Annotated in this window: 42 protein-coding genes, 2 pseudogenes and 1 riboswitch; of the genes and pseudogenes, 14 read left to right on the top strand and 30 right to left on the bottom strand. The window is 62.0% G+C overall.

The features are described 5' to 3' along the window. Positions 1 to 148: 148 nt before the first annotated feature. Complete coding sequence (locus ACVOLO_RS15070) at positions 149 to 1,078, bottom strand: CorA family divalent cation transporter (RefSeq protein WP_481571131.1); 930 nt, start codon at positions 1,076 to 1,078, stop codon at positions 149 to 151. 70 nt (positions 1,079 to 1,148) lie between these two features. Further along, a complete protein-coding gene (locus ACVOLO_RS15065) occupies positions 1,149 to 1,478 on the bottom strand; it encodes a hypothetical protein (RefSeq protein ID WP_481571130.1) in 330 nt (109 codons plus the stop codon). A 141-nt stretch (positions 1,479 to 1,619) separates the two neighbouring features. Here ACVOLO_RS15065 and ACVOLO_RS15060 point away from each other — a divergent pair, with 141 nt between their 5' ends. From ACVOLO_RS15060 to ACVOLO_RS15045, 4 genes are all read left to right on the top strand, one after another. Next, positions 1,620 to 1,922: a hypothetical protein gene (locus ACVOLO_RS15060; RefSeq protein ID WP_481571129.1), complete on the top strand. Its 303-nt coding sequence runs from the start codon at positions 1,620 to 1,622 to the stop codon at positions 1,920 to 1,922. A gap of 195 nt (positions 1,923 to 2,117) precedes the next feature. Further along, a complete protein-coding gene (locus tag ACVOLO_RS15055) occupies positions 2,118 to 3,278 on the top strand; it encodes a hypothetical protein (protein WP_481571128.1) in 1,161 nt (386 codons plus the stop codon). A 371-nt stretch (positions 3,279 to 3,649) separates the two neighbouring features. Beyond that, positions 3,650 to 6,667, top strand: coding sequence for an outer membrane beta-barrel protein (locus tag ACVOLO_RS15050; protein ID WP_481571127.1), 3,018 nt, complete (start codon positions 3,650 to 3,652; stop codon positions 6,665 to 6,667). Between the two features lie 123 nt (positions 6,668 to 6,790). Next, on the top strand, positions 6,791 to 8,425 hold the full coding sequence (locus ACVOLO_RS15045) for an alkaline phosphatase D family protein (RefSeq protein WP_481571126.1): 1,635 nt from the start codon (positions 6,791 to 6,793) through the stop codon (positions 8,423 to 8,425). A gap of 310 nt (positions 8,426 to 8,735) precedes the next feature. On the opposite strand, the pseudogene ACVOLO_RS15040 reads toward ACVOLO_RS15045, so the two are convergent. Next, a pseudogene (locus tag ACVOLO_RS15040) lies at positions 8,736 to 8,915 on the bottom strand (HupB); the annotation flags it as partial. 396 nt (positions 8,916 to 9,311) lie between these two features. Here ACVOLO_RS15040 and ACVOLO_RS15035 point away from each other — a divergent pair. Both ACVOLO_RS15035 and ACVOLO_RS15030 read left to right on the top strand, forming a co-directional pair. Next, a pseudogene (locus ACVOLO_RS15035) lies at positions 9,312 to 9,545 on the top strand (BON domain-containing protein); the annotation flags it as partial. A gap of 83 nt (positions 9,546 to 9,628) precedes the next feature. Then, the gene (locus ACVOLO_RS15030; RefSeq protein WP_481571125.1) at positions 9,629 to 9,850 is read left to right on the top strand and encodes a hypothetical protein; all 222 of its coding nucleotides are present in this window, start codon (positions 9,629 to 9,631) and stop codon (positions 9,848 to 9,850) included. A 115-nt stretch (positions 9,851 to 9,965) separates the two neighbouring features. Here ACVOLO_RS15030 and ACVOLO_RS15025 read toward each other — a convergent pair whose 3' ends face one another. Next, on the bottom strand, positions 9,966 to 10,151 hold the full coding sequence (locus tag ACVOLO_RS15025; RefSeq protein ID WP_481571124.1) for a hypothetical protein: 186 nt from the start codon (positions 10,149 to 10,151) through the stop codon (positions 9,966 to 9,968). Between the two features lie 135 nt (positions 10,152 to 10,286). Continuing rightward, positions 10,287 to 10,769 (bottom strand): DUF2938 domain-containing protein, encoded by a 483-nt coding sequence (locus tag ACVOLO_RS15020; protein WP_481571123.1) that lies wholly within the window; start codon positions 10,767 to 10,769, stop codon positions 10,287 to 10,289. A 69-nt stretch (positions 10,770 to 10,838) separates the two neighbouring features. On the opposite strand from ACVOLO_RS15020, the gene ACVOLO_RS15015 reads away from it, so the two are divergent. Then, positions 10,839 to 11,279, top strand: coding sequence for a helix-turn-helix domain-containing protein (locus ACVOLO_RS15015; protein ID WP_481571122.1), 441 nt, complete (start codon positions 10,839 to 10,841; stop codon positions 11,277 to 11,279). A 52-nt stretch (positions 11,280 to 11,331) separates the two neighbouring features. On the opposite strand, the gene ACVOLO_RS15010 is transcribed toward ACVOLO_RS15015, so the two are convergent. The 3 genes from ACVOLO_RS15010 to ACVOLO_RS15000 all read right to left on the bottom strand — a co-directional run bounded on the left by ACVOLO_RS15010 (position 11,332) and on the right by ACVOLO_RS15000 (position 15,055). Continuing rightward, on the bottom strand, positions 11,332 to 12,483 hold the full coding sequence (locus ACVOLO_RS15010) for a YncE family protein (RefSeq protein ID WP_481571121.1): 1,152 nt from the start codon (positions 12,481 to 12,483) through the stop codon (positions 11,332 to 11,334). 152 nt (positions 12,484 to 12,635) lie between these two features. Further along, positions 12,636 to 13,031, bottom strand: a complete 396-nt coding sequence (locus ACVOLO_RS15005; RefSeq protein ID WP_481571120.1) for a hypothetical protein — start codon at positions 13,029 to 13,031, stop codon at positions 12,636 to 12,638. Positions 13,032 to 13,093: 62 nt separating this feature from the next. Then, a complete protein-coding gene (locus ACVOLO_RS15000; RefSeq protein WP_481571119.1) occupies positions 13,094 to 15,055 on the bottom strand; it encodes a hypothetical protein in 1,962 nt (653 codons plus the stop codon). A gap of 227 nt (positions 15,056 to 15,282) precedes the next feature. On the opposite strand from ACVOLO_RS15000, the gene ACVOLO_RS14995 reads away from it, so the two are divergent. Beyond that, positions 15,283 to 16,005, top strand: coding sequence for a hypothetical protein (locus ACVOLO_RS14995; RefSeq protein WP_481571118.1), 723 nt, complete (start codon positions 15,283 to 15,285; stop codon positions 16,003 to 16,005). Between the two features lie 34 nt (positions 16,006 to 16,039). Here the strand turns inward: ACVOLO_RS14995 and ACVOLO_RS14990 are convergent, their stop codons facing one another. Both ACVOLO_RS14990 and ACVOLO_RS14985 read right to left on the bottom strand, forming a co-directional pair. Beyond that, on the bottom strand, positions 16,040 to 17,140 hold the full coding sequence (locus tag ACVOLO_RS14990; RefSeq protein ID WP_481571117.1) for a DNA glycosylase AlkZ-like family protein: 1,101 nt from the start codon (positions 17,138 to 17,140) through the stop codon (positions 16,040 to 16,042). Positions 17,141 to 17,213: 73 nt separating this feature from the next. After that, positions 17,214 to 17,609: a hypothetical protein gene (locus ACVOLO_RS14985; protein ID WP_481571116.1), complete on the bottom strand. Its 396-nt coding sequence runs from the start codon at positions 17,607 to 17,609 to the stop codon at positions 17,214 to 17,216. Positions 17,610 to 17,851: 242 nt separating this feature from the next. On the opposite strand from ACVOLO_RS14985, the gene ACVOLO_RS14980 reads away from it, so the two are divergent. The 4 genes from ACVOLO_RS14980 to pnuC all read left to right on the top strand — a co-directional run bounded on the left by ACVOLO_RS14980 (position 17,852) and on the right by pnuC (position 22,991). After that, positions 17,852 to 18,721: a protein NO VEIN domain-containing protein gene (locus ACVOLO_RS14980; RefSeq protein ID WP_481571115.1), complete on the top strand. Its 870-nt coding sequence runs from the start codon at positions 17,852 to 17,854 to the stop codon at positions 18,719 to 18,721. A gap of 166 nt (positions 18,722 to 18,887) precedes the next feature. Beyond that, complete coding sequence (locus ACVOLO_RS14975) at positions 18,888 to 20,024, top strand: phosphotransferase enzyme family protein (RefSeq protein ID WP_481571114.1); 1,137 nt, start codon at positions 18,888 to 18,890, stop codon at positions 20,022 to 20,024. Between the two features lie 42 nt (positions 20,025 to 20,066). Then, positions 20,067 to 20,162, top strand: a riboswitch (TPP riboswitch). Between the two features lie 70 nt (positions 20,163 to 20,232). Continuing rightward, positions 20,233 to 22,404 (top strand): TonB-dependent siderophore receptor, encoded by a 2,172-nt coding sequence (locus ACVOLO_RS14970; RefSeq protein ID WP_481571113.1) that lies wholly within the window; start codon positions 20,233 to 20,235, stop codon positions 22,402 to 22,404. Next, positions 22,401 to 22,991 carry a nicotinamide riboside transporter PnuC gene (gene pnuC / locus ACVOLO_RS14965; RefSeq protein ID WP_481571112.1) on the top strand — a complete coding sequence of 197 codons (591 nt, stop codon included), beginning with the start codon at positions 22,401 to 22,403 and terminating at the stop codon, positions 22,989 to 22,991. The genes ACVOLO_RS14970 and pnuC overlap by 4 nt, the downstream gene beginning before the upstream one ends. Positions 22,992 to 23,069: 78 nt before the next feature. Here pnuC and ACVOLO_RS14960 read toward each other — a convergent pair whose 3' ends face one another. The 20 genes from ACVOLO_RS14960 to ACVOLO_RS14865 form a co-directional block, all read right to left on the bottom strand. Beyond that, positions 23,070 to 23,624 carry a GGDEF domain-containing protein gene (locus tag ACVOLO_RS14960; RefSeq protein WP_481571132.1) on the bottom strand — a complete coding sequence of 185 codons (555 nt, stop codon included), beginning with the start codon at positions 23,622 to 23,624 and terminating at the stop codon, positions 23,070 to 23,072. A 1,188-nt stretch (positions 23,625 to 24,812) separates the two neighbouring features. Then, positions 24,813 to 25,094 carry a hypothetical protein gene (locus ACVOLO_RS14955; protein WP_481571111.1) on the bottom strand — a complete coding sequence of 94 codons (282 nt, stop codon included), beginning with the start codon at positions 25,092 to 25,094 and terminating at the stop codon, positions 24,813 to 24,815. Beyond that, positions 25,091 to 25,624 (bottom strand): hypothetical protein, encoded by a 534-nt coding sequence (locus ACVOLO_RS14950; protein WP_481571110.1) that lies wholly within the window; start codon positions 25,622 to 25,624, stop codon positions 25,091 to 25,093. Before ACVOLO_RS14950 ends, ACVOLO_RS14955 begins: the two co-directional genes overlap by 4 nt. A 655-nt stretch (positions 25,625 to 26,279) precedes the next feature. Beyond that, on the bottom strand, positions 26,280 to 26,621 hold the full coding sequence (locus ACVOLO_RS14945; protein ID WP_481571109.1) for a hypothetical protein: 342 nt from the start codon (positions 26,619 to 26,621) through the stop codon (positions 26,280 to 26,282). Between the two features lie 168 nt (positions 26,622 to 26,789). Further along, entirely contained in the window at positions 26,790 to 28,628 is a 1,839-nt protein-coding gene (locus ACVOLO_RS14940) for a peptidoglycan-binding protein (RefSeq protein ID WP_481571108.1), read from the bottom strand. Between the two features lie 99 nt (positions 28,629 to 28,727). Then, a complete protein-coding gene (locus ACVOLO_RS14935) occupies positions 28,728 to 29,474 on the bottom strand; it encodes a hypothetical protein (RefSeq protein ID WP_481571107.1) in 747 nt (248 codons plus the stop codon). A gap of 193 nt (positions 29,475 to 29,667) precedes the next feature. Continuing rightward, on the bottom strand, positions 29,668 to 30,924 hold the full coding sequence (locus ACVOLO_RS14930) for a Tle-like phospholipase domain-containing protein (RefSeq protein ID WP_481571106.1): 1,257 nt from the start codon (positions 30,922 to 30,924) through the stop codon (positions 29,668 to 29,670). Beyond that, on the bottom strand, positions 30,921 to 31,613 hold the full coding sequence (locus tag ACVOLO_RS14925) for a hypothetical protein (protein WP_481571105.1): 693 nt from the start codon (positions 31,611 to 31,613) through the stop codon (positions 30,921 to 30,923). The genes ACVOLO_RS14930 and ACVOLO_RS14925 overlap by 4 nt, the downstream gene beginning before the upstream one ends. A 594-nt stretch (positions 31,614 to 32,207) precedes the next feature. After that, a complete protein-coding gene (locus ACVOLO_RS14920; protein ID WP_481571104.1) occupies positions 32,208 to 32,753 on the bottom strand; it encodes a DUF4189 domain-containing protein in 546 nt (181 codons plus the stop codon). Then, a complete protein-coding gene (locus ACVOLO_RS14915; protein ID WP_481571103.1) occupies positions 32,750 to 33,769 on the bottom strand; it encodes a TrbL/VirB6 family protein in 1,020 nt (339 codons plus the stop codon). The genes ACVOLO_RS14920 and ACVOLO_RS14915 overlap by 4 nt, the downstream gene beginning before the upstream one ends. A gap of 19 nt (positions 33,770 to 33,788) precedes the next feature. Continuing rightward, positions 33,789 to 34,475, bottom strand: coding sequence for a hypothetical protein (locus ACVOLO_RS14910; protein WP_481571102.1), 687 nt, complete (start codon positions 34,473 to 34,475; stop codon positions 33,789 to 33,791). Positions 34,476 to 34,584: 109 nt separating this feature from the next. Beyond that, complete coding sequence (locus ACVOLO_RS14905) at positions 34,585 to 37,053, bottom strand: VirB4 family type IV secretion/conjugal transfer ATPase (RefSeq protein ID WP_481571101.1); 2,469 nt, start codon at positions 37,051 to 37,053, stop codon at positions 34,585 to 34,587. 4 nt (positions 37,054 to 37,057) lie between these two features. Next, on the bottom strand, positions 37,058 to 37,372 hold the full coding sequence (locus tag ACVOLO_RS14900; RefSeq protein WP_481571100.1) for a VirB3 family type IV secretion system protein: 315 nt from the start codon (positions 37,370 to 37,372) through the stop codon (positions 37,058 to 37,060). After that, a complete protein-coding gene (locus ACVOLO_RS14895) occupies positions 37,365 to 37,739 on the bottom strand; it encodes a TrbC/VirB2 family protein (RefSeq protein ID WP_481571099.1) in 375 nt (124 codons plus the stop codon). The genes ACVOLO_RS14900 and ACVOLO_RS14895 overlap by 8 nt, the downstream gene beginning before the upstream one ends. Positions 37,740 to 37,816: 77 nt before the next feature. Next, positions 37,817 to 38,683, bottom strand: a complete 867-nt coding sequence (locus ACVOLO_RS14890) for a lytic transglycosylase domain-containing protein (RefSeq protein WP_481571098.1) — start codon at positions 38,681 to 38,683, stop codon at positions 37,817 to 37,819. Positions 38,684 to 38,726: 43 nt separating this feature from the next. Beyond that, positions 38,727 to 39,761 carry a P-type DNA transfer ATPase VirB11 gene (gene virB11, locus ACVOLO_RS14885; protein ID WP_481571097.1) on the bottom strand — a complete coding sequence of 345 codons (1,035 nt, stop codon included), beginning with the start codon at positions 39,759 to 39,761 and terminating at the stop codon, positions 38,727 to 38,729. Positions 39,762 to 39,773: 12 nt separating this feature from the next. After that, positions 39,774 to 40,934 carry a TrbI/VirB10 family protein gene (locus tag ACVOLO_RS14880; RefSeq protein ID WP_481571096.1) on the bottom strand — a complete coding sequence of 387 codons (1,161 nt, stop codon included), beginning with the start codon at positions 40,932 to 40,934 and terminating at the stop codon, positions 39,774 to 39,776. Then, positions 40,931 to 41,704: a TrbG/VirB9 family P-type conjugative transfer protein gene (locus ACVOLO_RS14875; RefSeq protein WP_481571095.1), complete on the bottom strand. Its 774-nt coding sequence runs from the start codon at positions 41,702 to 41,704 to the stop codon at positions 40,931 to 40,933. The genes ACVOLO_RS14880 and ACVOLO_RS14875 overlap by 4 nt, the downstream gene beginning before the upstream one ends. Continuing rightward, the gene (locus tag ACVOLO_RS14870; RefSeq protein ID WP_481571094.1) at positions 41,701 to 42,666 is read right to left on the bottom strand and encodes a VirB8 family type IV secretion system protein; all 966 of its coding nucleotides are present in this window, start codon (positions 42,664 to 42,666) and stop codon (positions 41,701 to 41,703) included. The genes ACVOLO_RS14875 and ACVOLO_RS14870 overlap by 4 nt, the downstream gene beginning before the upstream one ends. 14 nt (positions 42,667 to 42,680) lie before the next feature. Next, positions 42,681 to 43,133 (bottom strand): hypothetical protein, encoded by a 453-nt coding sequence (locus ACVOLO_RS14865; protein ID WP_481571093.1) that lies wholly within the window; start codon positions 43,131 to 43,133, stop codon positions 42,681 to 42,683. A gap of 439 nt (positions 43,134 to 43,572) precedes the next feature. Between ACVOLO_RS14865 and ACVOLO_RS14860 the strand changes: the two genes are divergently transcribed. Together ACVOLO_RS14860 and ACVOLO_RS14855 are read left to right on the top strand one after the other, a co-directional pair. Next, on the top strand, positions 43,573 to 44,364 hold the full coding sequence (locus ACVOLO_RS14860) for a hypothetical protein (protein WP_481571092.1): 792 nt from the start codon (positions 43,573 to 43,575) through the stop codon (positions 44,362 to 44,364). A 78-nt stretch (positions 44,365 to 44,442) separates the two neighbouring features. Next, positions 44,443 to 46,116: a type IV secretory system conjugative DNA transfer family protein gene (locus ACVOLO_RS14855; RefSeq protein ID WP_481571091.1), complete on the top strand. Its 1,674-nt coding sequence runs from the start codon at positions 44,443 to 44,445 to the stop codon at positions 46,114 to 46,116. The last annotated feature ends 162 nt before the right edge of the window (positions 46,117 to 46,278 follow it).

Raw genomic sequence — 46,278 nt, 5'->3', positions numbered from 1 at the left:
GGGAGGGAGGGAAGCAGCCAGCAGCACGAAATGGTTTGCTCCCTCCCTTTCGCGCAGCGAAGGGGAGGGTTGGGGAGGGGTGCCTTTGAGGATGTTGATGTTGCTACTGAAGTCCCAGTCGCAACGAGGTCCCAAACCTCACACCAACTCACAACCAACCGCGCCGCTTGAACCACACCAGCGGCACCACGATGCTCAGTACGATCACCGCCAGCGCGATCGCGTAGCCAAAATGCCAATGCAGCTCCGGCATCGCGGCGAAGTTCATGCCCCATATGCCAACCAGCACCGTCGGCGGGATGCCCACCACCGAGGCTACCGCCATGACCTTCATCACTTCGTTCTGGTCCATGTTGATCAGGCCCAGCACGCTGTCGAGCAGGAACTCGTTGCGGTCGCCCAGTTGCTGCTCAAACTCGCTCAACGAGGTGATGTCCTTGAGCACCAGCTTGATCCGCTTGTGCGCGTCGGCGCCAAACCAGCTGGGTGCGGATTCGTCCAGGTAGTTCATCACCCGCAGCAGGCCATGCACGGTGTTGTGCAGTGCGCCGATGTGCCGGCCCATCACGCCTACTTCGTGCAGCATGCGCTCCAGCCGGCGCGGTGCGCGGCGCCCCTTGGGTTTGTTGAAAGCCTGGCGGGAGAATTCACTCATGCTGCTTTCCAGCGATTCCAGCAGATCGGCCAGGTAGTCGACGATACGCTCGATCATGCGCAGGAACAGATCCACCGGACCGACGCAGGGGTGCTTGCCGAGGTCGGCTTCCAGCGTGGCGAATGCGTCCACCGCATGCTCACGCTGCACAACCAGTGCGCTGGGCGCGATGACGAACCCCAGCGGCGCCACCGCCTGCGCGGTTTCGTACTGGAAGCGCGGCAGGTTCAGCACCAGTGCCTCGCCTTCCATGCGCACCCGGCTGCTGAATTCAATCTCGCTGATGCCCGCCCGGTCGGGAATGGCGAACCCCACCTGCTGCGATGCCTGGGCCAGCTCTTCCGGTGTGGGTTGGCACAGATCCACCCACAGGGCGGAGTTCCCGCCGGATCCTGCTTCGACAATGGTTCGGCAATGCAGCATCGGGGCTTACCTTCATCTACAGAACTGCAGGCATCCTCCCCGCATCGGCTTGTGGCGTAAAGCCAGCGCCCTATCCGGTACCGACCTGCGCGGCATACCACGCCGCATACGGCGTGTTCCGGGCCAGATGACGATTGAAATCCGGTGCGCCGTCGTCCCACCACACCGGGCCGCGCTCGCCCAGCGCCCGCTTCGCCGCATCCACTGCCGCGCCAGCCCGTGCCAATCGCTCGCGGTCAGCCACCCGCCGGGCGGCGCCTACGTCGCGCCGGGCAGCCATCAGCTGCTTCACCAGCGCCTGTCGCTGCGGCTCCGGCAGCTGCGGATTGGTCGCCCGCCAAAGGCGTCCGTGCACCACCAGGTAGCGCCCGTCCGGCGTACGCAAGGTGGCTTCGCTCATGGCTCAGTCCCCACGCTCGCCGCGCACCAAAACCGGGCCGCTGCAGCCCACACAGCGTGGCCATCGGCAGCGGGCCATGACGCTTGCACAGCCCCACCGGCTTCACGCAAGCTCTGCGCTCCTTCCGCCAATAGTCCAGCCATGCAAGACAACATCATCCAGATCATCCCCGCCGACGGTTGGGTTGCAGTATTTGAAGAGAACGGTGAAGAGAGCGCGCAGACCCTGGTGTGCTTTGCCGTCGTGGAAGAGGCCGGCAAGCGTGCCGTCCGCCCGATGCTGGCCAATGGCAAGGTAGTCAGCCTGGCCGACACCCTGCCCAACTTCGTGCGTATCGAAGAGCTGGAAGCCTTTGAGGACGAGGACGAAGAGGAAGAAGGCGAGGGCGAGGACGACGAAGACGAGGAAGAAGAAGAGGAAGACGAGGAAGAAGAAGAGGTCTGAGTCACCCGTTTCTCCCCTGGCAGCCGGTGCAACGCCGGCTGCCTGCGGTGCCGCCGGCAGGCAACCGCAGCATTTGAACCTGCGCACGATTGCGCGAATGGGCAGCTCGGCCTGTCCTCGGTCATTGCCCGGTGTCATCGCCGCGTCACTCGAAGCGGCAAGGCTGTGCGGTTTATCCGCTGCCCTGGCCCTTGCATGAAACTCCGCCCCTCGCTGCTCCTGCTCGTCGGCGCCCTCGCCGCGCCCGTCTTGCCCGCGCCCGCCAATGAACTGCGCCCGCTGCCGCTCACTCAGAACGGCGGCGCCTGGGATTCCGGCCATGTGCAGGGCATCGCGGTGGACAGGCGCGGTGGCTACATCTATTACTCGTTCACCCATCTGCTGGCCAAGTACGATTTCGACGGGCAACTAATCGGCACGCTCACCGGCTGGACCGGCCACCTTGGCGACCTGGATTTCAATACGGGCAATGGCAAGGTGTATGGCTCGCTGGAGTACAAGAAGGACGAGGCGTTCTATATCGCGGTGATCGATGTTGCCCGGATCGACCGCGTCGGCATGGATGCCAAGGACGTGGATATCCTGCGCACGGTGTACCTGCCGGAAGTGGTGGCCGACTACACCGCCGATGTGAATGGTGACGGCCGCTTCGATGGCGATGACGGCAAGTACCGCGGCAACGTGACCGCCTCACCGGACCACCGCTACGGTTGCTCGGGCATTGATGGGGTTTCGTTCGGCCCACGTTTTGGCCGCACCGACGGCCCATCGCTGCTCACGGTTGCCTATGGCATTTACGGCAACACCGAACGCAGCGACAACGATCACCAGGTGCTGCTGCAATACGACATCGGGACATGGGACAACCTTGCCCGGCCACTGGTCGAAAGCGCTCCCCACCACAGCGGACCGGACGCGGTGCATGGCAAGTATTTCGTACGCACCGGCAACACCCGCTATGGCGTGCAGAACCTGGCGTACGACAGCACGCTGCAGCGCTGGTTCATGGGCGTGTATGCCGGAGAGAAAGTCAGCTTCCCCAACTACCTGCTGTTTGCCGTGGATGCAGATACCACGCCCGTGCGTGGCGCGCTCGTCGGCGTACCGGGAAAAGCCGCCGGAAGCTGGGAACAGGGGCAATTGCTGGCACTCGCCGATGCCGGCCTGAAGGATTCGGCCAGCGGCGTTCGCGGCTGGAACCAGAAAGCAGATGTCGGGCTGCAGCCGGTTGGCGACGGCCTGTTCTATCTCGCGCGTGACTTCAAGGTGGAAGGAAAGCAAAGCGCGCAGCTGCAACTGATGCGCTGGACCGGCGATGCGGAGCAGCCGTTCGCCACGATGACATCGCCCGAATGAGCGCATCTTCCACCACGCGCTAAACCAACCCATCGCATCCTGCAGCGTCATCCCCGAGCCCGGGAAAGTGCAGCGCAGGCGCGCTATCGATGCGGCCGGCGCTGCACATGCCCCACTGCTTTGTGACGGCGAACATCATTGCGGCTTGAAGGCCATCAACGTCGCAATGTGCGCCACCGCAACAACACGCATGCGTATGCCATGCAAGGCGCTGCATGCGAAAAGACACACTACGAAATGCTGCTTCACAAGTGACTGCTTGCACGGGCAAAACGTAAAGGTTCTGTAATTGTCCGGACGTACTGTTGCGCCGCTTGCACGGCGGTACGTCAGCTGTGTGCGGTACTCCCACACTTCTCCGGAACAGATCCATGCTCGAACTGAAGAAACAGGCGCTGGTCAGCGCCATCCTTGCTGCGCTCTGCGTTTCACCTGTCGCCTTCGCACAGTCGTCCAGCGACACCGCCAGCGTCCAGAACATCGGCAATGGCAGCCTGCGTGGCCGCGTGCTCAACACCGCCACCGGCGACTACCTGCGCAATGCCGAAGTACGCATTGAAGGCAGCCGCAACGTTACCTACACGCAGGAAGGCGGCCACTTCCAGCTCAGCGGCATCCCGGCAGGCGAAGCAACGGTGCTGGTGAAATACACCGGCCTGCAGGAATTCCGCTCCACCGTCAGCATTGAATCCGGCACCACCGCAACGCTGGATGTCGCGCTGAAAGCGCCTTCCTATGTTGCCGGCAGCAGCGAGGCCACTGACCTGGACATGATCAAGGTCACCGCCTCGCGCGATGGCCAGGCCAGCGCCATCATGGAGCGGCGCGCGGCAATGAACGCCAAGAACGTGGTCGCCGCCGACAACTACGGCGCGCTGACGATGGGCGACGTGGGCGAGTTCATGAAATCCATGCCCGGCCTGTCGCTGGATTACACCGAAGTGGACGCCACTGCCGTGCGCATCGGCGGCCTGGACCCGAAGTACTCGACCTTCACCACCGATGGCGCGCGCATGGCCACGGCCACGTCGAACAACAACTCCGGCCGCCAGAACTCCTTCGAGCAGATGTCCATCACCGGCATCGAATCCATCGAGTTGAACCACACCCTCACCGCGGCGATGGAAGCCGATGCGCCGGGTGGCAACATCAACCTGCGCAGCAAGTACGCCTTCCAGCGCACCAAACGTGACCTGGTGTTCCAGCTGGGCGCGGTGGGCACATCCGATTCGACGTGGTCGAGCAAGTATTTCCCGGACGACAAGAAGCACTCCACGATCTACCCCTCCGGCCAGTTCGGCTTTGGTGATGTGTTCCTGGATGGCCGGTTCGGCGTGGAATTCAACGCCAGCTACAACGCCAACTACGTGCAGCAGGACCGCATCCAGACCGACTACGCCTACAAGCCGGACGGCAGCGCCATGCCCTACCGCGTGATGTGGCGCCCGGGCCCGAAGATGACCAGCCGCACCGCGGCCAACCTCAGCCTGGACTACCAGGTCACCGACAACCTGGTCGCCTCGCTGCGCAGCACCTACTCCATGTACGACGTGGAGTACTTCAACCAGTACACCTACCTGATCTTCGGAACCACCTCCAAGTCCGAAGCTGAGCCGGGCTCCACGCCCACCCACATCGTGGTCAACCCCAACGGCACCAACACGCGCCTGCACACGCAGTACTCGCACCGCTACGCCGGCACGCCGGCCTACCTCATCGCCCCCAAGCTCGAATACAAGGGTGAAAGCTGGGAAGCGGTGCTGCGCGGCAGCTACTCCGGCGCCGAGTTCAACTTCCGCGACAACAGCAAGGGCTTCTTCCAGCGCACTGACAGCTGGCTGACCGATATTGGTTTCGTGCTTGATCGCCCCTCGGAAAGCTCACACGCCTGGAACCTGGAACAGACCGCCGGCCGCCCGTGGAATGACCCGACCAATTTCAACCGCGACCACGCCATCGGCTACAACGTGCGCACTTCCGAATCCGATGCGGTCAATGACCAGTCCGGCATCAACCTCGACCTGAAGAAACACCTGACCTGGAACGACAACCCGCTCACCCTGATGGGCGGCGTGGGCAGCCGTCGCAACGACTGGCGCACCAATGAAGGCTCGTGGCAGCAATACAAGTACGTGGGCCCGAACGGCAGCCAGACCGACCCGTCGGCCACCATTCCGTGGACCGGCAACTACGACTTTGAAATCATCGGCACCGGCGCCGGCAACATGAACGAGCAGGGCTGGCGTGCCGACAGCAACTACGCCACCTACGACATCTTCAAGGAGCACCCGGAGTATTTCGTGGCCGATGTGGTCGGCAACCTCAAGCGTCGGCTGGACAACAACAAGCGCATCCAGGAAGACGTGGATGCGGCCTATATCGAAGCGGAAACCCGCATCGGCGATGCCCGCTTCGACCTGGGCCTGCGTTACGAGAAGACCAAGACCGCCGCACGCATCGCCGACGTTCGCCCGGCCAGCGAGGTCAAGGAAGCCGGGCTGGATCCCGGCACGGTGGAAGGCCTGATGTTCCAGTACAACAACGGGCGCTATGTCACTCGCCGTGGCGACTACGACGACTTCTTCCTCAGCGGTGGCATGAAGTACGACTTCAGCGACAAGCTGGTCGGCCAGTTGTCTTTCAGCCAGTCCATCCTGCGCCCGGACTACGGCAACCTGGGCGGCGTGGTGTCGGTGAACGAAGACACCATGATCGTCACCGTGCCCAATGCGCAGCTCAAGCCCGAGCATTCCACCAAGTACTACGCCAGCCTGCAGTACTACCTGGAGCCGTCAGGCATGCTTGGCCTGTCCTACTACAAGCTGGACATGGAGGACATGCAGGTCACCGGCATCAGCGTTGACCCGGCAAGCGTGGGTTTCAACCCGGGTGATTACGAAGGCTATACCTTCCGCAGTGCGCAGAACCTGCCGGGCACCAGCACCAACGAAGGCATGGTGCTGGAATACAACCAGCAGCTCACCTTCCTGCCCGGTGCGTTCAAGGGCCTGAGCCTGTACGGCTCGCTGACCCATGTGAACCCGGATGGCCCGCGTCAGAACATTCCCAAGGAAGCGGCCAACTGGGGCATCCGCTACAACTACGGGCGCTTTGACTTCCAAATCAACGGAAACTACCAGTCCAGCCACCGCATCAGCGCGCTGAGCAACACACCGACCACTGCCAACAACGGCGTTCTCTACCGCGCCTCGCGTGAGCTGTGGAACATCAGCGCCAGCTACAAACTCACCGACAACATCGACGTGATGCTGGCAGGCCGCAACATCTTCAACGAGCCGGAGATCATCTATTCCAACATCCCCAGCCGCGTGCAGATGTACACGGTGTATGGCTCGATGTGGAACTTCGGCATCCGCGGCCGCTTCTGATCCGACACCCCGCCGTAATCCAAGCCCCTCTCCCGCTTGCGTGAGAGGGGTTGGGGTGAGGGAGCGCTCCAAAAACGCATTGCCCGCCTCGCCCGCACCTTTCAACCCGCCAGGATTTCCGCCATGACCGTCAACATCGATCGCCGCCGACTCATCATCGGCGCCGGCCTCGGGCTCGGCGCACTGCTGCTTCCGGCCGGCAGGCTGCTCGCCGCCGAAGTGCTCAACGCCAAGGGCTTCACCCACAACGTCGCCAGCGGAGAACCCGGCGCCGAGTCGATGCTGCTCTGGACACGCTATGTGCCGTCCACCAATGCCGACGAAGTGCGCCTTCAGGCAGAAGTTGCACTGGACCCGGATTTCACCCGCGTTGTCGGCGGTGCCACGGTGCGCACAGGCGGCTACCGCGACTGGACTGCAAAGCTCACCGTCGACGGCCTGCAACCGGCCACCACGTACTGGTACCGCTTCATCGCGCCTGACGGCAGCCTCTCGCCGGTCGGGCGCACGCGCACCTTGCCGGCCGGCGATGTGGCCAGCTTCAAGCTCGGCCTGTTCTCCTGCGCCAACCTGCCCATCGGCTGGTTCAACGCCTATGCGCATGCGGCCGAGCGCGAGGACATGGACCTGTGGCTGCATGTGGGCGACTACATCTACGAGTACGGCATCGCCTCCTACAAGCCGCAGGACCGCATTGCAGAGCGCGAGGTGATGCCGGCACACGATCACGAGATGATCTCGCTGCTCGACTACCGCATGCGCCTGGCCTGTTACCGCGCCGATCCCGATCTGCAGAAACTGCACCAGAACGTGGCCATGGTGGCGCTGTGGGACGACCACGAGATCACCAACGACAGCTGGGAAGGTGGCGCGCAGAATCATCAACCGGACAAGGAAGGCGACTGGAGCATCCGCAAGGCCGCTGCGGTACAGGCGTATCGCGAATGGATGCCGGTTTCAGATGAGCCGTGGAAAGCCTACCCGCTGGGCAACCTCGCCACGCTGTACCGCACCGAGTCACGATTGATTGGCAGAACGCAGCCGGCCGACATCAAGCAGGCCTTCGCTGCCGGCACCGATGCCGCACTGGAAGCCTTCCGTGATGGCCCGTGGATGGACAGCTCGGCCACCATGCTCGGGCTGGAGCAGGAGAGCTGGCTGTACAATGCGATGAAGGACAACGCGCGCCGCAGCCACTGGCAACTGGTCGGCATGGGCACCATCCTCGGCCGCACCGTGATGCCCAAGGAAACCGTGGGCTGGTTGCGCCCGGAAGCCAGTGAGCGCAGCCGCCAGGCGTTCAAGGACAACGTGCGCGCCGCGCGGCTGGGCTTGCCGATGTGGATGGATCGCTGGGACGGCTATCCCGCCGCGCGCTCACGCCTGCTGCGTGCCGCGCAGCAGGCCGATGCCAACCTGGTGATGCTCTCCGGCGACAGCCACAACGCCTGGGCATTCGCGCTGGAAGAAGACGGCCAGCCCGCCGGCGTGGAATTCGCCGTGCAGGCGGTGACCTCCGGTGGCATCGAGGGCAGCATGGCCACCGACCCGCGCAACGTGGCAAACGCTTTCGTTGCAACCAACCCGGAAATCCGCTGGTGCGATACCTCGCAGCGCGGCTACGCGATGATCGAGATCACGCCGCAACGGGTTAGCGGCGAATGGGTGTTCCTGCAGGACATCAAGACGCGTAGCACCGCAGTTGCGGGTACGCACCGGATGAGCGTGGAGCGCGATCGGAAGGTGTTTGTGGGCTGAGGGTTGGGCGGCCCTCGTGGCCGGCTGTCAATTGCGGATCGGAACCTGCGCCGCTGTGGAAGCCGGGAAAACATGGATTCTCGCGGCCTGAAGCCCCTCTCCTGCAAACAGGAGAGGGGTTGGTCGCAACACACCACGCCAACACTGTGATTTGCCGACTGCCGGAATTTCCGCTTTCCGGCTATGCGATCTCTCGTTACCGGCAGCAGCCTTGGCAGATGCGTCTTCGCACGGAATTCTTCTGTATGCAGTCCGGCTTTGATTGCCGCCGCCTCACGCGACAAGCCACTTCCGGCCGGCATCAATGATGTCTCGCGTGTGCCCGACCAGCGCCGGATTTCCTGCCGCCGCCATCGCGCTTGTTCACCGTGGCCCAGGCAATTCGCTCGGCGTCCTTCCTTGATCGCCCTTGGTCACGCTCGCTGTGCATGATGTGCTCGGCCTGCCGTTTCTGCTTGTCCGTGTATGCATTTTTGTCACCGCGCGTCATCCCTATCCTCCGTCATGAATGCATACCCAAAGTAAGCAGCACGGCGTAAGCCGATGTCGAAGCAGCGTTGATTCCCGTCGCAATCAACCCAAACCGTGCATTCAGCACATCGCTTCATCTGGCGTTATGCAACTTGACCGGGGCGGCGTTCCGTCTGCTAACACCAAGGGCGCGCAGCGTTAACACCCGGCCTTCTAGGGTGAAGCTGAGTTCGTGGTATTGAACTCGCCCCCATCAACAGATGGAGAACCAACCATGAAGCACCCATACGTTCGTAACCTGCTCTTCGTTGCCGCACTTCTGCCAGCGTGTGCGCCCGTCGCGGTCGCCAGCACAATGGGCGCGCCGGCACAGGATGGCGGTTACGAAAAATCGGCAACCACCCGCTCCGAGCAACCGGGCAGCGACACCTGGATCACCACCAAGGTGAAAGCCGACCTGCTTGCCACCCAGGACGTGCCGGGCATGGAGTTGAAGGTTGAGACCGTCAATGGCGTCGTCTCCCTGAGCGGCAATGTCGCCACCCAGGCCGAAGCGGACCGTGCGGTTGCCGTGGCACGCAAGATCGAAGGCGTCACCCGCGTGGACAGCTCGGGCATTACTGTCGGCCATGACGCCCACGGGCACTGAACCGATCCGTATCTCTCCCGCCATGCCTCTGGCACGCCCGTGCCAGGGGCATGCGTACCCAGCCCCGGAAAAGGCACACTCCAATGGATACGCTCCACTTGTTTCTCGAAGGCCCTGGCCGCGAGACCATCGCCGTCACAGCACTGGACGATGGCACCTATGACGCGGCCCCCGGCACAGGCGAGGCAACGCGCCGCACCCTGGTTGACGACAACGGCAACATTGCCGAACAGACCGACAAGAACGGCTACCGCTATCAGTTCCGCGAACGCTTCGGCATCTGGTCGCTGATCGTCTCGGACTAGGCCGCCCGTTCCTGGTATCTGCTTCATCCTCGCGGCTTTCTGCGGCGTAGCGCCGCCGTCGCTCACGCAAGATGGCAAGGCCCCGCTTGGGGCCTTGCCTGTCTGCACCCAACCTTCAGTGTTTGGGATTCATCCGCTCTTTCTGCGACGCCTGCCTGTCCTGCATGTCCTTCTGGTGGCTGGGCTCGGTGCGCGACGCCTGACGCGCGGGGTTGGCCTTCTGCGCGTCATCCACACCCGGGCGCCCCGGCCGGTTCTGGTCCATCTTCTGCGGCGCATTGGGGTGTTGTTTACTGCCCATTTTCTGCCTCCACATCACGGCACACCGCCGCACCGCCAGCCTGCGCGGGCAACGGTTAGCCTCCCGTCGTCCGGCGTGTGCGTGCCCCGCACAAACATGACCGCGCAGCTGCTGCAGCTCATGACCGCCGGCCGTTCAGGCAATGGCCCACGCGCCGATGAACAGGCCCACACCAAACACCGCATGCGTTGCCACGCTCTGCGCGCGGGCACGCCAGGGCCGGGGAGTGCGGGAGGCGGCGATGCCTGCACCAAACGCCGGCTGGATCACGCACCACGGCACAAGCACGGTAACCACGCCAAACCACAGCGCCGGTGCCAACGTAGGCTGGTGAAACCAGCCGTCCCCTGTCACAGCCCACAACAACAGCGCAAACACGATGCCCAGCGCATAGTGCGCCACCCAACCCAACAGACGTTCGTGTGCCACTGCGGTGCTGCGCTGGATGGGCTGGTGCCACCAGCGTCCCTGCCCCATGTGCCCCAGCCAGCGGCCGACCAGCGCATAGTCCAGCGTCGGCAGGCCCATGCGCCGCAGCAGCAGTGCCCATCCGTCCATCACCAAGGTGGCGACGCTGCCAACCACCACGATCCGCATCGCCCATTCCAACGTCGTCATGGCGCTTCCCACTCCACTGGATTCCTGTTCTCATCCAGTCTGGTAGTTCAAGTCGACTTGAGGTCAAGCATGCAGGAGCTCGATATCGGCCAGGTCAGCCGCCAATCCGGCCTGCCCGCCTCCACGCTGCGCTATTACGAGGAACGCGGGCTCATTCGCCCGCTGGGCCGCAATGGCCTGCGCCGTGTCTACGATGCGGCGGTGATGCAACGCTTGGCCTTGATCGCGTTGGGCCGCGCTGCGGGGTTTTCGCTCGACGAGATCGCCGGCATGTTTGACGCCCGGGGCCAACTCACGGTGGACCGCCCCCAGCTGTTGCGCAAGGCCAATGATATCGAGCGGCACATCCTGCGCCTGCAGGCACTGCGCGATGGCTTGCGCCATGCGGCCCGCTGCAGGCAGGCCGATCATCTGCAATGCCCTACGTTCCAGCGCCTGATGCACTCCGCGCTGCGCCGGCAGGATCAACAGCGCGCCTGCGCGCCGCGCAAAAAGAAGGGGCCGGGGTAACGAAAGCATCGCCCCGGCCCCTTGCGGCTCCATCAAACCGCAATCACTTCACTCAACTGCCAAGCTCGATGCGGGCAACGCTTTCCTCGCTGCCCTTCGGATCAGCCTCGCCGTTCTTGATGCTCACATAGAGCACGTTGTTCTTCGCATCCAGCGCCAGGCTGTTGGGGTGCGTGGGCACCGACCAGCTTCCCACCTGCTGGTAGCTGTCGCTGTCATACGCGGTGACTGTGCCGGCCTGGCGATTGGTGACATACAGCCGCTTGCGGGGCGCATCGAGCAGGATTCCCAGCGGGCCGGCATCGGTCGCGATGCTGGCAAGCTCCTGTCCGGTGCCACGGTCGAGCACCAGCACCCGCTGCCCCGGGTGACGCGAGACAAAGCCCTCGATGCTGCTGCCCTGGTAGTTGCGGATCATCTCCAGCCCCTGGTCGGTGACAAACAAGCGGGCGCTTGAAGGATCCAGTGCAATGTTCATCGGCTGCTCGGCGCTGACGTTGAAGCGCTGCTCGACCTTGCCGCTGTCGGTACCCACAATGACAACCTCGCCACGCAGGTTGGACGTGAATACCCGCTTGCCGGCGGCATCCAACGCCAGCCCCGGCGCCTTGGCATTGCCCAGGCCGGCAATGGTGTCGAGCAGGGTCAAGGACTGCGTGTCCACCACGAACAACACGCTGCCTTCCTGCGAATGGCCGGTGACGTACAAGCGATGATTCGGCGCGTCCACCACCAGTTCGCGCAGGTCGTGGGTGTAATGCGACTTGCCATCCTTGCCGACCACCTTTTCCATCAGCTGCACCGTGCCGATGGCCTTGTTCTGCGCGGTATCCACCACCGTTACCGAGGTATCAACGGTATTGCCCACATAGAGCCGATGGTTGGCGTCGTCGAGCACCACACCAAAGGCCTTGCGCTCCAGCGGAATGCGCGTCTGCACGGCCAGCGTTGCCGGATCCAGACGCAACACCTGCGCAGGGCCGGCGTCATCGCCAAAGCCGCCGGAAGAGGCCACGAACACCGCGTTCTGCGACGGGCTGTACGCCAGTTCGTAAAGCCCCTTGGCAACGGCTTGACGCTGTACGTTGGCAGCAGCTGCGGCACTGGCGGTGGCCGGCGCGGCGGCGCCAGCCCCGGGTGCAACCAGCGCAAGGGAAACCGCCAACGCAAGCGCGGCGGAACGGGACACGAGAGATAGAGACATTGCGAGCATCCTTGATAGGGCACGAAGGGTGTGTCCTGGCTCGCTGGGCCGTTCTCGAACGGCAGGGCCTGCACCATCGCAGGCTGGCTTGCTGGTGGCGGCATGGTAAGCAAAACCGGGGTCAGAGTCGAATTGATCCCCCTGCAACCGCCCTACTGAGCATTCCCGCCGGCTGCCCGACGCAGCGCGAGGTTGTACAGCGTGGAGTACACCGCCGTGACCGACATGGGCACCGCGATGGTGCGGGCGATCTCCGGCGTGCCGGCCAGCCAGTGCACCAGGCTCAGCAAGGTCAGCGAGGACAGCACCGCAACCAGTGGCGGCAACCAGCCCCCGACGCGCCCCGGAAAGCGGGCCGACAACGCCTCAATCATGCGTTTGAGAAACAGTGTGATCAGCGCCGACAGCGTGCCCTGTACCAGGCCAGCCATCAGCGGCCGCGGCATCGGGTGCGCGATGTTGGCGAACGTCGCCCAGCTGCCCATGGCGACGAAGGCGACAGCCATGTGCAGCGCGCTGCTGCGGGTGGCATGTTGCGCCTGATTCATTTCATTCCCGGCAAACAGCGAACATCGGCATCGGCAAGCGGTGGTGCGTTCGGACTCATGGTCTACATACCCGTTACAAAAGTGTCGCCATCGTATCGCCCCTGGAACGCGTCGATCGACTTGCCGGTCATGCGCTGCACTTCGGCGTTCAGGGCACTGTATTCCGAGCCGCCACGCTTGTAAGCATGCAACCGCCCCAGCTGCCGCACCGGCGCCCTGCCCGCGCCGAACACCTGCCCCTGGTGATAGCCACCCACCAGCACCGCTGCCAGGTTCGCGCCCGGTTCAACGGTGAGCATCCAGTTCACCGGCTCGTACGCGCTCAGCACCAGGACAATGGGCTTGCTGGCGCGCCGCACGCTCACCTGCACCGATCCCGTGCGGCCTTGTGTACCCGCAACCTGCACCGCGTTGCCTGCCTCGTACACACCGATGGCGTCGATCACTGCACTGCGCGCCAGATCGGCCAGTGGGCCGCTGACCGATAGTGGCAGCGCTGCTGAAGCAGGCCGGCGCCCCACCTGCTGCGACTGCCCCTGCCTGGCCAGCAATGCACGCAACTCGGCCTCAGCGATTGCCGCATCCACGTCTCTACGCTCCTGCACAGACATTGCCTGCAGCCGGCTGAGTTCCTCCTGCAGCTGCCCTTGCTGCCGGGCACGCTCCGCGTTCCTGATCGCATCTTCCTCCTGCAACTGTTGCACCACCGCGGTGACATCCAACGGCAGTTGCGTTGGAATCTTATCCAGCACATTGATCTTGACGCCATCAATGATGCCGTTGCGCTGCAGCGATGGAATGAACACGAAGCGGCTGGAGGGCAAACCGCTCTGTTCAACCCGTGCCAGCGTGCGCTTCTCCAGCGAATAGACGTAATTCTCGGTTGAATAGGTGCTCGGCAAGCTCAGGTTGAGCAGCAGCAGATCCGGGTCCGGCATCGCCTTTGCGCTGCGCACCGCCAACGGCTGTAGCGGAAGCGTGCGCAGCTGACGCGATGCCACCAGCAACTGCCGCGTCTCGCTGCCCAGCATGATCACGTAGCTGCCATCCACTGCCACAACACCGCCCGGCCGATAGCCAGCGGCGTCCAGCGGCTGTTCGGACACAAGGCGAACCTTCCAGGCGCCAGCGTCCTTGCTCAGTTCGATCTCCGTGACCCGCTGCCGCGAGAGCAGCAGATAGCGCAGCGGCGCACCGGGAACACGCAACACATCGCGCAGATCTCTGCCCTCCACCGGGATCATCTGCCGCTCACCGGCGCTGAAATCAAGGAACACCGGCACGCGACGTTTACCCGTCTCGCTCGTCACGTCTTCAAGGAAGATGGCGCCGACATCGCCCACCCAATGAAACTGCGCCGGCCGCCCCTTGAGGCTGGCCAGCGTGTCGCCCGACTGCGCGTCAAGAATCTGTGTATCGCCTTGAGCGTCTGCCGCTGCCAGCAACCTCCCGTTGGAAGAAAGCGATGCATCGCCTCGCTGCGGGTCGGTCGTCTCATGCAGCACCACGCCGTTGCCGATATCGAGCAGCTGCCGTTTCCCTCTCACCTGCAACAGCGCTACCCCAGCGTGGCTTGCAAACAGTGCGCCCTGGATGGGATCGGCCGCCACGATGGTTGCAGGAGCCGCTGCAGGAATGGGTCGCAGCGGTGGCGACGCCAGCAATACGCCAATATGCTGCATGCCCAGCCAGTCGCGCAGCGCTTCGTCACTGCGCGCGAAGCACGCTTTGTCGGTCAAGGCTTCACGCACGGACGCCGCGTTTGAGAACAAGGATGCGGAGTAATCCCCTGCACATTCGGCGGCGCGCGCATCCAGTTTGGTCTTGTAGACGCGCTGCACCTCGTTGGCATCGCTTCCCAATGCCTGCATTTCGGCATCGAGTTTCTGCTTGCTTGCCAGCACCGCACTGCTCGGCGGCATGGCATCGGAAATTCGTTCCTCGTTGGACTTTCCGATGTTCCCGCACCCGCTCAAACCCATCGCGACCCACAGCACCGCCAAACCCTTTGAGACACGTTCCATGTCGTTCCCCGTTTGGACATCCCCTGGCCCGATATTGCCAGCGTCGCGATCTTAATACGGCTTCGGCTCGCCCGGGGGCCGGCCCCTGCGAGGCAGCGACCCGGCTTTGATCGCCCCCTGATCCGTACGACGTGCCAGCGCCCCGAGCGTAAGAGCAAACAGGCACCCGGCTCGACGCGCCGCGGCGGTTCGTGCATCTTGCAGGCACATTCCGCACTTGGATCTGCATGGACGCATCTTCCTCACCCGCTCGCTCCAACGCTGTACCGGCGCCGTTGCTGACGCTGGACTTCCCCGCGCTCAATCGCGCCCTTGACGCACATTCCGCCGCCATCGACGGCCCGTCGGCCGGCCCTTGGGAACGCCGCTCGCTGTACATAGGCATTGCTGGCGCCGCGCTGGGCATGCTGCTCGGCAGCACGCTTCCGGGAACGGCAGGCGTGGTTGGAGCGCTTGGCGGACTGGCAATCGAGGTCGGAGGACTGGTTACGTCATTGGTACTGCAGATCAAGCGCGATTGGCGCCACTTTCGTCACGCACGCAGCCAGCATGCCGAAGATGTTGAACGCGGCTTCATCCGCTACCAGCAGCTGGTGCAACGGGTGCGCGCCTTTCCGTTGGAACACCGACGCCAACGCCTGCACTACATCCAGGACAGGCGCACCACCATGCACGAGCGTCTTGGCCTGTTCACCGGCGGCATGGAGAAACTTGGAATACTGCCGCTCCTCGTGGCTGCGTATTTGCAGCTGAAAGACTGGCGTTGGGGTGATTGGAATGCCTTCTCCAACATCGGCCCGCTGCAAGCCACCTTCGCACTGCTCCTGTTAATTGCTTACGCGCTCTCCTGGCAACTGATTTACCTGCGTTTCCGGGTACAGGCCTACGAGGTGCTGCTCGCAGAGGCCAACCGGCAAGACACCGTCGAGCCGCAAGTTAGCCCACGCTGAGGCCAGGGTTCGCTGATCTCACACGCGGGCTACCTCACTCCACCAAATCCAGGAAGATCCGCATTCCCTCGAGCTCCGCTTCGCTTGATCTGCGGAACGCTGCATCACGCGGCGCCCGCCCTTCCACATAACCGAACTGAGAGTGCAGCTCGCCACCAACAACGCTGAGGTTGGCCCAGCCGATCACCTGGTCATGCCAGAGCAACGGCAGCGCGTAGTAGCCAAGTTTGCGTTTGGGCGCAGGCGTGTATGCCTCGAAACGATACGCCCACCCCCAGAACAACTCGAAACGCCGCCGGTCCCACACCACCGGGTCAAACGGCGTCAACAGCCGGACGGCATCATCCGGCTTCCAGCGTGCCGCGCGTGGGTTCTCATCCGCCGGCCAATACCAATCCACGCCCTCGACCCGCGCGGTGCCCAGGCGCTCACGGGCACGCTTCAGCGCTGCTGCGCGCAGCCCGGCCCATTGCGGTACGCCGCTGCGCAGGTGACCCAACAGCTGGCCGAGGCTGGCCGCCGGCAACGGGGCGTACTTGCGGATCACGATGTCGAGCAACGCATCCAGCCGTTCGTTCGCGTCTGCCTCGTCAACCGCCACCGCATCGCCATCGCGCAGCGCATAGACACGCGTTCCACCGTCCCTGCGCGCCACGCGCAGCATGCCCCGGTAGTGCATTCCATCAAGCAGCTGCGTGCTGGCGTTGGATGAGCCACCAAACCAGTTCGTGGTCTTGCCATGGGCGAAGTGCGCATCCACCTCGCGCGGATGCACCGCGCCACGCTCGGCAATGAATGCCCGTACTGCGTGCGCCTGCTTCCAGCGGGCCGGCGTCCACACCACGCGCGCCTCACGCGGGTGCATCAACGCATGGTGCTCGCGGGGCAGGAAACCGTAGTTGACGAAGAAATCCTCCTCCAACGCCAAACGCGGATAACGCTGCTCCAGCTCACCGGCCCGGTAGCCAACCACGCGATGGCGCAAGGTCAGATCCTGCGCCCGCGCCGGGGCACGAATGGGATCGGCCTGGACAAAACCCAGCTTGCCGATCGCCCGCATCAGCGTGGTCGGCTTGAACAGCGAGCGGGCGACGGCGTAGCGGCGGAGGTGGTTGAGGGTGAGGGGAGCGCTCATGGCGTCATGATGCACAAAAAGTGGGGCACGTTCGCTTGTCTACGCGTCTTTTTCGCGTACCGGATCGAAGGTTTCATCGCCAAAGACACTCGTCGGCAAAATGCCTTGATCGGCACACGTCCCATTTCCTTGCAGCATCAGAGAACTGAAGGAGCATCTGCTCCAGTGTCCCCCATACCGGCAACAATCGAATTTCGTCATGCTCCGCTCGACGCAATGACACCAGTTCATGGAAAGCATGATCTAGATCGCCGAAACCGCATTCGTAATTCCGCCAATGACGCTCATGCAAGGCAGGCAGCATGACTTGCTCGGGCACGAATTTTTCACCCCAGTCCAAACAAGCACGCAGTGCCGCATCAGCCTTGTCATCAACACCAGACAGCAACACGCTGCCGTAAGTCTTCCAATTTCCGGCATCCCGATATCGGTACTCCAGCACGGAGTAATCCACCGCTCTGGTCGTCATGATGGGCTCCACTCGCCAAGGAGCCATAAGGCTTGCCTGGCGCTGTCCCAAGGGCTGAGATAGGGGCCAAAAAACAGGATTGCCTGATATCCTTCGCCGAAAACGGGGAAGTCTGAATGGCCAAAGGCTAACTCACTGATTCCCTAATCTATAGCCATTAAGGGCAAAGCCAGAGCGTGCAACCACATGCTTCGGTCCACAGACACAAGCCCTGTACAGAAAAGTGCTCAATAGGAAGCGAGATGGCGGACGAACAGGCGGAAACCGGAAAACCGTGGACAGAGTCGGAAGTAACCGAGACCACATCTGCATACTTCCGCATGCTGCGAATGCAGGAGCTTGGCCAAAATTTCGTGAAAGCGCAGTTAGTTAGGCAACTTCAGCAGAGGATCCCTGCCCGCAACACCAAATCCATCGAGTACAAATTTCGCAACATTAGCGCAGTATTGAATACCCTCGGAGTTCAAGCTGTGGCTGGCTACAGGCCGTTGCCAAATGTCCAACACCGATTGATCGATATTGTCGCCGACATGCTCGCTTCGGACTCCCTCTTGGACGAAGCAGCAATCAGAAGCGTTGAGACGCCGGTCGAATTGTACGTTCCGCTAGATTTTTCTGACTTCGTTACACAAGTGCCGCGCCCAACCCACCATATCGGCGAGCAACAGGCGGCGTGGATCCAGAGCAAGCCGATCAAGCGAGACTACCTTGAGCGCGAATCGCGCAATCGTTCACTAGGACTTGCTGGAGAATTGCTCGTCATGGAGTACGAAGCCCGGCGCCTTTATGCCGAAGGCGCAAAGCAGTATGCCGATCAAATCGAGCATGCTTCCAATACTCAAGGTGACGGATTGGGCTATGACATTCGCTCTTTCGATACGGATGGCCGCGAGCGCTTCATTGAGGTTAAGACTACGGCTTATGGTGCCGAAACTCCTTTCTTCATAAGTCCAAATGAGATCAACTTTTCCACTGAAATGTCTGGTCAATTCCACCTCTATCGCCTTTTTTCTTTCCGCAAAAGGCCCAAGATGTTCGTCATGCCCGGGGCAGTGACTGAAAATTTCCAACTTGATCCGATTAGCTACCGTGCCACCCTGACAGGCAAGTGAAATTTCCTAGCACGACATCGAACAATCTGCCCCGCATAGCAAATCGCCTACTTCGGAGCTACGGAGAGTCCTGCGGCAACTCTAGCTCTCTCGCCGATCAAGTCTCGTGGGCTGCCATGCTCCTACCGTCGCTCCAGCTACACCTATCACGCACTAGTCTTCTCCCATGACTACCTCCCCCCACCGAGTCCAAGGCCTCAACAACGACGAGGTGCCCGCTGATTGGCCTCCCATCAGCGCGCACGAGATCGGCTGGCTGCGTGGGCGCTTCAGCGCGCTTGAGGGCACCAATTCCGTGCTCTGGCACAGCCCGCGCCCGATGTCGGCGGCGGCCATCGTGGAAGCGACGCACGGCAGCGTTTTCATCAAGCGCCATCACCACAATGTGCGCACCGCCGGCACGCTGGCGGAGGAACACCGTTTCATCGCGCATCTTGCCGATGCGGGTGTGCCGGTAGTCCAGGTGCTGCGGGATTGCACGGGCGCCACCGCCATCGCGCATGAGGGCTGGACCTACGAATTGCATGCCGTCGGCGAGGGGCTGGACCTGTACCGCGATGCGCCCTCCTGGACACCGCTCACCGATCTGGCCCAGGCACGTGAAGCCGGGCGCATGCTGGCCACGCTGCATTGCGCATCGGAAAGCTATGCCGCGCCACAACGTGATACCGAGATTCTGGTCGCGCGCGACGACCTGATCCGCGCCGATGATCCCATCGCGCTGCTGCAACGCGATTTCCCCACGCGCCCGGCCTTGATCGACTATCTGTCACAACGCCCGTGGCTGCAGGAACTCCAGCAGACCGTGCTGCCTTGGCACATGGGCCTGGCCGAGCGCCTGCGATCCGAGCCGCGCCTGTGGGCGCACAACGATTGGCATGTCTCCAACCTGCTCTGGCGCCGCGAAGGCAACACCATGCGCGTGGCCAGCGTGTTCGACTTTGGCCTGGCCTCGCCGACCAGCGCGTTGTTCGACCTGGCCACGGCCATCGAACGCAATGCCGTGGCCTGGCTGGAACTGGAACGCGGCATGGACGCCGTGCATGCAGATACCGCACTTGCATTGATCGCCGGTTACCGCGAGGTGCGGCCATTGTCCGCCGCCCAGGTGCATCTGCTGGCCGACCTGCTGCCGGTGGTGCACCTGGACTTTGCACTGTCCGAAGTGGAGTACTTCCACGGTGTAACCGGCTCTACCGCGGACGCGGACGTGGCGTATTACACGTTCCTGCTCGGCCATGCACGCTGGTTCCGCACTGCCGATGGGCAAGCGCTGCTCGCTGCCCTGCACGCCGCCGCCTGAACACGGGCGCGGGCAAATCCGTACCGTTTGTGGTCCAATACGCCCCTGAAGCGGGGGTGCCTGGTTGTTGCAGGCTGAGAGAGTCCCTTGGAACCTGACCCGGTTAGCACCGGCGTAGGGAGCTTTGAGCAGCAGGCACACCGCCTTCATGGTCGGTTGCGCGTGCGCGCCTTCGCTTCGTCTCCCCCACCGGCTGATGACGAACCGAATGAACCGCTGCTACCGAATCTCGTTGTTGACTGCTGCGCTGAGCGCGGCGTTGCCGCTGCATGCCAGCACCCTGGAAACCGAAGCTGCCGATCGCTCGCCGACCGAGCTGGCCGCCGTGCGCGTGCAGGCCAAGCAAGCAGCCGCGCACACCACCCAGTCCAACAGCTTCGGTCCCGGCGATTGGAAGAACACACCGGCTTCGATCACCGTGCTCGACCGCCAGCTGCTCGACAGCCGCCACGTGCGCACGCTGTCCGAGCTTGCGCGCAACGATGCCTCACTGGGCGACAGCTACGCGCCGGAAGGCTACTACCAGAACATCGCCATCCGCGGCTTCGCCCTGGACACCGCCACCGGCTACCGCTTCAACGGTTTGACCATCGCTGGCGAGCAGCGCCTTGCGCTGGAGAACGTGCAGCAGGTTGAAATCCTCAAGGGCGAGGCCGGCCTGGCCGCCGGCGTCATCGCCCCGGGCGGCGTCATCAACTACGTGGGCAAGCGCCCGGCCGAAGTGCGCAGCGTCAGCTTCGCCACCGATTCGGAAGGCACGCGTTATGCCGCCATGGATGTGGGCCACTGGATCACACCGCGCATCGGCGTGCGCTTCAATGCCGCATGGGACAACACCCACAGCTATGTCGATCACGCCGATGGCCGCCGCAACTTCTACTCACTGGCGACCGACTGGTTGATCGGCGAGCGCGGCAAGCTGGAAGTGGATGCCAACTACCAGACCAGCGCACAGCGCTCGGTCTCCGGCTACCAGTTGCTGGGCGCCACCGCGCTGCCGCGCAATGTGGACCGCAAGCACATGCTCGGCTACCAGGCCTGGCAGCAGCCGGTTGGCATCGACAGCACCAACATCAGCGCGCTGCATACTTTTGATTTCAACAGTGCGTGGCAGTCGCGCGTGTCGGCCAGCTACAGCCGTTCGGTCATCGACGACAACGTCGCCTTCGCCTATGGCTGCTACTACGCGGCCGAATGCGCCGACGGCAGCGTGCCGGGCAACTACTTCGCGCCCAACGGCGACTACGACATCTACGACTACCGCAGCCCCGACGATACGCGCCGCAACCAGCAACTGCGCGCCGAGCTGCGTGGCCGCTTCAACACCGGCAGCATCGAGCACCAGTTGACGGTTGGCGCAGACTACTTCGACCGCACCGTGGACAAGCGCCGCAACGTCAACGAATACGTTGGCACCGCCAACATCCACGACACGCACGTGCCGCAGTTCATGCCCTCGCCGCTGCTGCCCGGTCCGTCCGTGCGCCGTTTGGACAGCGAACAAAAGTCGCTGTTCGTGCTCGACCGCATGCACCTTGCCGAGGACTGGCAATGGCTTGCCGGTGGCCGTTTCGTGCGCCTGGACGAACGCACCTTCGACAAGCGCGGCAATCCCGAGCGCGACAGCAAGCTGTCGCGGTTCCTGCCGCAGACGGCGCTGATCTGGAGTGCCACCGACGAAATCAACCTGTACGCCAGCTACGCACAGGGCATTTCGCTTGGCCAGGAAGCCCCGTTCTGGACCACCAATGAAGGCAGCTTCCTGCCCGCCGTGCGCTCGCGCCAACTTGAGGTTGGCAGCAAGTACGCACCGTCGGACGCGCTGACGCTGAGTGCGGCGCTGTTCCGCATCAGCCAGCCGTTCCAATACGCCAAGCCGGACAACAGTGCCTACGGCTACTCCTTCGTGCAGCAGGGCCAGCAGAATCACATCGGCCTGGAACTGAGTGCGCAGGGCCGCGTCACCGAGAACCTGCAGCTGACCGCCAGCGCCAGCGCGCTGCGTGCGCGTGCACGCAACACCGGCACGCCGGCTTACGAAGGTCATCCATTGATCAACGTGCCGACCACGCGCGCCAGCCTGCATGCCGACTACCAACTGCCGTTCATTGCAGGACTGGGCCTCACTGGCGGCTGGCGTTACGCCTCATCCAACGTCGCCACTGCCGACGGCCGCGTGCGTGCACCGAGCTACAACGTGGTGGATGCGGGCCTGCGCTTCCAGCACCAGGTACGCGAGCATGCGGTGAACTGGAACCTGTCGGTGGACAATGTGTTCAACCGTTTCTACTGGCGCGACACCGGCAGCAGCTCCGGTGACTACTACCTGTTCCCGGGTGCCCCGCGCCAGGCGCGCCTGTCGGTCACCATCGCGCTATGAACCCGGCCGTTCTGGAATGGTCGGCCGTCATCGCCAGCGCCTTGGGCGTCTGGCTGATGGCGCAGCGGCGGATGCTGGCCTGGCCGGTCGGGTTGATCTCGGTCGGCCTGTACGCGTTGGTATTCGCCGAAGCCCGGCTGTATTCGGACACGCTGCTGCAGTGTGCCTTCGCCGGTTTCCTGTTCTACGGCTGGCTCAACTGGCGCAAACAGGCACAGGCCGAAGGCCGCATCATCATCACGCCCTTGCCCGCCCGCCAGTGGACACGCGAGCTGGGCATCGGCATCGCCTTTGGCATCACCCTGGGCGCGGCCATGCACAGCTGGACCAACGCCGCCCTGCCCTGGCTGGACGCCATGCTCGCCGCACTCAGCCTGGTCGCACAGTGGTGGCAGGCCCGGCGCCACGCCGCCGCATGGTGGCTGTGGATCGCCGTCGATGTGGTCTATGTGGGCATGTACGCGGTGAAATCGCTGCACGCCACTGCCGGCCTGTATCTCGTTTTCCTGGTGCTGGCGGCGATGGGCCTGCGCGCATGGAAGCGCGAAGAAAGCCGGGGGCAGCGTCAGGCTTCCTCGCTCGCCTGACGGTGCAGGCATCACCTTTGTGAGCCTTGTCGGTTCCAGCCCCCGGCAATTGAACCGACAAGGCGTCACGCCAGCTGCTCAGGAAAGTGCAGCTTCCACTCCTGCTTTGGGCTGGCCACCCGCCGTGCGGCTGTCCGTTGCCGGCAGCGCCCATTCCACCCGATTGCGCCCTGCCTTCTTGCCGCGATAAAGCGCTGCGTCCGCCGCCTGCATGGCCCGATCCAGCGACTGGTCATCTGCAAAATTGCCGGAAATACCCACGGTCACCGTGCAACGCAACGCTTCGTCGTGCGGCCCCTGCAACATGACTTTCTGCTCGATGGTGCTGCGCACGCGCTCGGCCACACGCAACGCCACTGCGTCATCGGCACGCATGCAGATTGCAGCAAACTCCTCGCCGCCCAGCCGGCACACCAGGTCATCCTTGCGCACCGCGCCGCGCAGCGCCTCGGCAACACCACAGAGCACCACATCGCCCACATGGTGGCCGTAGTTGTCGTTGATGCGCTTGAAGTTGTCGACATCGATCAGCAGCAAACGCGCCTTTACGTTGGGATTCCGGAAAAGAGTGCCCAGCGCCTCGGTCAAACCACGGCGATTGAGCAACTGCGTCAACGGATCGCGTGCTGCCATGCCGCGCAACGCATCGGTCAGCCGGCGCAGCACCAGCCACACGATGGACGGCGGAAGAATGGTCGCCAGTGAGCACATGTAGACGTAGAAGATCATCTGGAACTGGCCATCCATGCTCAACGCCGCCAGCCCGCCGCTCAACAACTTGGTGAGCTTGATGATGTTCAGCACGCTGATGCCGCTGATCAACACCGCGAACAACAGCACCTCGCCACGCAGATCCCGTGCGAACGTGCGCGCGCCGTACAACAGCACCAGCACCATGACCACGAAGGACAACGCGCAGGTGGCCGCGAGCATGGCATAGCGCGCCACCGGGCCCCACAGCCATTCCACCAGCACCTGTGCGACGGCATAACCCACGGCCACGCCGATCAACGGCCACAGCAGCGGCGTCGCGCGACCGAAGAAGCGCGCCCCGCCCACGCAATACGCCAGCAGCGAACAAAGCGTGAGCGAGTGATTGATCACACTCATCCAACTCCACCCCGCCGGGCCTTCCAGCAACTGCAGCACGTACGCCATGCCCAGCGTGAGATTGCCCACCGCAAATGCATCCATGCCCATCTTCTCGCCATGCAACCGCCGGCTGATGAGCAGGAACATCACCGTGAAACTGAGCAGGTAGACACACAACATGCCTACGAGAAGGGTCGCGATCATCAGGAATCGAAGATTGGAGCGGAGCAGAAGCGGAATGGCCCAGGCACTGCCAACCGTACTGAAGCAACGGAATATGGCGGAGGCCAGGCGGACGGCGAGAGTGCTGCGAGGCGCGTATCGTACCCAATCCGGCCGCGTAAACGGCCCCGCAGCATTCAACTATCGGGCGCCCCGCAACTCTTACGATCAAGCGAAGTAGGCCGGGGTCAGAGCCGGGTTCCCAGCCCCAAGCGCCGACTCCTCGGTTCGCCGTTACTGCCCGGGCACTTCAACTCCAACGCTGTAATGACCCACTGAAAACCTGCCCAGGTGTTGGTTTACCTGGCAGAGCCAGCGATAAGCGAGAGGATGCAAAAAGCGATCAAGTGCTGGACCGCTCGGCGCTGGTCGGCGTTGGTCCTTGAGATCATCCCGGGCAAGATGTTCGTGGCCGTTGCCAGTCGTCAGTTCAAGCTGCCCCGGCATGGATCGAGCGTTGGGCCGAGGATGGCAAGCGCGGCATGGAGAACGCCCCCGGGCCAAGCCTCAGAACAGGCGCGAGCAGTACGAGCGCCAGCACAAGGACCTGCAGCAGGTCTGCACAGAAACGATGCTGGAAGTCCGCGCGCGACAAACATAACCAACGTCATGCCCATCGATCAGCGAGAGCTTGGCGCGCACCTGCTCCGTGCTGATGGTCTTTCCGCGGACGCAGCTCGCTGCCTGGGCGAGGCTTCGCTTCCGTTGCTGAAACTCGGCAGTGGACTGACTGGCAAAGCCGGCGGACCGTTTTCCTGCGGCGTAGTCGTCAAAGACAACATCGGTCATCCGCCTTCCACGCCGCGCCCAACTGCAGGGACGTGAACCTGGGCAAGCACAAGTTGACCTGCGCCCTGAAGATCAATGCCCGTCCCCTCCGAAGCTGCAGCGCCCGGCGGCACCGCGATGCCGCTCTCGGTCAGCAGCGTTGCCCGCGTAATTGCCATGTAACGCAGGTCGTAGGCAACACGGGAACGATTTTCAAAAACAGATACCAGGCCTTTGGCCAAGCTCCGCAGGAACTCGAAATCAGACGCATCGCCATTGAGTTTTCGCTTCAGCTCCAGCACCGAATCCAGAACCCGATCCCGGCCCAGATCAAGCGTGAACACGCGCTCACGGCGGCCAGCCAAGAGCACCTGCAGGTCGGCACCCACACACCCGATACCGGCTATCCGCTCGTCACCACGATAGATCGCATAGCGATACTCGTTGTGGCTGGGATCTTCCGGTGGTGAAGCAGGCACCATCTGTGGCTGCGGGATCCACAACCCGTTGCTGTTGTCGACCGCCGAATCCAGATGGGGCTCAAAGTTCAAGAGCATTGCCGGAGTCTCGCAGATGATGGTTTACAGGTAGGGAGAAGTTACCGCACGCAGTGCCGACTCGCCGGGATGAAGAGGCCAAAACGTTCATGCGCGTGGGAGTGACTGCCCACAAGCAAAGCGCGCGACATTCTGCAAAAGCAGGAGTTCATCGTCATCGTCGGCAAGCTGGCGCTTGAGCACGAGTATGCCTTCGGGTGCAGCTGCACCACCAACATCAATCCTCGATGTCCCCCGCCGGCCTTCACCCACCGCTCGCTTGGCGTCACAACCAAGCGCGGCCAATCCATGTATGCGCTGGTCGCCAAGGTAAACCGGGAGCTGGACCCGGTGGAGGAAGAAACGTCACCCCGCTGCATGCGCCGCATGCGGATTCCGAGTCCCGTCAGCCGATCAATCACCGCGCGTTGCGGAATTCAGAATTCAGCACCATGCCGGACTACCTCGCTGTTCTGGCAAACGAGGCGTCCAGGGACAATTTCAACAACCACGTCCTCAGCCGACATCGGTGACCGCACCGCAATGGCGCGGCTCGTCGCCAGTTGCAAGCCGGGTGCAGACCGTCGCCGGTAAACACCCTCGCACTGTCGTGTCCACTGCCAGGAAAACGTGGAACGGCGAGCCGCGACGACACTGCTCACCCAGCGCTTCAATGCCAGCGGGAAGGACTGGTTTCAGGAATGCCAGGACCTTCCCAACCGCCCGAATCCTCCGCCTGCGGGCAGATGGTCAGGTACTCCTGGAACGACTTGGTGTCGTCATTCGTCCAGTTCTTTCCGTAAGGATTGACCGGCTTGCAATGCGGCATGAACATGAACTGCCCGGTGTAGTTGTACATGGGTATCCAGCAAGGGTCTGGATTCTTTTTTGGATCCTGTCCCTTGGTGCAGAACAGGAACGGATCGCCGTCACGGTAGCTCAAGCCGTTGCCGGACTGCGCTGCCGCGCCGAAGCTGAGCAGCATCAACGCCATCGAACCGATCTTGAACATTGTCTTCATGGGATTCCTTCGTCAGCGCGTCCAATCGCGCCGCTTCCATCTGCTGCGGTGGTGGTCAAGTGAAGCGCCGACAGTGCGGCCGTTGCGCCTTGCCGGTGCAGTGCATGCACCGGCAAGGCCTTTCCAATCCCTGCCAACAGCGTGTCGGCAAGGACGAACTCAACGCTGCGGATCGTTGCTGGCCTTGGCCGGATCCTGGCTGGCCTGCTGCGCCTGCTGGACTTGCTGGCCCTGCTGCACCTGCTTGTCCCATTGGTTCTTGAGCGAGGAAGCGTAGTCCTCGATCGTCTTCTGGATGCCGGCCACGTCCGCATTGCGCGCGGCGCTCAACATCCGGTCGACGAAGGAAGACTGCCCTTCACCGCCTTGTTGCTGGCCATGCGTGGATGCAGCCCCTGCGCGCAGCTGCTGGTTCATCGCCTCGCGCGATTCCTTGCCGAACGCACCGTCCACGCCGATGCCGCGATCCTGCTGGAAGCTGCGCAGGGCGTGCTCGGTCTGCGGGCCAAACATGCCACTGCGGGTTTCCAGCGGCTTGCCATCGGCGCCCTTGTAGCCCAGTTGATTGAGCTGTTCCTGCAAGGCCTTCACCTCGCTGCCAGTGGCGCCGGAACGCAGCACGCCATTGCTTGCCGGCGCCGCGCGGCTGGCTTCGCCATTGCCACGCTCTGCGGCACGCAGCTCCGGCAACGGATCGATCTTGCGACCGTCACGCCACAACTCGAAATGCAGATGGGTATCGCCCTTGGCCGGCGTATTGCCGGTGCGTCCCATCGTGCCAATCTGCTCACCCGCTTCCACGCGCGCACCGTTGCGCACCGAGAACCCATCCAGATGGAAGTACTTGGTGACCGAACCATCATCGTGAGTGATGCGTACCGTATTGCCTGCAGCACCATTGTTCGGCGACACGGTTACCTTGCCGCCGGCAAAGGCCACTACCGGGTCACCTACGTTGCCCTGGATATCGATACCACCATGGGTGCGGCCACCACTGCGTGCGGTACCGAACTCCCCGTGGCCCTCACGCGGCTTGTCGGCGCGGTTGATCTGGTCGTTGCCAGGGGTGGGCCAGGCGGTGCCGCCATTGGCGCGTGCCTGCGGTTCGGCCGGCTGGTTGCGTTCGTTGGCCGGGCGCGCCTGCTGGGCCGCGATGGCTTCACGGGTGTGTGCGTCCGCCTTGCCACTGGGCTCCAGGCCATTGGCCTGCTGGAAGCTCCTGACCGCCTCGGCCGTGCGCTGGCCGTAGATGGCGCTGTTGGTTTCCAGGGTGCCGCCCTGGGCATCGCGGAAGCCCAGCTGGTTCAAGGACTCCTGCAAGGCACGCACGTCATTGCCGCGCTCACCGCGCTGCAGTACGCCATCGGCCAGCGGGTCACGCTGACCCGGCAACGCCGCACTTGCAGTGATGCCACGGTCAGGGATCGAGATGGCTGCGTACTTGCCGCTCCAGTACTGGGTGAACGAGGTCGCCAGATCCCGGTCATTCATGCCGCGGACCGTGTTGTAGGGCTGCCCGGTTACCTGCTCGAAATCACGCGAGCTGATGTTGCCCAGGATATTGCGGCGGGTACTGTCCAGCGAAAAATTGCCGGTGGCGATAGCACTCTGGATGGACCCATAGCCGGCAGCGCCCTGCTGGTGTGCCAGGTACATATCCAGGCCGTTGGGGCTCTCGGCACCGGACAGGAACGGCCGCCCGCTGCGTTCGTGGCGTGACTCGATGTCGCTGCGGTTGAGCCCATACAGCTTGGCCGCTGCTTCGGTATTGGCCGCCGGATCGAACTCGCGGCCGGTCAGGTCATAGGCCTTGGCGGTACCGGGGATGAACTGGAACAAGCCCTTCGCCTGGCTGCCTTCGTTGTAGGCATTGGGGTTGAACTTGCCGCCGGTTTCAATATAGGCAAACCGCAGGAAATCCTCGCGCGGAATGTTGCTGCGCTCGGCCTGCCGTTCAATGATGTCGAGTACAGCGTCTCTGTCGTGTTGCTTGGCCATCGTTGGCTCCTCAGGTGAAGTGCGGCCGCGGCGGGCCGCAGGACGTCAACCGGACTCAATCCTTGAGTCATTTACAGAGCGGTCAACTCGAAAGGGATGTCAGGGCCGGTAGCGCCCTTCCTTCGTGTCGAAGGCGTAAGTTACCGCATCTTCCGGGCCCAGGTCGCGGGTTTTTTCGGGGCCGGAGATTTCCTTGCCTGCCGGTGTGATCTTCACGTTGGGCAGACCTGTCTGACCAGGCGCCTCGAAAGACAAGGCACCCGTGCTGACTGCACACGGCATGATCTTGTTGTCGTCGCAGGCCGCCGAGTTGTCACTGCCCGCCACCACCGAACCCAGGTAGCCCCACTTGCGGAAGGACAGGTCATCGACGTTGTCCGGATCAAACAGGAACAAGGCATACAACGACTGTGCAACACCGTTGTCGAAGCTGCGGGTGGGCAGTGCCAACAGCAGGCGGCCGTCGGCGATTTCCTGCGACAGTGGCTTGCGCGTTTCATCGATCGCGTCGGCCTGGTCATTGTGGCCAAACTCACCAACGTAACCGTCGGTATCCACCTGCGACCAGATTGGCTTGCCTGCCTCTTCCGCCTTGACGAACGTCGCCTGCGCAATGGCCACATGGCCGGGCTCCATCATTCCGCCATCGGACTCTGCGTTGTCCTCACCTTCGGTGCTGGTGGCAAAACCTGTGAAGTACTGGCGCCCCTTCAGCGTGAACGGGTAGCCATACCAGTAGGTCACCATCGCCCCGCTATCAATCTTGTAGCTGACGGCGCCGTCACCATCACGTTGATAGATGACATAAAGAACGCTGTCGGGGGATGGCGCTTTGAGATCGGTCATGCCTGAGTCCTTTGTCTGATCTGCAGCAGCCGGGGCGCCCTCCGCCGCCACGGCCTTTGCTGCCTCGGTATTGCCTTGTTGACTGCAGCCGGCCAGTGCCAATGCCAGCAGTACAGCCATCCTCGTCGTTGAATGTTTCATGCAAACACCTCAAGGCATCGTGAAAACAAATGGCGGCAGCGGTCGTTGCGGGTCATCCGTGACGCGCCATTTCCTGCTGCTGTGCCTCATGCTGACGTGCCCCCTGCTGCGCGGCTGCCTCGCGTTGTGACAGCAACTGCGCATGCTGGTCGGCTCGTACCTGCCACTCCTGCCCCGCCGGCGAAGCCTGCAAGGCTTCAGTGGCCGCACGCAGGCCATCCGGGCTGCCGCTGCGGGCCGCTTCCAGCAGGCTCGCCACATGGGCCTGTTGCGAATCCGCTGCCACGCCACGCGCGTCCAGCATGGCCGCCTTGTCTTGAGCACCCTTGGCCGGTGCATCCTGGAACTGGTTGCTGCGGCTTTCACGCAGCAGCTCCTCGCGCGCCGCCGGTGCACCTGCCGGATCACGGTCACTGAAATAGTCGATACCATCGCGCACCCAACCGACCGGGCCGCGTGCGCCAATGGTGACCGCACGCCGCAACGACTGCACGTCGCCCCGGTAATTTTCGATCATCGGTGCGTTGTCCTGGGCACGCTGCAATGCCGCTGGGTCCTGCAGCACAGAAACGTCCGGCTGCCCCTTGCCATCCAAGGGCAGGAAGTTGTGCATGCTGTGCGACCCCATCGAGCGCCCTGCAGCGACAACCGCCAGATCCGGCGTGATCGCGTCAACGAAACGGTTGTTGAAGTAACCCGATTGGTTGAGAACCGACATCTCCTTCTCGGTGGCGTAAACACGCACGTCACCATACTGGGGACTGGCCGCGCTCACCGCATCGTTCGCCATCACATGGTTCAACACCTTCCCGTTCGGGCCCGGCGGGATCTTCAAGTCCAGGCTGGCCGCACCATAGGCGTTGAAGGTTTCGCCCTGCAGGTCGAAGTGATGCGCCGATACCTGTGCCAGCGTGCCACCCAGCGAATGCCCGGTGACCGTGACCTGGGGAGCTTCCATGCCCGGCCGTTCACCAATGGTCTTGGAATACTCCAGCGCACGCCGGGTCAAGGCGATGGCATCTTCGGCCTGCGGGTTGGTGCGCCGGGTGACCATGGAACCGTCTGCGATGACACCATCCTTCCAGATCTCCTCGGTACCACGATGCGCGACGACGATCTCACCGTCGCTCAACCGCTCGTAGATCATCCCCTGGTAGCCGGTCTTCGGGTTATTAACGTATTCGAGCACCTTGAAATTGCCACTGGGCGAAAGCTCGACCTTGGTCGGATCCGCCGGCCCTTCGCGGTAGTACGCGTAATAGGAGTCGCCCGCCAGCTCGGCATAGTCCTGGGAGGTGGGCCTGCTCATGAGGCGATCTCCCTGGCGCTGAGCGTGATGCTGAAGAACTCAGCGCGCTTGTCCTGGGGAACCTTGTCCAGGCTTGCATCGCCGAGATCGCGGAACCCGTCCATCTTCGCGCGCGGGTAATAGCCCGACCAGAAATAACGGGTCTCGTGTCCCTGCGCCCTTACCTTTTCAGCGAGCAGGCCGAATACGAACAAAGTATTGGCGGCATCATCCGAAGCCCGCAGTGCAACGCGCGCTTCGGACAGCCCCCAGCGGCAGACTGCACGGCCGAAATAGGCCTCATCCACGATCTGATCGAGATGGATGACACCTGCATATTCAGTATCTGAAATCTTCTTGAGCGCGATCGGCTCATTGCTGGTGATGCGAGGAATGGCGCCATTGAGCGGATCGATAACCCCACACTCGCCGGGGTTCTCAACATCAAACTGCGCGGTACCAAGCAGGACATCGAAGTCGCCCGGCGCATTGTCAAGCTTCATCCGGATTTCGTAGGCCTGTGTGGGGTTGCCGTTGAGCTTGCGCGGCGGCGCGTCCTGCTGTGCGGCTTGAGGGGATGCAGTCATGGGAGCTTCGCTTCTGTTCTGCCTGTTGTTGCAGGCGGCAATGGGGACCAACACGGCGCAGGCCAGACCGGCCAAGGCCAACCGTGAAAAAAGGCTACGGGGTGCAACATCAATACTTGGCATGAACGGGGTTCCGTGTTTCGGACAAGTGTTGGCTGCCCAGGGTGATCGCCCCGCGTGCAACCAGGTGAAGCGAAGACCGGGCACACCCCTTGCCTGGCTTCCTGCACAAATCGATTGAGGTGCTGACCCTGTGCAGGCCAGACAGCACCGGGCACAACACAACCTCGCCGGAACCGGATTCCGTCGAGCGCACTACATCAAGGTTGTGGGGTGACAGGTTGTTCTCTGGCATATCCATACGCAGCGTCATCGTGTGGTCGATGCAATCGCAGGCAGCGCACTGGCCACCCTTCCTTCATCGCGCACACCCCTTGCGCGATCCTGCTGGCTCGAACTGGAAACCACCCCGAGGGCAATGCAACCAGCACGGGCCAAAACTAACATCCAATTGCAAGAAGTTGAACCCTTACGCAGATGTAGTTGTAACTCCTCACGCAACCCTAACAAGCACAACGCAACAAGATGACTGCAGGCCTGCACAGCGGCCTATTGAACAGTGCAGCGTTGCTGCGGGAAGCGGTTTTTTCCATCCATCCCAAAGGCATTGAATGGCCACAGCGCGCTGCTCCCACGTGTCGCATCTACAGAACGCAATCATCGACCCGCAATGGCGCAGCCTTCCTGGATAATGACGCAGCCCTGACCGCACTCTTTCAAGGCGTCCCGGCGCAGCTTCCTCATCCCTCGATTCCCGGTTGCCACACCCGTGGTCACCGGGTGACCACCGGCGACATCCACCACTGCGATATCTGAAGCGATCGCCATGCAGGCGTTACTGAAGACCCCCAATATCTCGCACCCAACGGCGCCCTTCGCTTCGCAGGAGCGCATGGCAAAGTCAGTTGCAGCCTGCTCGCTCGGAGCATCCAGGATCCACCCCATCAACCCGCGATCTCCTACGGCCAGAGCGCCCCATTGCTGGACACCACGCCCGCGGACAGTATCGCCAACCCCGTGTGCAGGAAGATAGACGCTGTTATAGGCAGAAGACCCTGGTTGCTGGGCCATGGCTGCGCTGGAAAAAAGAGCAGTCACAAGGCCAGTAAAAAGAACCACCGAACGCATCTTCATCTCAGCACCTCCTGCAAGCAGCACATTGAGCAACGCAGAACCACGATCGACACCGTTCCGGAAAATCATCCACGCTTGGATCCTGTCACTTCCGTTGTTTTAGTTGTGCTGGTTGGCGGCATGTCGAAATCCTGCTTGAAATCGGACTTCTGGCCCGTGCTGTTCCGGCCCACGTTGCCGAAGCTGGAGTTGGCGACAAACTGGCCCAGGGTGCCATTGAAGAACATCGCAGCCATCGGCGGGGTCATCACCATCAGTACGGACATGAGCAATCCTATGCCGCCTTGCTGGATGGCCGATGAACTCAAGCCTGCGCCGTAGCCGTTGCCATCCCCGGTTGAGTTTGCAATATACGCACCGATCATCGCCGCAGCCGAAAGCGCGACAAGTTTTGTGGCAAGCGAAACCATGAATGCCAGCACACCCATCGAGAACATGGTGCCAATGCCATACATCAACCAGCGCTTGAAGAGATCCTTGGTCTGATCAAACAGCAGGCAGAGGATGAATATCGGGCCAAAGCCCACGAACAACACCATCGCCAGCTTGTACAGCAACAGCATTGCCCCGCCGATGACTGATGGCCCCGCGATGCCGATGCCGGTAAGGCTGGCGATCTGCCGCTGGTCGGCCTGATTCTGTTCGTTGTCAGCCACCGGCAGCGCATCAACCAGGGCAAAGATGAAACCCATCATCTTCAGGTTTTCATCGATCGAATCCTCGACCTTGTCATCATTCCCGGTGACAACCTGGTGCACTTCCTCAGGCATCGTCTCGCTCAGGAACTTGGTGACGTTGCCGCCGGCAAATGACATGGAGGTCGCCGCGAGCACGATGAGGAAGCCACGCAACGACCCCACGACCAGGCCCATCAATGATTCCCGGCTACGCCCGGTCACGATCAGGAACCCTTGCGAAAGCACCCACAGCGTCAGCAGGGTCAGCGACATGCCACTGACCCAGCGCATGGTCCGCCCCAGCATTGCCACCTGGAACGCATCAACCTGACTGTTGATCCACTCGAATATTGCTGCGAAGAAGGCCCATTGGATGAACCCGCTCAGATCGAAACCGGCGATGAACATGAAACGACTCCTAGTTCCTTCAGATGCCAGGCAGGGCGCCATTGCCCTTCAGAGCGTTCCGGGTCAAGGCCGAGCGTGAATTCTGCAGATGCGAAACACGGGCCTGGTATGCCGCCATGTAGGTCTGGTAGCGGTCGCGATCATTGTCCATGAGCGCGGTAAGGGCCAACACCTCGTTCGTGTTGTACTCGATATTTGCGTAGTCTTCGGCAGACAGGCTGCGACGGCGGTCTTCAAGCTGCTTGAGCCGGTCATAGTTCTGCTTGGATCGCTCAAACATCCGCAACGAAAACTGATACTGCGCCAACTCGGTCCTTGCCAGTTCCAGGCACAATGTCTGCTGTTGCGTGCCCAGCGTTGTTGGCGCTCCAGTCGGACACAGTTGCTCCATCGACACCACCACGCTGCTGGGCCGCGCTCTGCTGAGCGCCTCCTCACCCGTGGGTTCGACGATCATCTCCGGCGTGGAGCCACCCCGCTGCTGGATCTGCAACTTGCGATTGAGGTTGTTCAGGTGGCGCGTAACGCTGCCACCGTCATTGCCCAGGTAGTCCTTGATCTTGCCAAGTTCACGCTGGCTTTCATCGTCGTCCACCTTCCACGCTGCCATTGCCACCCCGGTGCCAAGCAAGGCCACCACGGCCACCCCGAGCAGAACCCAGCGGTTCGCCCTGGGTGCGGTCAGCTCGCTTCCGAAGGTACGCATCCACGCTTGGCTGAATTTCGATTTGCCGGCAACGCGACTATGTTCCTGGCTTTTCATGGTCCACCTCTACTCGTCTCAAACAGCGTTGAATTTCCAAGGTGCCCGCGGATCAACGCGTGGCAGCCCGTCTCCCATTGGCTTGCTCGGATCGTTGGCTGGACCCACGACCCGACCCCTTGCGGTTTTCGTAGAACTCCTGAAGCCATTGCTCCGGCGCCAGCTCGTCCACGGCTACGCCGAGCTGTTCAGCCTGCTGGTGCACGATGCGGTCCATCACATCGATGTTGTCGGTACTGGCCGATATCACGGCCAATGCGTCATCCATCCCACGCAGGTTCAACTGGCATACCGTCGAGCCATGCCCCTGCTTGACCAGGAAACTGCGCGAGCGCTCGTCCAGGTTGGCCACCACCTCGAACTCGGCTTCAGTCAGCTTCAATCCATCCATGTACTCGCTGCGTGAGGCATTGGGGTTCGGCAGCAGGATCAAGGTGGCCGTCTGCTCGATGAGCGCGGCCGAGATATCACTGGCGAGCGCATCCTCGGGGCTTTGCGTGGCGAATATGCCCAGGCCATTTTGCTTACGGATGGTCTTCTGCTTGTTCTTGGCGAAGTCCTTCAGGGCGCCACCGCCGTCGAGGATCTTCCAGAACTCGTCCATCACATAGATCAACGGGCGCCCGTCGATCAGCTCTTCCAGACGGTGCAGCAGGTAGTTGATGACCGGCACGCGCACTTCGGCGTTGTCGATCACCTCGGTGTAGTCAAAGCCGATGATGTTGGCTTTTTCCAGATCAATGACATCAACCGGATTGTCAAAGACCCAGCCAAGGGTATTGCCGGCCGTCCACTTGCGCAGGCGCGCAAACAGGCCGTCATCGCCCATGTTCGGCAGGCTCTTCTGGAAGTTGGTCATGCTGCGCAGGTGCTTTGGCATGTCCAGCATGCTTTCCACCGCGCGAAAAATATCCTCGTCCTCGCGCGCCGTGTAGCTGGTCTTTGCCGCCAGCACTTTGATCAGGCCACCCAGGAACTGCACATTGGCATCGGTCCGATCGCACTGGAAGGGGTTGAACCCGGTGGGTTGGCCGTTATCCAGCGCCAGATAGTTGCCACCACAGGCACGCACGAAGATCTCGGCGCCGCGGTCCTTGTCGAAGAAGAAAATCGTGGGCGAAGGCTTGTACTTCTGCACCTGGCTGAGCAGGAAGTTGATCAGCGCAGTCTTGCCGGTACCGGACTTGCCGATGACCATGGTGTTGCCGATCGCCTTTTCGCCCTGCGAATTTTCCGCCGGGTGGGTGGCGTGGAAATTGAAGTAGTACGGCTGCCCGTTGGTGGTCTGCAATGCCGTCAGGCACTCACCCCACGGGTTGTTGTCGCGCTTGCCGGTGGCAAAATTGTGCAGCGGCGACAAGCCAAGGAAGTTGAGCGAGCTGACATTGGCCAGCCGCGCGCGGTACTTCCAGTTCGCAGGCAGCTGCGAGTAGAACGATGAGCACACCGCCAGATCTTCCTTGACCGAAACAAACCCGGCATTGGAAAGCTCAGCGCGGGTGGTCGCCACATTCTGCGACAGGGACTTCTGGTCCTCGGCATACAAGGCCAGCATGAAATGGTACTCACCGAGCACGAAGTTTCCGGACGCCACCTGGTCCATGGCGTGATCCATCTCGATGATCTGGCTTACCGCCTTGTCACCGGAGGAGATCATCATGCCCTTGGTGCGATCCAGCACCTTGAGCGCGTCCTGGCGCCCCATCGGGCTGAACGAGTGCGTTATCACATACTCGAAGTCCAGGTATTTCAGCCCGTTGAGGATCCCCGGATAGGTCCCGTCCGTGTACTCCTTGATGTTGAGTATTGCACCGTAATGGTTGCGGCCGCCGGGCGCGTTGACCACGAAGTCACCGGACTTGGCCGAGAACATGTGGCGCGACACGGGCAGGTAGTCGTAGACCGGCGCGCGCAGCACCGGGACCGGCTCCTCGATGCGGTTCAGCAGGTAGCCGAAGAAACTCAACACCTCGGAGAACACCACGCCGTTGTCGGCCTCATACATGCCCAGCAAGGTAGGTGCATAGTCCTTCAGCACCGCCTCGACGTTGCCGGCCAGCTCGGTGATCTTGGCGATGGCTTGGTCCTGCTCGGCCTGCAGGCGATCCACGTTGGACGACTTCTCAACGAATTTCTTGCCGGTGACGATGGGGCGATAGATCATCGTCAGGAACAGATCGTTGCGCATGATCTTCTGCGAAGAAAGGCGCTCGTAGTACTCATCGGACAACTGCTGGTTGAACGCCTGCTGGTAGCGGCTTTTCAGATCCACACGGCCACGGCGCCGGATGTCGTGCACCCAGAATGCGACATTGACAAAATCCGGCGCACGCAAGGTTTGCAGCATCCGGTTGAAGGTGCCGTGCCGGTGCTCCAGCTCCCATTCCTCACGCCCGACAAAAGGCAGCCCATCCAGCTGCCAGGTGATGAGGAAATCGCCACCCGTCGTCTTCACCACGTGCGGCGACACATGTGAAGAGAACGGGATCAGCTCTGAGATGGAAGGATCGGGCGACAGCATTCAACTAGTCCCTGGATGGGTTCTCGAGTGGCTTTCTATAACTGTTGGGCGTGAACACCCACATGCCGTTGTGATGCTTCAGGTTCCTCACCCGGCTGCGAAACATCCAGCGCAACCCAAGCAACCTGAAAACCATCTCGTCCCGGCGCGCCATCTGCCGCATGATCATGATCACGATCGGCAGAAGGAGCAGAAAAAACATGTCGATATAGAACGTCAACAACAGGCACGCGCCGGCCGCGATCGTGAAGGGCATGTAAGGCACCCCCAGGAACATGGCCGGTCGCGTGCAACCGCGGAAGAGCGCGTCTTTACGCATACTGCAGCAGGGACTGCGTCATCAGCATGCCCGTGGCAGTGACGTCTTCCGGCAGCAACATATTGGCAATCTGCGCGGCCGCGCCGATCAGGAAGCCACCAATGAGTACCGGCGCAACGTCACCGATGCGCTTGTGATTGAAGGCGATCTGGTAGCCGGCAAAGATCACGGCGATGGTGACCACGGCAATGGAGGCGATGTTCAGCAGGTTGTTGACGTTGGCGAAAAACCCGGTGACGCTCTCCGCCGCCCCGCTACCATCCTGCGCCATTGCCATGATCGGCGCTGCCATCAGGCTCAGTGCCGCCACGGAAGATGCGATGCCACGGCGGGCTTTGTGAGTGAACTTGCTGGTGTTGTTCTGCATTGGGGAACCCCGATTTCGTTTGAAAGGAAGGACTGCGAGCTACTGCGTGGTCACGAATGACCTGATACGGCGTGAAACTAGAAAACGAACGCGGCATCTCTCTGTGTTGCTGCCGCGCCCGCCGCCGGATTTGTGGGACCAGGAGCAGGTGCCTGCGTGTTGGCCGGGAGCGTACCTGCCGGATTCTGCAGTTGTTGTGAAACCCGTGGCGCGCCCATCGGCTGCACAATCACCGGCGCATCGTTGCTGTCCGTGAACGCGGGCAACGCATTGGCAGGTGCTGCGTTCACAGGCGTTGGGTTCACAGGTGTTGCGTTCACAGGCGCCGGCACCGCAGCGCTAGCTGGCACCGATCCGCCAAGGCCTGCACGCGACAGTGCAGCTTCTTCCACACGCCGCAATATCAACGCTGCCGCAGAGTCCACCGGCACCTGAATGCGTCGTGGTTCAGTGGCCGCCGCCGGACGCGTCCTGATTACGGGAATGGCCGCTGCGGCAGTGCCAGTGGCTGACGCCTGCCACGACGCAACGACCTTCTGCACATAACCATGCCGATAGCCGGTGGTGAAATTGCCCGAGTAGTAGCAGCTGAATGCCTTGCCCCAATCCTGCCCGGAGCGGCCATAACATTCGGCCAAAATCCGGGAGCCGGCCTGCAGGTTCGGGCATACATCAAATGCCTGCTCGTAACTGCCCAGCCCCTGCTTGGCCAGGTTGTAGCGATTCACCTGGGCAATGCCCAGGGAGAAGTTGTAACCGGCCTGTTCAAGCATGCGCGTGGTCGACAGGGCTTCGCCCAGGTTGCGCGGCTGCCGTGCAAGGCGTCCGCCCACCACGCCAATGGCGTAGGGGTTGAACGAGGATTCGACCTTGACCACGTGGTGCATGATCTCCGCTGGCACTGCCAGATCGGTACACGCCGCCATCTCAAGACCCGGCAGCATTACGGCGCCCTCCCATGCTGCCTGTGGACGATCATTCCTGCGTTCATTGCGCCAGACCTCGCGCTGGGTCGAAATCGATGCCCGTGATGTAGCGGCGGCCTGCATGGGCCTTGATGTGTACAACAATGTCGATGGTCATCTTCAGCAGGTGCTTGATCACCTCGAACTCCAGCCCGGATCCCTCCGCCGAGGCCTTGACCATCAGCGCGAGCTGGTCCCAGGTCTGCGCGGTGCTGCCCGCGTGACAACTGGTAATGGAGCCCGGATGCCCGGACGCACAGTTGCGGATGAAGTAGAAGGACTCATCGCCTCGCAGCTCGGCCAGGATGATGCGGTCCGGCTTCATGCGCAGGCAGGCCTCCATGCACGACTTCGCACTGATGTTGCTGGTGCTCTGGCCACCCTTTGAGTACAGCAGATGGACCACGTTGGGCTGCTGCAGGAACAGCTCCCTGGCATCCTCGATGGTGACCAGGCGTTCCTGTTCGGAGATATGGTTGACCAGCGACTTCATGAAAGTGGTCTTGCCGCTGCCCGTGGCGCCGGATACCACGATGTTCTTGTGGTACTGCACCGCCTTCTTGAAGAAGTTTGCATAGTCGCGTTGGGCGCGCAGTTCGGTGAGCTCGCGGTCGTGCTCGCTCAAGGTTGGCGTCTGCTCCAGTATCTCTTTGAAGAAGCCATCTTCCTCGTACTGCTCCAGGGATTTTCCCAGCCGCGACGGCAAGCGGATGGTGATCGATACCCGGCCGGCATCACAGGCCGGAGGTATCACGAACTGCGCACGCTGGCCGGTCGGGAACGTGAGCGACACCATCGGGTCAGCATCGGTGATGCGCTGCCCGGTGTTGCTTTCGTTCACCACCGCCGTGCAGAACTGCCTTGCCCGTTCAAAGGTCAGCGTTGGCACGGCCTCCCGATGCCAACCCGAACGGGTCTCCAGATACAACTCACCCGGCCGGTTGATGCAGATTTCAGTGACATCACTAGAGTGCATGTGCTCGCCAATGCCCAGAATGCCGTACTGGTATTCCAGGAAATCGTTGGACACTCGGGCGATGGCGGATTCTGCATTCATGCGACAACGTACTCAGCGGATCACAGCCGAAAAATCGACATCGCGGGCGACGTAGACATTGACGATCGTGCCCTGGTTGATGGTCACGGTTGGCGGCCGGGTCATGTTGCGCTCCATCGCCATGTTGGCCATGCGCTCCATGGTCCGCGCCGTGGCGCTTTCATACGGGTTCTGCACGATTGCCCCGTTGACGATCGCCGATTGCTGCGGGCCGTTCTCGGCGGCGGCGTACTTGAACGCATCCGCCAGGATGCTGATCAACAGCGAGGAAGCAATGCGCTGGCCCCAATGCGCGCTGTAGTGGCCGTCATTGCCGGCTGAGCCAAGCCCATCCACACCGGGACTGCTCATGTTGATGTCCAGGCCGTTCGGGGTGGTGATGCGGTCCCAGACGATAGCCACGCGGTTGCCGATGATGCCGTCGGAGCCGTAGGAGCCCTGCACCTTGGAACCACGCGGAAGCAGCAAGCGCTTGCCATCCACCGAATACACCGGCTCGGTGACGATACAGGATGTATAGCCCGGGAAATCCGAAATCACCCTGGCCTGCAGGACGCAACGGATATACGTGCCTCGCAGCAGCAGTGTGTTGGGCTTGTACAAGGGCTGCGCGCTGGTTGGACCATCCACTGGCCCGCCCATACCCGCCGCGCGTGCACCAGGCATCACCCCTGCAGGTGCCGGCGGAGCCCCGGCCTCACCATTGGCATCGAGCATGCGGCGCTCCACCAGCGTCATTTCAGGACGCCGTTCCCCGCCCATGCCCATTCCCATGCCGGCGGACGCATTCGGGTTGTCATCAATGACCGGCAACGGCGGCAACTCCTGCACAGGTGGCGCCTGCGCCACAGGACGCTCCGGCGGCAACTCCGGCAGGTCGCGCGGTGCCGCAGGAATGACCACCTGCTCAACCTGTGGTCGACGCGGGGCTTTCTCGCCGGAGGACAGGCCGCCGGAGAAGATCCACACGGCCAGGGCCGCCAGGGCAATCACGATAGCCGCCAGAAAACCCAGCGCCTTGCGATTGAGGCGCTGAACGTCGTCAGCACGCAGATACGGGGCTTCACTGTCCAGACCGGGATCATTGGCGTACTCGCGCCGCGTGTAAGGATTGGGAGCCGCCTGCTGCGGAACTTCCGGCGCGTCATGCTCATTGGGTGGGATCTGATTCACTGCTCCGGTCTCCTGCGCAGGCCGATAGCGTTGTCGCCATGTCGAACGACAAGGTAGGCATAGGTGCCATGCACCACGATGGTGTCCCCTTCCACCGTCGAGTTGACGATGAACTCGTCCCCCGACTTGCTGTCACGGGCGAACACGGCCGGAAAGTTGCCGCTGGGGAACCGGGTGCGGTCGCCCATCCGGATATAGGTGAACCGGCGGTCGTCATAGACCGAGGTGGGCACCAGCCAGGTTGGCCGGCGCTTCTTGTAGGTGTAGTCGTAGCCGTAGTAATAGTCCCGGCCAGGCACCACCGCGGTATTCAATTCCGAAGCCGGCTCATCCTTGGGCGCGGTTTCCGCCGCAAACCGCGTGTCCGCGGGATAGACGAAACGCACCTTGTACTGCACCCCTGCAGCCTTGGCCTGATCCAGAGCACGCCAGTTGGTCGCCACCACCTTGAGCTCAAAGATGTAGGAGTGCGCCGCAGTGCGCACCATCAGATTGGTGTCCACGTCAACGTTCTTCGGCTTGAGATAGAACACGTTGTCGCGACGGCTGATGTCCCAGCCACCACTGAACCCGCTGCTGTAATCCAACACCTGCTCATGCGGGCTCAGTTCGATCTGGGTAGTGATACCCAGGCCCGTGCGTACCGTGTAGATCTTATCCGGCGCGTATTCGTACTCTTCGACCACCTGCGCGAACGCCGGTATTGCCAAGCCCGCCATCAATAGCAGAGCAAGGCCACGTCGCAGGAACTTCTGCAGCGGGCTACTCATCGTTCAACTCCCCGTTGTTCATTCGTGGCACCGGGCTGCGCCGCGGCAGGCGCCGGAAATGCGGCGGCATTCGGATCAGCACCTGGCATCTCGCCCGGCGCAGCGGGATAAGCCGCAGGCGCAGCGCCCTCCGGATAGCCCGGGTAAGCGGCCTGGCCCTGGCCATCGGCCGGATAGCCCGCCGGTGCAGCTACCGGCGCCTGGCTGGGCTGCACTGGCGCCGGTGCGCCCGGCGTCGGGGCAAAGTCGTTGTCCACGCGGTAATTGACCACACGGAAACCCAGCGGATTAAGCAGGCGGTCCTCATCGCTCAGGCGAAGATTGGGCTCGTAGGTGAACTCCATCGTCGCGATCTTGTTGTCCAGCGGTGCAAAGCGCCCGTTGGACTTGTCGTAAACATTGCGCTGGAAGCGCACGGTGGCACCCGTGGGACGACGCCCCTGGCCGCCACCAACCAACACGATGCTGAGGATCCGCACGTTCAACGACTTGCTGGTTCCGTACACCTTGAAGGGGCGTTCGTAGTTGGTTGCCGCATGCAGTGCGATGTATGCCGGTGCAACCGCGGAGCTGGCCATCGACAAGGTGGTGCGCCAGTTGCGCTGCCCAATCAAACCCGCGTCGTAGGACTCACGCGCCAGCACAAACTGCGCCACGTTGCTCTTGTTGATTGCCTCCTCGGTGGTGACATCGCGATCACCGAAGTTGCCGCTGAGGCGTGCCACCGATGCAGTGCCGGTGTAGGGATCGGCCATCACCAGGTACGGCACCTTCTCCTTCAGCGGCAGGAACAGCAGATAGCCACCGGCCAGCAACAAGGACATCAGGATCGCGCACCAGGCCACCGTCCATGCGCGCTTCTCGCTGCGCTTGGCCCGGTCCGCCAGCGACACTTCGAAGTTGACCCCTTGTGAAACCGCCCGATCAATCTCGGGGGAACTCGTCTTCTTTTTACCAAACATGCCCGCGCTGTCCTTTACTTGCCAGCAGCATCAGCTGCAGAACCCGCCTGCGGACCCGCGGTGTCGTTCGACGCAGCCGCCACGCTGACGATGATCTGTTTCCGCTCGACCGTCACCAATACGCCCTGCGCGGCATAGGCCGCTGACAATGCAGCGGCAGCCTCGGCGATGCTGATGGTGTGAATGTCCGCGACCGGACCGAACAACGTGTAGTCGTTGGGATGCAGGTAGGACAACGCCAGGCCGGAGTCCTTCGCCCAGCGCGTCAGCATGCCCTTGAGCGTTCCGTCCACAGGCGCTGCCTGGTACAGGTACGACACATGCAACGGAATCGCCTGCGGCGTTTCGGCCATGCGATTGACCGGCATCCACTTGCCGGTGGGTTCGGTTGGCTTGGGTGCGGAGCAGCCCGCCAGCAAGGCAATGCAGCCCATGAAGCTTGCGAACAGCGTGTTGCGGATCGGCATATTGCAACTCACGAAGTCACCATCGAGAAATTTTCGTCCGCAGCAGATCGCTGCAAGAGTCTCTGCACAAGGGAGCAGGAGTGATCTCGCCTGATAGGCAACCAACGTGACACAGCCAATGCACTCGAATGCGAGCGTGCATCTGCAATTGTCGATGTGCGGACAGACCGCCGTCTGCTACCCGCTCCCCGTGAGAGACAAACCATTCAAATTCCGTTTCAGCATGACGCATGCACGGAGCATCCACTTCACATGCCCGTCCCCATCACATCGGGGCGGAGCATAGACACGCAAATGTCAGCGTGTTGTGAAGCAGCACTTCACACGAATGTGTGATGCACGTTCCGCACACTTGCCTGATAAACGCACATATCAGAACAACGACTTCAGCTTGATGACAGTCGAAAAAGCGCCAAAAACAAGCTGAATTCCCCAATACATGAACTCGACATGCAGCATCACCGCCCACTCGATGATGTTGCAGTATGCGAACGTTCGATCACACACGACCGCTGCACAGGCCGAAGCGTACACGCAGTCTTCACTGATTGATGTGAAGAAAATATTTCAACGACATCACTTCCCCTCTGCATCTTGGATTCTGGCAACATGCGCCTCTCGCCCGGCGGGGTGCGCAGTCAAAAGGTGTTACATGGAGCAATCAAAGATGGAGGAGTTCATCGCAAACGCCGCATTGCTTGCGGGGCACCTGACGCAGCAATGCGACAAGGTAATTGCGGAACAGAAGTCCTCCACCGCTGAACTGCAACACGCAGCCGCCGCGCTTGGACAAGGCGTCGCAGCGGGAAAAGCCGAACTTTCACAGAGCGCACGAGCCGCTGTACGCGAAGCGCTTTCGCAGGAAATTCCCGCAGCGGTTGAAGCACTCGGCGACAGCGGCGACCGCCTTCGCGCGATTGCAGACCAGCTGCAACGCGAGCAGTTGGCAGCTGCATCCGGCATCCGCGCATTGGCCTGGAAAGCACTGATCGCCATGCTGGTTGCCGCCGTCGCCATCGTCGGCGGCACAGCCTACGTCGCCTCCAACAACCTGCAGCGCGCAGAGAGCGCCAAGCTGGAAGCGCAGGTGATGGAAGCACTGCAGCAGGTGCATATCACCGCGTGCGATGGCAAACCCTGCGTCAAGCTCAGTGAAGGGCAGCAGCGTTGGCAGCGCAACGACGACTACATCCTGGTCGATACCACCGAGCGAGCAGGCGCCAGCAAGTAATACTCACGCCTGCTTTCATCACATCGCACGAAAAATCTCTGCAACTGACCTGCGTACACCCGAGTCGAAGGAATCGCCTTGAGCAATTACCGGATCCTGACTGCTGCAATTTCCGCTGTGGTCCTGACGATCGCCGCCGTCTATCTGGCCGGCTTTCTCACCATGTCATTCCTGGGGCTGGACACCAGCGCAAATGGATTTAGCACCTACTACCAGTACGTCAAGAATCTGAATCACCCGCAGGTGATGCCGTATGCCGGGCGCATCAAGCTTGCCGGCGGTATTGCTGCCGGCCTGATGCTGCTGGTGTGGGCGTCGATCACAGTGATGCTGTACAAGCTGCGCAGCCACCGCAACATTCATGGCCGCGCACGCTTTGCCGGCATGGTGGACCTGGCCAACACCGGGCTGTTGAAGCACAAGGACGACGGCATCGTGCTGGGCCAGATGAACGGCAAACTGCTGCGCCTGTCTGGCCAGCAGTTCGTCATTCTTGCCGCCCCTACCCGCTCGGGCAAAGGCGTGGGCGTGGTGATTCCCAACCTGCTGGACTATCGCGAGTCGGCGGTGGTGCTGGACATCAAGCAGGAGAACTTCGACCTGACTTCCGGCTGGCGCAAGTCCATCGGCCATGAGATCTACCTGTTCAACCCCTTCGCCGAGGATCGCCGCTCGCACCGCTGGAACCCGATGACCTATGTGTCCAGCGATCCCTCGTTCCGCGTGTCCGACCTGCAATCGATTTCGGCGATGCTCTACCCGGACGGCGACGACAAGGACAAGTTCTGGACCAGCCAGGCACGCAATGCCTTCCTGGCCTTCACCCTGTACTTGTTCGAGCAGGCCGACGCGTTGCCCGGTTCGCCCAAGCCAACACTGGGCCAGGTGCTGCGCCTGTCTTCCGGCGACGGCACCGAGCTCAAGCCCTATCTGCAGAAGTTGTCCGAAGCCTCGTTCCTCAGCGCGCAGGCACGAACAGCGTTCGCGGGCCTGCTGTCGCAGGCCGATGTCACCTTCGCATCGATCATCGGTTCCTTCCGCGAGCCGCTCAACCCCTGGCTCAACCCGGTGCTGGATGCGGCAACCAGCGGCGACGACTTCCGCCTGGATGATGTCCGCCGCAAGCGCATGACCATCTACGTCGGCATCCAGCCCAACAAGCTGGCTGAAAGCCGATTGATCGTGAATCTGTTCTTCAGCCAGTTGATCAACGTCAACACCAAGACGCTGCCGCAGAACGACAAGAGCCTCAAGCACCAATGCCTGCTGTTGATGGACGAGTTCACCTCCATCGGGCGGGTAGACATCATTGCCAAGGCCGTGGCGTACATGGCCGGCTACAACCTGCGCCTGCTACCCATCGTGCAGTCGATGGCGCAGTTGGATGCGGTGTATGGCAAAGAGTTGTCGCGCACCATCATCACCAACCATGCGTTGCAGATCATCTACGCGCCGCGCGAGCAGCAAGATGCCAACGACTATTCCGAAATGCTGGGCTTCACCACCGTGCGCCGTCGCGCACGCACCCACTCGCATGGAAAGAACCGCTCCGTCTCCGACAACGAAGTGCTTGAAAAACGTGCACTGATGTTGCCGCAGGAACTGAAGGCCATGGGCCCGGAAAAGGAAATCGTGCTTTACGAGGGCCTAGCCCACCCCGTGCTGTGCCGCAAGATCCGTTATTACAAGGACGGCTACTTCACCAAGCGCCTGTTGCCCAAGGTTGAAATCAAGCAGCTGACGCTGGGGTGAGAACCTGCAAGGTGCTGCCTTCGATGCCGTGCTGCCCAACCTTCCAGCGGGTGTCGCCGTCCCGTAAACTTGATCCAGGCATTTTTAGAGGTCTCCGGGCAAACTAGCCCCAAGGAGCCCCCCGATGCGCAAGAGCAAATTCACTGAGAGTCAGATCGTTAC

This window comes from Stenotrophomonas sp. STEN056, from assembly GCF_056759635.1.
This window is presented reverse-complemented; position numbering and strand designations above follow the sequence as displayed.

Excerpts from the sequence above, each read along its gene's own strand:
- ACVOLO_RS15070 (WP_481571131.1), bottom strand. The coding sequence starts at position 1,078 with ATGCTGCATTGCCGAACCATTGTCGAAGCAGGATCCGGCGGGAACTCC.
- ACVOLO_RS15065 (WP_481571130.1), bottom strand. The coding sequence starts at position 1,478 with ATGAGCGAAGCCACCTTGCGTACGCCGGACGGGCGCTACCTGGTGGTG.
- ACVOLO_RS15060 (WP_481571129.1), top strand. The coding sequence starts at position 1,620 with ATGCAAGACAACATCATCCAGATCATCCCCGCCGACGGTTGGGTTGCA.
- ACVOLO_RS15055 (WP_481571128.1), top strand. The coding sequence starts at position 2,118 with ATGAAACTCCGCCCCTCGCTGCTCCTGCTCGTCGGCGCCCTCGCCGCG.
- ACVOLO_RS15050 (WP_481571127.1), top strand. The coding sequence starts at position 3,650 with ATGCTCGAACTGAAGAAACAGGCGCTGGTCAGCGCCATCCTTGCTGCG.
- ACVOLO_RS15045 (WP_481571126.1), top strand. The coding sequence starts at position 6,791 with ATGACCGTCAACATCGATCGCCGCCGACTCATCATCGGCGCCGGCCTC.
- ACVOLO_RS15030 (WP_481571125.1), top strand. The coding sequence starts at position 9,629 with ATGGATACGCTCCACTTGTTTCTCGAAGGCCCTGGCCGCGAGACCATC.
- ACVOLO_RS15025 (WP_481571124.1), bottom strand. The coding sequence starts at position 10,151 with ATGGGCAGTAAACAACACCCCAATGCGCCGCAGAAGATGGACCAGAAC.
- ACVOLO_RS15020 (WP_481571123.1), bottom strand. The coding sequence starts at position 10,769 with ATGACGACGTTGGAATGGGCGATGCGGATCGTGGTGGTTGGCAGCGTC.
- ACVOLO_RS15015 (WP_481571122.1), top strand. The coding sequence starts at position 10,839 with ATGCAGGAGCTCGATATCGGCCAGGTCAGCCGCCAATCCGGCCTGCCC.
- ACVOLO_RS15010 (WP_481571121.1), bottom strand. The coding sequence starts at position 12,483 with ATGTCTCTATCTCTCGTGTCCCGTTCCGCCGCGCTTGCGTTGGCGGTT.
- ACVOLO_RS15005 (WP_481571120.1), bottom strand. The coding sequence starts at position 13,031 with ATGAATCAGGCGCAACATGCCACCCGCAGCAGCGCGCTGCACATGGCT.
- ACVOLO_RS15000 (WP_481571119.1), bottom strand. The coding sequence starts at position 15,055 with ATGGAACGTGTCTCAAAGGGTTTGGCGGTGCTGTGGGTCGCGATGGGT.
- ACVOLO_RS14995 (WP_481571118.1), top strand. The coding sequence starts at position 15,283 with ATGGACGCATCTTCCTCACCCGCTCGCTCCAACGCTGTACCGGCGCCG.
- ACVOLO_RS14990 (WP_481571117.1), bottom strand. The coding sequence starts at position 17,140 with ATGAGCGCTCCCCTCACCCTCAACCACCTCCGCCGCTACGCCGTCGCC.
- ACVOLO_RS14985 (WP_481571116.1), bottom strand. The coding sequence starts at position 17,609 with ATGACGACCAGAGCGGTGGATTACTCCGTGCTGGAGTACCGATATCGG.
- ACVOLO_RS14980 (WP_481571115.1), top strand. The coding sequence starts at position 17,852 with ATGGCGGACGAACAGGCGGAAACCGGAAAACCGTGGACAGAGTCGGAA.
- ACVOLO_RS14975 (WP_481571114.1), top strand. The coding sequence starts at position 18,888 with ATGACTACCTCCCCCCACCGAGTCCAAGGCCTCAACAACGACGAGGTG.
- ACVOLO_RS14970 (WP_481571113.1), top strand. The coding sequence starts at position 20,233 with ATGAACCGCTGCTACCGAATCTCGTTGTTGACTGCTGCGCTGAGCGCG.
- pnuC (WP_481571112.1), top strand. The coding sequence starts at position 22,401 with ATGAACCCGGCCGTTCTGGAATGGTCGGCCGTCATCGCCAGCGCCTTG.
- ACVOLO_RS14960 (WP_481571132.1), bottom strand. The coding sequence starts at position 23,624 with ATGGCAGCACGCGATCCGTTGACGCAGTTGCTCAATCGCCGTGGTTTG.
- ACVOLO_RS14955 (WP_481571111.1), bottom strand. The coding sequence starts at position 25,094 with ATGACCGATGTTGTCTTTGACGACTACGCCGCAGGAAAACGGTCCGCC.
- ACVOLO_RS14945 (WP_481571109.1), bottom strand. The coding sequence starts at position 26,621 with ATGTTCAAGATCGGTTCGATGGCGTTGATGCTGCTCAGCTTCGGCGCG.
- ACVOLO_RS14940 (WP_481571108.1), bottom strand. The coding sequence starts at position 28,628 with ATGGCCAAGCAACACGACAGAGACGCTGTACTCGACATCATTGAACGG.
- ACVOLO_RS14935 (WP_481571107.1), bottom strand. The coding sequence starts at position 29,474 with ATGACCGATCTCAAAGCGCCATCCCCCGACAGCGTTCTTTATGTCATC.
- ACVOLO_RS14930 (WP_481571106.1), bottom strand. The coding sequence starts at position 30,924 with ATGAGCAGGCCCACCTCCCAGGACTATGCCGAGCTGGCGGGCGACTCC.
- ACVOLO_RS14925 (WP_481571105.1), bottom strand. The coding sequence starts at position 31,613 with ATGCCAAGTATTGATGTTGCACCCCGTAGCCTTTTTTCACGGTTGGCC.
- ACVOLO_RS14920 (WP_481571104.1), bottom strand. The coding sequence starts at position 32,753 with ATGATTTTCCGGAACGGTGTCGATCGTGGTTCTGCGTTGCTCAATGTG.
- ACVOLO_RS14915 (WP_481571103.1), bottom strand. The coding sequence starts at position 33,769 with ATGTTCATCGCCGGTTTCGATCTGAGCGGGTTCATCCAATGGGCCTTC.
- ACVOLO_RS14910 (WP_481571102.1), bottom strand. The coding sequence starts at position 34,475 with ATGCGTACCTTCGGAAGCGAGCTGACCGCACCCAGGGCGAACCGCTGG.
- ACVOLO_RS14905 (WP_481571101.1), bottom strand. The coding sequence starts at position 37,053 with ATGCTGTCGCCCGATCCTTCCATCTCAGAGCTGATCCCGTTCTCTTCA.
- ACVOLO_RS14900 (WP_481571100.1), bottom strand. The coding sequence starts at position 37,372 with ATGCGTAAAGACGCGCTCTTCCGCGGTTGCACGCGACCGGCCATGTTC.
- ACVOLO_RS14895 (WP_481571099.1), bottom strand. The coding sequence starts at position 37,739 with ATGCAGAACAACACCAGCAAGTTCACTCACAAAGCCCGCCGTGGCATC.
- ACVOLO_RS14890 (WP_481571098.1), bottom strand. The coding sequence starts at position 38,683 with ATGCTGCCGGGTCTTGAGATGGCGGCGTGTACCGATCTGGCAGTGCCA.
- virB11 (WP_481571097.1), bottom strand. The coding sequence starts at position 39,761 with ATGAATGCAGAATCCGCCATCGCCCGAGTGTCCAACGATTTCCTGGAA.
- ACVOLO_RS14875 (WP_481571095.1), bottom strand. The coding sequence starts at position 41,704 with ATGAGTAGCCCGCTGCAGAAGTTCCTGCGACGTGGCCTTGCTCTGCTA.
- ACVOLO_RS14870 (WP_481571094.1), bottom strand. The coding sequence starts at position 42,666 with ATGTTTGGTAAAAAGAAGACGAGTTCCCCCGAGATTGATCGGGCGGTT.
- ACVOLO_RS14865 (WP_481571093.1), bottom strand. The coding sequence starts at position 43,133 with ATGCCGATCCGCAACACGCTGTTCGCAAGCTTCATGGGCTGCATTGCC.
- ACVOLO_RS14860 (WP_481571092.1), top strand. The coding sequence starts at position 43,573 with ATGAACTCGACATGCAGCATCACCGCCCACTCGATGATGTTGCAGTAT.